This is a genomic window from Flavobacterium glaciei (assembly GCF_003350545.1).
Taxonomy (GTDB): domain Bacteria; phylum Bacteroidota; class Bacteroidia; order Flavobacteriales; family Flavobacteriaceae; genus Flavobacterium; species Flavobacterium glaciei.
Genome location: NZ_QQBA01000005.1, coordinates 115,343 through 173,013, shown reverse-complemented (window position 1 = coordinate 173,013; position 57,671 = coordinate 115,343). Strand labels below are relative to the sequence as shown.

The 57,671-nt window shown below is 30.6% G+C and carries 52 protein-coding genes (2 of these 52 running past the window's edge); 32 read left to right on the top strand and 20 right to left on the bottom strand.

All coding sequences use genetic code 11. From position 1 onward, the window contains the following. The 6 genes in view from DFR66_RS06590 to DFR66_RS06565 are tightly spaced (at most 26 nt apart) and all read left to right on the top strand, a layout consistent with a single transcriptional unit that may run on beyond the window. On the top strand, nucleotides 1–809 hold the 3' portion of the coding sequence (locus DFR66_RS06590) for a cysteine desulfurase family protein (RefSeq protein WP_114754045.1). The gene continues 316 nt to the left of window position 1, outside the view; 809 of the gene's 1,125 nt are visible here — the last part of the coding sequence; its start codon lies beyond the left edge, outside the window; it ends in the stop codon at nucleotides 807–809. Between the two features lies 1 nt (nucleotide 810). Next, nucleotides 811–3,072, top strand: coding sequence for a DEAD/DEAH box helicase family protein (locus DFR66_RS06585; protein ID WP_114754044.1), 2,262 nt, complete (start codon nucleotides 811–813; stop codon nucleotides 3,070–3,072). A gap of 9 nt (nucleotides 3,073–3,081) precedes the next feature. Next, a complete protein-coding gene (locus tag DFR66_RS06580; RefSeq protein ID WP_114754043.1) occupies nucleotides 3,082–3,309 on the top strand; it encodes a hypothetical protein in 228 nt (75 codons plus the stop codon). 1 nt (nucleotide 3,310) lies between these two features. Beyond that, the gene (locus DFR66_RS06575) at nucleotides 3,311–5,434 is read left to right on the top strand and encodes a hypothetical protein (protein WP_114754042.1); all 2,124 of its coding nucleotides are present in this window, start codon (nucleotides 3,311–3,313) and stop codon (nucleotides 5,432–5,434) included. 7 nt (nucleotides 5,435–5,441) lie between these two features. Beyond that, on the top strand, nucleotides 5,442–5,912 hold the full coding sequence (locus DFR66_RS06570; protein WP_114754041.1) for a hypothetical protein: 471 nt from the start codon (nucleotides 5,442–5,444) through the stop codon (nucleotides 5,910–5,912). 26 nt (nucleotides 5,913–5,938) lie between these two features. Then, complete coding sequence (locus tag DFR66_RS06565; RefSeq protein ID WP_114754040.1) at nucleotides 5,939–6,334, top strand: hypothetical protein; 396 nt, start codon at nucleotides 5,939–5,941, stop codon at nucleotides 6,332–6,334. 145 nt (nucleotides 6,335–6,479) lie between these two features. Here the strand turns inward: DFR66_RS06565 and DFR66_RS06560 are convergent, their stop codons facing one another. The 5 genes from DFR66_RS06560 to DFR66_RS06540 are packed head-to-tail and all read right to left on the bottom strand — an operon-like array spanning nucleotide 6,480 to nucleotide 13,005. Then, the gene (locus tag DFR66_RS06560; RefSeq protein WP_114754039.1) at nucleotides 6,480–7,013 is read right to left on the bottom strand and encodes a 3'-5' exonuclease; all 534 of its coding nucleotides are present in this window, start codon (nucleotides 7,011–7,013) and stop codon (nucleotides 6,480–6,482) included. Between the two features lie 2 nt (nucleotides 7,014–7,015). Then, nucleotides 7,016–7,756, bottom strand: a complete 741-nt coding sequence (locus tag DFR66_RS06555; RefSeq protein WP_114754038.1) for a hypothetical protein — start codon at nucleotides 7,754–7,756, stop codon at nucleotides 7,016–7,018. A gap of 17 nt (nucleotides 7,757–7,773) precedes the next feature. After that, the gene (locus DFR66_RS06550) at nucleotides 7,774–8,901 is read right to left on the bottom strand and encodes a phosphoadenosine phosphosulfate reductase family protein (protein ID WP_114754037.1); all 1,128 of its coding nucleotides are present in this window, start codon (nucleotides 8,899–8,901) and stop codon (nucleotides 7,774–7,776) included. Then, on the bottom strand, nucleotides 8,898–12,128 hold the full coding sequence (locus DFR66_RS06545) for an ATP-binding protein (protein WP_114754036.1): 3,231 nt from the start codon (nucleotides 12,126–12,128) through the stop codon (nucleotides 8,898–8,900). The genes DFR66_RS06550 and DFR66_RS06545 overlap by 4 nt, the downstream gene beginning before the upstream one ends. Further along, nucleotides 12,115–13,005 (bottom strand): DUF4007 family protein, encoded by an 891-nt coding sequence (locus DFR66_RS06540; protein WP_114754035.1) that lies wholly within the window; start codon nucleotides 13,003–13,005, stop codon nucleotides 12,115–12,117. Before DFR66_RS06540 ends, DFR66_RS06545 begins: the two co-directional genes overlap by 14 nt. A gap of 239 nt (nucleotides 13,006–13,244) precedes the next feature. Here DFR66_RS06540 and DFR66_RS06535 point away from each other — a divergent pair, with 239 nt between their 5' ends. The 5 genes from DFR66_RS06535 (at nucleotide 13,245) to DFR66_RS06515 (ending at nucleotide 22,491) form a co-directional block, all read left to right on the top strand. Beyond that, entirely contained in the window at nucleotides 13,245–13,565 is a 321-nt protein-coding gene (locus DFR66_RS06535; RefSeq protein ID WP_114754034.1) for a helix-turn-helix domain-containing protein, read from the top strand. A gap of 382 nt (nucleotides 13,566–13,947) precedes the next feature. After that, the gene (locus tag DFR66_RS06530; RefSeq protein WP_114754033.1) at nucleotides 13,948–17,994 is read left to right on the top strand and encodes a DEAD/DEAH box helicase; all 4,047 of its coding nucleotides are present in this window, start codon (nucleotides 13,948–13,950) and stop codon (nucleotides 17,992–17,994) included. Further along, nucleotides 17,991–20,255, top strand: a complete 2,265-nt coding sequence (locus tag DFR66_RS06525) for a hypothetical protein (RefSeq protein WP_114754032.1) — start codon at nucleotides 17,991–17,993, stop codon at nucleotides 20,253–20,255. The genes DFR66_RS06530 and DFR66_RS06525 overlap by 4 nt, the downstream gene beginning before the upstream one ends. Nucleotides 20,256–20,257: 2 nt before the next feature. Then, nucleotides 20,258–20,887 (top strand): hypothetical protein, encoded by a 630-nt coding sequence (locus DFR66_RS06520; protein WP_114754031.1) that lies wholly within the window; start codon nucleotides 20,258–20,260, stop codon nucleotides 20,885–20,887. Beyond that, nucleotides 20,887–22,491, top strand: coding sequence for an AAA family ATPase (locus tag DFR66_RS06515; protein ID WP_199755494.1), 1,605 nt, complete (start codon nucleotides 20,887–20,889; stop codon nucleotides 22,489–22,491). The genes DFR66_RS06520 and DFR66_RS06515 overlap by 1 nt, the downstream gene beginning before the upstream one ends. A gap of 272 nt (nucleotides 22,492–22,763) precedes the next feature. Here DFR66_RS06515 and DFR66_RS13965 read toward each other — a convergent pair whose 3' ends face one another. Then, nucleotides 22,764–23,132, bottom strand: coding sequence for an AAA domain-containing protein (locus tag DFR66_RS13965; RefSeq protein ID WP_199755492.1), 369 nt, complete (start codon nucleotides 23,130–23,132; stop codon nucleotides 22,764–22,766). Beyond that, nucleotides 23,116–26,118 carry a TM0106 family RecB-like putative nuclease gene (locus DFR66_RS06510; RefSeq protein ID WP_199755490.1) on the bottom strand — a complete coding sequence of 1,001 codons (3,003 nt, stop codon included), beginning with the start codon at nucleotides 26,116–26,118 and terminating at the stop codon, nucleotides 23,116–23,118. Before DFR66_RS06510 ends, DFR66_RS13965 begins: the two co-directional genes overlap by 17 nt. A gap of 1,811 nt (nucleotides 26,119–27,929) precedes the next feature. Between DFR66_RS06510 and DFR66_RS14165 the strand changes: the two genes are divergently transcribed. Both DFR66_RS14165 and DFR66_RS06495 read left to right on the top strand, forming a co-directional pair. Beyond that, nucleotides 27,930–28,352 (top strand): DUF6943 family protein, encoded by a 423-nt coding sequence (locus DFR66_RS14165; RefSeq protein WP_114754029.1) that lies wholly within the window; start codon nucleotides 27,930–27,932, stop codon nucleotides 28,350–28,352. A gap of 87 nt (nucleotides 28,353–28,439) precedes the next feature. Then, nucleotides 28,440–29,180 (top strand): PGN_0703 family putative restriction endonuclease, encoded by a 741-nt coding sequence (locus tag DFR66_RS06495; protein WP_147277692.1) that lies wholly within the window; start codon nucleotides 28,440–28,442, stop codon nucleotides 29,178–29,180. Between the two features lie 215 nt (nucleotides 29,181–29,395). On the opposite strand, the gene DFR66_RS06490 is transcribed toward DFR66_RS06495, so the two are convergent. From DFR66_RS06490 to DFR66_RS06475, 4 genes are all read right to left on the bottom strand, one after another. Beyond that, a complete protein-coding gene (locus tag DFR66_RS06490; protein WP_242008640.1) occupies nucleotides 29,396–29,638 on the bottom strand; it encodes a hypothetical protein in 243 nt (80 codons plus the stop codon). Next, entirely contained in the window at nucleotides 29,625–29,891 is a 267-nt protein-coding gene (locus DFR66_RS06485) for a hypothetical protein (protein ID WP_114754027.1), read from the bottom strand. Before DFR66_RS06485 ends, DFR66_RS06490 begins: the two co-directional genes overlap by 14 nt. A 12-nt stretch (nucleotides 29,892–29,903) precedes the next feature. Then, nucleotides 29,904–30,356, bottom strand: a complete 453-nt coding sequence (locus DFR66_RS06480; protein WP_114754026.1) for a DUF5675 family protein — start codon at nucleotides 30,354–30,356, stop codon at nucleotides 29,904–29,906. A gap of 68 nt (nucleotides 30,357–30,424) precedes the next feature. Continuing rightward, entirely contained in the window at nucleotides 30,425–31,228 is an 804-nt protein-coding gene (locus DFR66_RS06475) for a hypothetical protein (protein WP_114754025.1), read from the bottom strand. A gap of 97 nt (nucleotides 31,229–31,325) precedes the next feature. On the opposite strand from DFR66_RS06475, the gene DFR66_RS06470 reads away from it, so the two are divergent. The 5 genes from DFR66_RS06470 to DFR66_RS06450 all read left to right on the top strand — a co-directional run bounded on the left by DFR66_RS06470 (nucleotide 31,326) and on the right by DFR66_RS06450 (nucleotide 35,300). Beyond that, nucleotides 31,326–31,817, top strand: a complete 492-nt coding sequence (locus DFR66_RS06470) for a thermonuclease family protein (RefSeq protein ID WP_114754024.1) — start codon at nucleotides 31,326–31,328, stop codon at nucleotides 31,815–31,817. Between the two features lie 106 nt (nucleotides 31,818–31,923). Next, nucleotides 31,924–32,430 carry a hypothetical protein gene (locus DFR66_RS06465; protein ID WP_146841123.1) on the top strand — a complete coding sequence of 169 codons (507 nt, stop codon included), beginning with the start codon at nucleotides 31,924–31,926 and terminating at the stop codon, nucleotides 32,428–32,430. 169 nt (nucleotides 32,431–32,599) lie between these two features. After that, the gene (locus DFR66_RS06460; protein ID WP_146841121.1) at nucleotides 32,600–33,004 is read left to right on the top strand and encodes a hypothetical protein; all 405 of its coding nucleotides are present in this window, start codon (nucleotides 32,600–32,602) and stop codon (nucleotides 33,002–33,004) included. Nucleotides 33,005–33,366: 362 nt separating this feature from the next. After that, complete coding sequence (locus DFR66_RS06455) at nucleotides 33,367–34,254, top strand: carbon-nitrogen hydrolase (RefSeq protein WP_091170395.1); 888 nt, start codon at nucleotides 33,367–33,369, stop codon at nucleotides 34,252–34,254. A 2-nt stretch (nucleotides 34,255–34,256) separates the two neighbouring features. Continuing rightward, nucleotides 34,257–35,300, top strand: a complete 1,044-nt coding sequence (locus tag DFR66_RS06450; protein WP_114754021.1) for an agmatine deiminase family protein — start codon at nucleotides 34,257–34,259, stop codon at nucleotides 35,298–35,300. An 83-nt stretch (nucleotides 35,301–35,383) separates the two neighbouring features. Here DFR66_RS06450 and DFR66_RS06445 read toward each other — a convergent pair whose 3' ends face one another. Next, nucleotides 35,384–37,651: a M1 family metallopeptidase gene (locus DFR66_RS06445; protein WP_114754020.1), complete on the bottom strand. Its 2,268-nt coding sequence runs from the start codon at nucleotides 37,649–37,651 to the stop codon at nucleotides 35,384–35,386. Nucleotides 37,652–37,823: 172 nt separating this feature from the next. Between DFR66_RS06445 and DFR66_RS06440 the strand changes: the two genes are divergently transcribed. The 3 genes from DFR66_RS06440 (at nucleotide 37,824) to DFR66_RS06430 (ending at nucleotide 39,932) form a co-directional block, all read left to right on the top strand. Further along, nucleotides 37,824–38,675 carry an aldose 1-epimerase family protein gene (locus DFR66_RS06440; RefSeq protein WP_114754019.1) on the top strand — a complete coding sequence of 284 codons (852 nt, stop codon included), beginning with the start codon at nucleotides 37,824–37,826 and terminating at the stop codon, nucleotides 38,673–38,675. A 10-nt stretch (nucleotides 38,676–38,685) separates the two neighbouring features. After that, nucleotides 38,686–39,234, top strand: coding sequence for a GNAT family N-acetyltransferase (locus DFR66_RS06435; protein WP_114754018.1), 549 nt, complete (start codon nucleotides 38,686–38,688; stop codon nucleotides 39,232–39,234). A gap of 146 nt (nucleotides 39,235–39,380) precedes the next feature. Beyond that, a complete protein-coding gene (locus DFR66_RS06430; RefSeq protein ID WP_114754017.1) occupies nucleotides 39,381–39,932 on the top strand; it encodes a DUF3575 domain-containing protein in 552 nt (183 codons plus the stop codon). A 2-nt stretch (nucleotides 39,933–39,934) separates the two neighbouring features. On the opposite strand, the gene DFR66_RS06425 is transcribed toward DFR66_RS06430, so the two are convergent. Further along, nucleotides 39,935–40,165: a VF530 family protein gene (locus tag DFR66_RS06425; protein WP_114754016.1), complete on the bottom strand. Its 231-nt coding sequence runs from the start codon at nucleotides 40,163–40,165 to the stop codon at nucleotides 39,935–39,937. A gap of 48 nt (nucleotides 40,166–40,213) precedes the next feature. Between DFR66_RS06425 and DFR66_RS06420 the strand changes: the two genes are divergently transcribed. The 3 genes from DFR66_RS06420 to DFR66_RS06410 all read left to right on the top strand — a co-directional run bounded on the left by DFR66_RS06420 (nucleotide 40,214) and on the right by DFR66_RS06410 (nucleotide 42,319). Next, complete coding sequence (locus DFR66_RS06420; protein ID WP_114754015.1) at nucleotides 40,214–40,699, top strand: phosphoglycerate mutase family protein; 486 nt, start codon at nucleotides 40,214–40,216, stop codon at nucleotides 40,697–40,699. A gap of 38 nt (nucleotides 40,700–40,737) precedes the next feature. Continuing rightward, nucleotides 40,738–41,190: an SsrA-binding protein SmpB gene (gene smpB / locus DFR66_RS06415; protein ID WP_114754014.1), complete on the top strand. Its 453-nt coding sequence runs from the start codon at nucleotides 40,738–40,740 to the stop codon at nucleotides 41,188–41,190. A 79-nt stretch (nucleotides 41,191–41,269) separates the two neighbouring features. Then, nucleotides 41,270–42,319, top strand: coding sequence for a Fic family protein (locus DFR66_RS06410; protein WP_114754013.1), 1,050 nt, complete (start codon nucleotides 41,270–41,272; stop codon nucleotides 42,317–42,319). A 48-nt stretch (nucleotides 42,320–42,367) separates the two neighbouring features. Here the strand turns inward: DFR66_RS06410 and DFR66_RS06405 are convergent, their stop codons facing one another. Beyond that, the gene (locus tag DFR66_RS06405) at nucleotides 42,368–43,009 is read right to left on the bottom strand and encodes a protein-L-isoaspartate(D-aspartate) O-methyltransferase (protein WP_114754012.1); all 642 of its coding nucleotides are present in this window, start codon (nucleotides 43,007–43,009) and stop codon (nucleotides 42,368–42,370) included. 144 nt (nucleotides 43,010–43,153) lie between these two features. On the opposite strand from DFR66_RS06405, the gene DFR66_RS06400 reads away from it, so the two are divergent. The 8 genes from DFR66_RS06400 to DFR66_RS06365 all read left to right on the top strand — a co-directional run bounded on the left by DFR66_RS06400 (nucleotide 43,154) and on the right by DFR66_RS06365 (nucleotide 51,233). Then, entirely contained in the window at nucleotides 43,154–44,119 is a 966-nt protein-coding gene (locus DFR66_RS06400; RefSeq protein ID WP_114754011.1) for a Gfo/Idh/MocA family protein, read from the top strand. Nucleotides 44,120–44,160: 41 nt separating this feature from the next. Beyond that, entirely contained in the window at nucleotides 44,161–45,048 is an 888-nt protein-coding gene (locus DFR66_RS06395; RefSeq protein ID WP_114754010.1) for a 3-hydroxyacyl-CoA dehydrogenase family protein, read from the top strand. A gap of 77 nt (nucleotides 45,049–45,125) precedes the next feature. Continuing rightward, a complete protein-coding gene (locus DFR66_RS06390; RefSeq protein WP_114754009.1) occupies nucleotides 45,126–46,346 on the top strand; it encodes a DUF1015 domain-containing protein in 1,221 nt (406 codons plus the stop codon). A gap of 33 nt (nucleotides 46,347–46,379) precedes the next feature. Beyond that, complete coding sequence (locus tag DFR66_RS06385; protein WP_114754008.1) at nucleotides 46,380–47,042, top strand: YggS family pyridoxal phosphate-dependent enzyme; 663 nt, start codon at nucleotides 46,380–46,382, stop codon at nucleotides 47,040–47,042. Nucleotides 47,043–47,140: 98 nt separating this feature from the next. Next, nucleotides 47,141–48,502 carry an exonuclease domain-containing protein gene (locus tag DFR66_RS06380; RefSeq protein ID WP_114754007.1) on the top strand — a complete coding sequence of 454 codons (1,362 nt, stop codon included), beginning with the start codon at nucleotides 47,141–47,143 and terminating at the stop codon, nucleotides 48,500–48,502. 27 nt (nucleotides 48,503–48,529) lie between these two features. Beyond that, nucleotides 48,530–49,360: an ion transporter gene (locus DFR66_RS06375; protein ID WP_114754006.1), complete on the top strand. Its 831-nt coding sequence runs from the start codon at nucleotides 48,530–48,532 to the stop codon at nucleotides 49,358–49,360. Nucleotides 49,361–49,520: 160 nt separating this feature from the next. Then, nucleotides 49,521–50,438 carry a tRNA (adenosine(37)-N6)-dimethylallyltransferase MiaA gene (gene miaA / locus DFR66_RS06370; RefSeq protein WP_114754005.1) on the top strand — a complete coding sequence of 306 codons (918 nt, stop codon included), beginning with the start codon at nucleotides 49,521–49,523 and terminating at the stop codon, nucleotides 50,436–50,438. Nucleotides 50,439–50,489: 51 nt separating this feature from the next. Continuing rightward, nucleotides 50,490–51,233, top strand: a complete 744-nt coding sequence (locus DFR66_RS06365) for an acyl-[acyl-carrier-protein] thioesterase (protein ID WP_114754004.1) — start codon at nucleotides 50,490–50,492, stop codon at nucleotides 51,231–51,233. A gap of 49 nt (nucleotides 51,234–51,282) precedes the next feature. Here DFR66_RS06365 and DFR66_RS06360 read toward each other — a convergent pair whose 3' ends face one another. From DFR66_RS06360 to recN, 6 genes are all read right to left on the bottom strand, one after another. Then, nucleotides 51,283–51,999: a response regulator transcription factor gene (locus DFR66_RS06360; RefSeq protein WP_114754003.1), complete on the bottom strand. Its 717-nt coding sequence runs from the start codon at nucleotides 51,997–51,999 to the stop codon at nucleotides 51,283–51,285. A 3-nt stretch (nucleotides 52,000–52,002) separates the two neighbouring features. Then, nucleotides 52,003–53,586, bottom strand: a complete 1,584-nt coding sequence (locus tag DFR66_RS06355; RefSeq protein WP_114754002.1) for a sensor histidine kinase — start codon at nucleotides 53,584–53,586, stop codon at nucleotides 52,003–52,005. A gap of 59 nt (nucleotides 53,587–53,645) precedes the next feature. Next, nucleotides 53,646–54,242 (bottom strand): dephospho-CoA kinase, encoded by a 597-nt coding sequence (gene coaE / locus DFR66_RS06350; RefSeq protein ID WP_114754001.1) that lies wholly within the window; start codon nucleotides 54,240–54,242, stop codon nucleotides 53,646–53,648. Nucleotide 54,243: 1 nt separating this feature from the next. Then, nucleotides 54,244–55,245, bottom strand: a complete 1,002-nt coding sequence (locus DFR66_RS06345) for a glycosyltransferase (RefSeq protein ID WP_114754000.1) — start codon at nucleotides 55,243–55,245, stop codon at nucleotides 54,244–54,246. A gap of 127 nt (nucleotides 55,246–55,372) precedes the next feature. Then, on the bottom strand, nucleotides 55,373–56,563 hold the full coding sequence (gene fabV, locus DFR66_RS06340; protein ID WP_114753999.1) for an enoyl-ACP reductase FabV: 1,191 nt from the start codon (nucleotides 56,561–56,563) through the stop codon (nucleotides 55,373–55,375). Between the two features lie 86 nt (nucleotides 56,564–56,649). Further along, nucleotides 56,650–57,671, bottom strand: partial view of a DNA repair protein RecN gene (gene recN, locus DFR66_RS06335; protein WP_114753998.1) — the 3' portion only. 631 nt of this gene lie beyond the right edge of the window; the window shows 1,022 of its 1,653 coding nt (coding positions 632–1,653); the start codon falls outside the window, past its right edge — the gene reads right to left on this strand; the stop codon is at nucleotides 56,650–56,652.

Below are 57,671 nucleotides of genomic sequence, written 5' to 3'. Positions count from 1 at the left end.
CTTGTGAATATTTAGAGACTAAAGGGGTTGAAGTAACCTATTTGGATGTTGATAATAATGGATTAATTTCTATTGATGATTTAAAGAAAGCTATCAGAAAAGATACGATTTTAATTTGTATAATGTTCGTTAATAATGAAACTGGAGTGATACAACCAATTAATGAAATTGGATTAATAGCTAAAGAAAGTGAAATAATATTTTTTTCAGATGCAACACAAGCTGTCGGTAAAATTTGGGTTGATGTCGAAAAAGATAATATAGATATGCTTTGCTTCAGTGGCCATAAATTAAATGCACCTAAAGGTGTTGGTATATTATTCAAAAAAAGGAATATAGAATTAACTCCTCTTATTCATGGTGGTAGTCAAGAAAATGGTTTGAGAGCAGGAACTTATAATACACCTTTGATTGTTGGCTTGGGAAAAGCATGTGAAATTGCTTTACAGGAATTGGATGATGTTGAAGATTATATAATTAAACTGAATAGTTATTTAATTCAAGAATTAAAAAAATTAAAAGGTGTTGTGATAATTGGAAATGAAAAAAATAAAGTTTATAACATAGTTGATGTTATGATTCCGGATTTAAATTCTGATATATTTATAGCAATGGAAACAGGTTCTGCATTGAGTAATGGTTCTGCATGCACTTCTGAAATAATTGAAAGTTCTCATGTATTAAAAGCAATGGGATTTAGTGATGTTGAGTGTAATCAGACAATTAGAATTTCAATATACAAAGAGATAAATGAATCCAAAATAAATGATTTAATAACGATTTTAAAGGCCGAAATAAAAAATATATAGTATGTTAAAGAATGTTAATTGGGCTGAAGATAGAGATTATAAGACTGGAAGTGAAGATGAGCCATTACAGTTTTATATAGATGCTTTATGCAATAGCAATTCATTTGATTTATTATTAGGGTATTTTAGTTCTTCAGCTCTTAATGTACTATCATTAGGTTTTGCAAACTTTATACATTCTGGTGGTAAAATGAGAGCAGTAATTAACAATGTATTGTCAGACGAAGATAAAAAGGCAATTGAAAAAGGGCAAAATAAAGATGGAATTTCAACCATTTATAATTTTAATAATGTTAGGGAATTAAAGGCTTCATTAGACGAATATGGTAAGCATTTCTTCGAGTGTTTTGCTTGGTTAATTGCAAATGATAGAATTGAAATAAAAATCATTAAACCAAAAGACGGAAAAGGAATTTCACATTATAAATCAGGTGTTTTTAGCGATGGCGAAAATTCGGTTAGTTACAAATCATCTTGTAATTTTACCTATTATGGTTTTGTTGAAAATCTCGAAGAATTAGAATGTAGATTATCTTGGGAAGACGATAGTTCACAAAGGTCAGTCAATAAACAGATTAAATATTTTGAAAGGATTTTTTCTGGAAAATCTGAAAATGTGGATTATCTTAATATTGAGGATGTAAAGTCTACTATAATTGAAGAATTTGGGAACAAAAGCTTAAAAGAATTATTAAGTAAAGAAGATTATCTGCTCAGTAAGAGAGAAAGCATTTTTGACAATATAAAAGTGAAAAAATCAATCAATATGGCAATGGAGCAAATGTCAGAATATGAAAAAATTGATAATTCTCCTAAATTTCCATTTGATGGTGGACCTCGTGAATACCAAATAAAAGCTTATCAAAACTGGGTTGACAATGATAGGAAAGGACTATTTGCAATGGCAACAGGAACTGGTAAAACAATAACATCGTTAAATTGTATTGTAGAAGATTATAAAATAAATAAGTTTTATAAGTTTATTGTTTTAGTGCCTACTATTTCATTGGCTACTCAATGGGAAAAGGAAATAACTCAGAAATTTAAATTTGAAGAAGTAACAATTTGTTCTAGTTTAAATAATAATTGGGAAGAGTCTGTTAGAAATTATGGCAGAAATATAAGGCTTGGTAATGATGTTAATTTTTGTATTTTATTAACCTATGCAACTTTTAGAGGTCAAAGATTTCAAAACATTTTTAATGATTTATTTAAAAATGAATTTAAAAATATTACAATCATTGCTGATGAGGCTCATACATTAGGTTCAAAAAATTTATTAAAAGTTTTGCCACTTGGTATTGAAAAAAGAATTGGATTATCGGCAACTCCTGAAAGACAATATGATGAAATAGGGGAATTAGAATTATGTAGCTTTTTTAATTCATATCCACCATTATACACTTTTAATTACAACATGAGAAAGGCAATTGATGATAAAGTATTATGCAAATACTATTATTATCCAATAATTGTAGATTTAGAAACTGATGAATTAAATGAATATAGAGAAATTACCAATAAACTTAATAAATTTTTAGATCCTAAGACAGGTAAATATAAAGATGATCCATACGTAAATAGTCTATTAATTAACAGAAAGAACATCATCCATAAAGCAAGAAAAAAATCAAAGTGTTTAGTTAATATAATTGATGACATAGGTAAAGACAAATTTAAATATGCTTTTATTTATGTTCCGGAAGGTTACGAAACAAATTATGATGAAAATGATTTAGATCGCGATGATGAAGATGATGATTCGATAATTAATTTATATACAAACTTGTTGTATGATAAATATAAATTTAAATTAAAAAAGTTCACAGGTGAAACAAAACATAGAGACGAAATTCTGAATCAATTTAGTAAAGGTGATTTGGATGCATTATTGGCAATGAAGTGTTTAGATGAAGGAGTTGATATTCCTCAAACTCAATTCGCTATTTTTTGTTCAAGCACTGGTAACCCTAGACAATACATTCAAAGAAGAGGTAGAGTTTTGAGATTTCATGGTAAAAAAGAGTATGCATATATTTATGATATGATTGTAAAACCAATCCTTGACATTACAACAACTGATTCAAATCAAATAAAATTAGAAAAAAATATTCTAGTAAGTGAATTAAAAAGATTGGTAAATTTCGCAGTCCTTGCAGAAAATAAACTTGAATGTTTGAAAGAATTAGAAGACTTATGTTATAGTTTTGGTATCGATATATATGATTTAGCGAACATTGAGGAGGAAAAATATAATTTATAAATTGATTTTATGAAAAGTTTAAATGATAATTTAAGAGAAGAATTTGGGGAAATTTTAAAAACTCCTGAAATTCAAGAAATAATATCTTCAAAAAAATTAGAAATAGAAATTGTCACAAAAGCTTTTGAAAAATTGTTGGACAATAAATATGGAAATGAAGATTCTTCTTTTGTTGAAAAAGGAAGAGCCGAATTCGAAACATTTATCATTAACACTATAAAAACAAAATTGCATTAAGATGATAATAGATAAAGTAATTGTAAATAATTTTTATTGTTTCTTAGATGAAAACATATTAGAATTTTCGAAAGGATTAAATGTAATTTCGGCAGTAAATTCAGGTGGTAAATCACAGCTTTTTAATGCATTTTATTGGACTTTCTTTGATAAAATTTATGCTGATGTAGATAATAATTCCACAAGAAAAGAGTGGAAAGATGGCTCAAGACAAATTGTTTGCCCAGATTTACTTAAAGAGAGCAGCTTAGAAAATGATAAAATAAATTGTTCAGTTGAAATTGTATTAACAAATGAGTTTCATTTAAACGATGAGCCTAAAAATGAATTAATTGAATATACTTTCACTAAAAAAGTTATATATCAAAAAATCGCTAATACATTAACAATATTCTCTAAACCTGAACTTGTAATTTCCTATGTAAAAGATGGTGAAACTGAGTTTATACCTCAATATAATCAAAGTTGGTTTTTAGAAAAAATATTTCCCTCAAGCATAAGAAAATTCATGTGGTACCAAGGTGAAACTATGGATGAACTATATGATTTTAGTAAACCAAGTACACTTAAGAATGCGATTAATGAGATTTCATATTTTCCAATTTATGATAACATGGAAAAGATTGTAAAAGCATCCTCAGTAAGTATAGATAAAAAAGTTGATAAAGAATTAGGATTACAAAAGAAGCTTACTGTAACCCAACAAAACTTAATTAACGATATTAGTTATAAAACTAAGAATATTGAAAAAAAGAAAGAATCTATAATTGATATACAAAATGATATTGATAAACTTCAAGATGATATTGCTGAAGAAGAGAACAAACTAAAAGGTTATGATAAGTATAGGGATATTAAAGTTCAATTAAATGCGTTAGAGTCAGAATTGAGTTTGACTAAATCACGAATTGATGATTTAAGTACAAACAATAAAGAATCTTTAATTAATAAATGGATGTTAAATGGATGTGAAAGCTTAATAAATGCTTCCGATAAAAACTTAAATATTCTTAGTGAAGAAATAAAAAAGTTTCAAAATACAACAAATCCTGTCCCTATTTCACTTCCAGGTCCAGAGTATGTTGAAAAAATGATAAATGATAAAATTTGTTATATCTGTGAACGACCTGTCTTAGATCATACACCTGAATATGAGGCATTAGTTAAAAGATTAAATGATTTTCAAGATAATTCCAACCATAAGGTTTTACAAGATAATTATACCGAACTAAATAAGTCGAGAAGAAGACTCCTAAGTGAACTTCCAGATATTGAAAATGATATTAAAGACAAAAATAAAGCTATTAATTTATTGATAAAAAACAGAAATAGACTAGTAAATAGAATAGCGTCTGTTTATACTGATTCAGGTCATGATAAGGAAATGGATATTACTGTTGGAGCAACAACTGCAAGTCAAATACTTTCTAAAATTCAAAGTTTAAGGTTAGCAAAAGATAGAAAGTCAGATAGTTTGAGGTTTATAAAATCCGAGATTTCAATTTTAGAGGAAGGCTTAAAAAATGACTTGATTGAAAAGGAAAAAACTATGGTCAGTTTTGACACTAACTTTCCTGAAAGTATTGCATCAGATTATATTAAAATGTTTTTAAAAAGTATAGGACAGTTAAGGTCTATAGCTTTATCAAATTTAATTAATGAAATTCAATCTGAAAGTAATAGATTGTATTCATTGTACTTAGGAGGTAATACTCAGGGTGAAATTGAAATTGACAATGGTATTAGAATTATTGATATTGGAACAAAAAATGTATTAGATAATTTAAATCAAGGTGAAGTTGTAGCTCAGAAACTTGCTGTTGCTAATGCCTTTCTTTCATTAAGCGAGAAAAAAATGAAAAAATCATATCCTATTGTAGCCGATGCTTTGTCTTCTGATTTAGATCCTTTTAATACTATAAGTTTAACAATAAATATTGGCAACTCATTTGAGCAAATGATAATTATGTCAAAAGATTATTCAAAATTAGATTCGAATGAAAGAAGTAAATTAATTGAAGATGCCAAAATAGTTAAATATTACGAATTTAAAAATCGAAAAATAGACGAAAATGGCGTTAATTCAAGAACTAATAAAAAAACATTTATTACAACTATAAAATAATACTCTGATGAAAGAAAAGTTAATTATAGAATTAAATAAAAAATATATTCATCATGGTGATTATGTTCTAAAAGTTAGAGATCTTTTCAGTAGAAAACAAGAAAATCTTTCAAAACAAGATGATAAATTTTTTTCAAAATATTGGCAAGTTTATGCATGGTCAGCAATAATTGGTTTTGTTAATAACAAAAGAATAGAAGGTGCTTCATTACCACATACAAGTTCATTTGAGTTTTTAAGAATATCAAATGGTTCAGAAATAATTGCAAACGGATTAATGTTAATGGCAATTGGGAAAATTGAAGCAAAAACATCAGATGATATTTTAGATTCAAGAAAAATACTAACTATTATTAGTGAATATGCTGAAGGTGGAGCGAAACATATTCTGGAATTAAGACAAACACCTGGTTTTGAACATAAGTTCAATTATGCGGATGATTATTTCTTCGAAATAGTAGATAGAGCAAAAGTTTAAACTTATTTTAATTAGTAATACTAAATATGAATCCACAAGAATTTATAGATGGTCTAAAAAGAGACAAAGCTAGAGGAAGTCTTGCTCCTCATCAGATAATATTGTTAATTGCTTTATCAAGAATCTATAAAAAAAGCGGAAAGATTCTTTCTGATATTTTAACTTTAAATAGTGAGTTTCAAGAAGTGTGGAACTCCTATAAAAATGAGTTTAAAACAACAAATAACAAGCTAGGAATGCCTTTAAAAGCTTTTGTGAATAAAGGTTATTTAACAATTAAAATTAGTGAAGATATAAATGATTTTAGAAATCTTTCAGAACTTGAATCTAAAATTTCAACTTTAGTAATTGAAGATATTTTAATTACACTTTTTAAAGCAGATAAAATTGAAGAATATTTAATCAGTAGAATTTCAAAATAATTGAATTGGAAAAATCTAAAAAATGGTTAACCTCAAAAGAAACAAAATCCCTTCTAAAAATAAGTGATTGTAAATTAATGCACTTGCGTTTAGAAGGGAAAATAGAATTTAAAAAAGTGGGTAGAGCTTTTTTGTATTATACAATTTAAATTGTTGAAATAATTTTTTTATAGATCTCAAAAGTTAGTTTTGCATCATCTAAAGCATTGTGTTTATCCTTTCTATTCAAATTAAATATTTTGCACATATTATCTAAAGAATTATTATCAATTAAATTCTTGTTCATTTTATTGTATAAATAACTAATTGATTGAATATCTAAGTGTCGATAATTTATTTTATTATATTCTCGCATCATTGAATTTTGATGAGCCAATTTTCTTAGAAATACGACATCAAAGGATATGTTCCATCCTGCTAATTTAAAATCATGTCCCATTTCATTAAAAAAAGATGTTATCACTTGTTTAGAGTTTGGCATACGTACTAAATCATCTTTTTTTAATCCGTGAATTTTTAAAGCTGCTGAACTTATTTTTCTTTTTCTGTCAGGATTGATAAATGAATGAAATTCTTTAATAATATTCAATTTATCATCAACTAGTACTGCTCCAAATTCAATCGGATAATCCTTGAATACATCAATTCCACTAGTTTCAAAATCAATAAAACAAATCATTACTATATTTTTTTTAGCTCATTAGAAGATTTCATCAATTCTATTTCTTTCTGAATTTTATAATACATTGTTTTTTTATTTCTAGTTTTTTTAAAAAATAACACAGGTGGTTTTAAGTTTTTAGATCTTGTGTTTTTGGATGGTACAAAAAATAAATAATCATCTACTATATAGTAAGAATATGAGATGGGAGATTCTATAATTTCAAAAATTTCAAATGAACTATTCTTGCCTAATTCTGTAAATGATGATAAATTACTTTTTACTTGTTCAATTAATTTTACAATGCTTTTAGAATTATATTCATCACCTGCAATATCTTTAGACCAATGATTTCCATAGGAATCAATAAAAGGATTATTTGTATTGTATAAAAATATCGTTAAACTTGAATTTGTTTTAGCTAAAAATTGCTTTAATGTAGTAGAGTTTGATTTAAAAAAAGTTGATCCGTACATCAAGTAAATTTCTACTTTTTTTGCTTTTTCAATTTTTTTTCTAATTACTTCCTGTGCTTCTTCAAAAGTCTCAAAATAATCAACCATCCCAATTTTCTCGTACTTATCCATAGTATTATGTAACTCCATATTGTAAAATGCTGAAACAGCAAAACTAGAAACAATTGATGATAAAATTGCAACAACAATTAAGGACCATGGTTCATTAATTAATGAAAAAATCAAAATAGTTAAAAAACTAATTGAAATAATCATCCAAATAATATATTTTTCTTTAAAAAACATAAAATTATTTTTAAAATTTATATAAAACAACTTGCACAACCTTCACCTTCAGCTTCCAAGATTTCATCTTGCCAACTTGTAGAAGTTTTTGCGTTAGTTTTGTTTTTATGCATTCGTAAAAAGTGTTCTTTTTTTATCGCGTTTACACGTTCCGGTTTTTTTAATTCTTGCAAAGGTTCAATAGTCCAAGTGTACCCTTCTTTTTCATAGTCAATAGCTTTTTCATAAAGTGTTGGATGTTGTTCCAATAACCAAACCCATTCTATTTTTTGTTGAAAGAAACAAAAGAAACATCCTGAACGACTTCGCGAATAGGTTCCTTTTTTAATTTCTCCATTTATCTCAACTTCATACTCAAGCGGTAAATAATAAGCCGGTATTCCAACACCGGAATCATCTAATATTTTAAAAATATCATCAATTCCTAAAACTTCATCGTTTTCAATCAATGAGAACCTTTCCAATTTACCAACAGGATAATCGGTAGTTTTTAAAAACTCAAATACTACTTTATTAAAAAGTTTAACATCAGTATCAAGTAAAGCGTTAACCTTTTGTTTTTGAGTAAAACGCAAAGAAATAGGTTGCTCCACATATTGTAAAATCATTTCTAATTTTCCTTTTGGAGCTATTAATTCATATTGTTTTTTAACAAAATCAATATTTGAATTTGCCAAAAACTTTTTGACAACGTCTTCACTCCAAATGTTCTTTCTAAATGGAAAAATAGATTGAATATTTTCTTTTTTAGATATATAGCCTTCTCTATTTTCATCACCACGAATGCCAACATAAGAGATTGTTGGTGTGTTTCCAATTTCATTTTCAAATGGCTCCAGCTTCATTTTTCCGGTACACCAACGAGCTGTTGCAGATGGTAAATAGCCGCCGTACATGGCCAAGAAATGGTCAAAAGGATTTTTTTCCGGTGAGTTTAATTCATCAATTGATTTATATAAACGAATATTTTTTCCTAAAACCGAATTCAATTTATTAATCAAATCGTAGGTTTCATTCAACTCCTTCCCTGTATCACAAGTATAATATTCTACATCAATGTCAGGATGCTTACGGCTCATATATATTGCCAAAGCGGCACTATCTTTTCCTCCAGAAATTCCTAATACATGTTTTATTTCGCTCATAACACTAAATTTTCATTCATTTCTGTAGATAATAATTCCATAAGCAATTGCTTACGTTTGTGAACATCTAAAGTAACCAATTTTTCTTTTAATTGCATTCTTATACTTTCAAATTCTTTATTATACTCGTTTGAAATAATAATTTTATCATTAAAAATTGTTCCTGTACTTCCAAATAATTGAATGGAAACCATTTTAGTGTTGTCAGTTAATGAAAATTCATGAAGATCCGAAGCTTTTATTAGTCCTAATAAATATTCTTCCAGATTTGTTACAAGTAATACTTCTTCTTCGTCTATCATTTTATCAATAGATTTTCCAAGAGCAGCATCAGCAACTGACTTCAACCATGAAGCTCTATCATCTAATGGAGAAATTAATCTTTTATAAAAAATAGACTGTTCAGTTCCTAATAAACTTAAATTAATACTTTTTAATCTACCTTGAATTTCTAATTTATAGCTTTCGAAATCAGTAGTTTCACAATAAAAAGAGAGAATTATTTTTTCTTCAATTCTATCTAGTAAAGCATCATAAGCGGACCGTATTTCTCTGATAGCATCTTGAATATGATACGTGTAGGATTTTAATATTTCTTCATCATCATTTATAGATATTGAATGGAAACCTAAAGCATTTGGAAATTGATTGAATAAAGCATCTTCCGGATCTTTGGCAGTCTTAATTGCTTCTCTCAAACTTATTGCCTTCGGTGAAAGTCTTTTAGTATTTATGGTGTATTCATTCAATCCTCTAAAAAAACGTAAAAAATTACCAAAAATAGAAAGAAACGTACTTTTAGTTCCGAGTTCATTGTCACCAACCTGAACAAGTTCCTTATAACTTTCTAATAGGTTTACTTTTAAACCAGAAACATCATAACTCTTAATTGAATAATTTGTTGGTGTTTTATGAATTAAGTCTAATACATCTTCAGTCAAATAAGGGATAAATCCATTGACTTCGTGGAATAAGGCAAAATCTTCTTTATTAATTATCAAGAACAACGGAACCCAAAATTCCGTAAATCCTTTTTTTAATTTGTATGGTGCTTTACTAAGTATTTCATACAATTCCCCTAAATTTCTTCTGGATGAATTAGCCGATTTAATAAAAGCATCACATTCATCCCATAAAGGTTTAAATGTTTTATCTGTTGGTGAAGAAAAATAAAAATGGTTTAATTTATCGTCTTTTCTATGAATTCCGGTATCTTTTACTAAAGTTATATAAATAGATTTTTCAGGCGGAAATTTATCATTTGGGAAGCCTAGATTTTCAACACTTTCATTTTTTAATAAATGCCGTAAAAAAGACTTTCTAGCTGTGCTTATCTGAGGACTTAAAAATTCTTTATTGACTAATTCATTTTTATAATGTGGTGCATTTTTAAATTCTAAATCACAAATTTTAGATAGTGTTTCATTCAAAGCTCTTTTAGATTTTATAAACTCAACTTTGCCATTATAAAACCAAATATTTTGATCATTAGAAATAAATAAATTATCTAATACGAATTTTTCTAGTTGTTGTAAATGAAATTCTTCTTCTTTTTTTAAGAGATTAATTGCATTTCGGTCTTCTTTGTGTTTGTTTATTAGAAATTTAAGCTTATTAACTGTAAAAATCTCATTATGAATTTCTTTTGAATTTTTATAAATAACATATAGATTACTCCCTGAATTATTTGATGCAGCTTTTATATCTTTTTCCTTAATATTACTATCAAAAATCAAATTAATGTAACCATCTAAAGCTCCTTCTGCTTTTGATATTGAACTTAAATCAGTCAATATTTTAAATTCAAAAAATCTTGGTGTTCCTTTTTCAAAAGAATCCTTTTTAACTAAAATTACTGGAAAATCAACTAAATCACTGATAGCATCGGTAACAGAAAAGTCATGATTGATTTCTTTTGTTACATCAGCCAACTCTTGCTCGATATCTATATCTGTTCCTTCAAGGAAATTAATTTTATTACTATGCTTGTAAAATCTTAATATTCCTGCTTTATCTAATTTATCAACAGTTTTTTCAATTAATTCACCATCAAATTCACTTGTATAATGAACATATTTGGAGATGAATTTTTTGTCAAATAATCCGCCCGCTTTTGTAAAAATATTAACTAGACAAATGGTTTTAATTAATTCAGTTACTAGTTTGTAATCAACATCAACTATTAATTCCGATCGCTCTAAAGCTCTAAAACAAGTTTGCCATTGCGATCTGTGTGGATTATTAAAACTGTAAATTTCACTTCCTAAAGTATTTACTAAATAATCAAACACATTTGAAATTGAATAAAATTTACCATTGAATGAATTAATGGAAAATTTTGTATTATCATTTAAAAAAGTAAATAAAGAACGTTCATTTTGGCCGTATCGTTGTAAAGCATTAACGAGTATATTAGCTGAAAGCCAATCAAGTGGATAAAGCGATTTAGCTAATTCTGTTGTACTTGCCTCATTAAAATTTATAAGGTTACTGTTTTTTATTGCTTTGTTTAACAAGTTGAAACTATCTTCATACTTTTTTGTTAATTCAAAATGTTCCAATCTTTTAGAAGCAAAATATAACAATTGCTCAACCGGTTCATTAAAAAGAAGTTCAACAAATCTACCTTTAATTTTTTCCCATTCTTGTTTTTCTGAAATATCTAATGAAACGGAATAGGAAATAAAACTTTGATGCAATGAAATTATGAAAAACACATTTTTTGAATCGTCATTTGCCCATTCAGAAATTAATTGAAGTAAGTACAAATCATTATTCTGTTTGTTTTTTCCAATGAATTCTAAAAACTTACCAAATTCATCAATGATGATTACTAACCCTTTATTCTTTTTAGCTGCTGTATTTCTTCTTTTTTCAAGCTCATCAATTATGTCTTTTGAAGAACCCATTTTTAATTTTAAGACTTTTAACAAAGAGTCAGTTAATGATGAATTATCTCCAACTATTTTAATGAAATCATAGGAATGAGATTTTGATTCATTAGAATAACTGAAAAAAATCTTTTCTTTAAGTAAGTTTTTTTCAAATGCCCATAAAAAAGTGGACTTCCCGGTTCCATAGTTACCAATTAAGGTATAAGATTTATTACTCTTTGACGTACTTCCGACTATACGTTCATAAATTTGAATCGCATTCGGTGTAACAACATAATTCAAGTCTTTTGACTCGTCTCTTAAAATATTTGTTGATATATTACTGTATTGCATAATACGATTCTAATAAATTATTTTGATAATCTGTTGTGATACCTTTTATTTGAATTTGTCTTATTCCGGCATCGTTCTTATATATAAATTCAGGATAATTCAAACATAATCTGTCAATCAAATTGTCTAAACCATCATTTGAAAGACAGAAATAAGAACCAAAAGAATTACGTATTTCATCATGACTAATATCTTTTCTTTCTCCTAAATAATCCAATAAGCAATAAGCTAAAATTGCTGTCGGAATACCATTTCGCACTTCTTTATTTATTCTGTAAACAGTTTCACCATTGCTATTTTTAGTATTTAATTGTGAAATTAAATTTAATTCTAATAAAGGTGAATTAAAATCATCCTCAATTGTTTTTAATGATTTTGTCGGAGTAGCATAGGACTTTACAAATACTTTATAGTCTGAATTAAGTGTATTAGAACTTACTTCTCTAACATTATTTTCACGGAGTTTTTTTTCAATAAATTGAATGATTTGGCTTTCCGAAAATTCTAAACTTACTTTATCATTAAAATATTCCGAAAAAATTAAATTATAAATACTAGCATAATTTGTCTTACAGATTTTATATTGTAGTAACCATAATGTTCCTTCATCTTCCAAATAAGGATCATATTCATAACCTTCTAAAAATAATTTTTTAGATAATTCCAAAACTTCATGTTTATCATTAACTAATCCAAAGGCTTTCAACCAATGTTGTATTGACTGCACCATATTCTTACCAACACCAAGTTTTGAAATCGCTATTTCAGGTTTATTAAAAACCGTATATCCTTCATTATCAATTATTTTAACACCTTTTGATAGCCATTGTTGTCTACAATGAAAAGTATCATGCCCTGAAAATTTGAAATCACTCATAAATAAAATTTAATACGGCAATTTAATAATTTTTCTATGGATGAATTCATCCATTGACTAAAACTTATTAAAATATTATGCGAAATTTTTTAAACAATTGAATATTAGTATTTTGTATTTAATTTAAGGTTTTTTCCTAAATTCTATCAATATATTTATCTTTACAAAAACCGTCTCTATTCCAGGTATCCGTAGAGCCGGCTCTTTATTTGTTTCGTTTCGTTAATTTCATTTAAACTATGGAAAATCCTTTTGAACTCATTATGGAAAGACTTGATAGAATTGAAAAAGCTATCGAAAATCTAAAAACAGCGAATCCTGTTCAGGTCAATAATGCACCCATGAATGTAAAAGAAGTATCAAAATACTTAAACCTTAGTGTTTCTGCAATCTATAAATTAACTTCCACAAGTGAAATTCCTCACTACAAAAACGGAAAACGACTTTATTTCAAAAAAGAAGATATTGATGAATGGATATTCTCAAAAAGAATTAAAACAAACGATGATATCGAAAAAGAAGCAATGGATTACATCAGGAAAAATCCAAGACAATTTTAGCTTAGAAATCAATAATTACTCCGAAGGACGAATAATTACTTTCGGTGATAGATTGGGCGTTTTACATTTCAATTGCCACTCCTTTGCCAACGCTCCAAAAAAAATTACTGGCACGGTTTTTAGGAAAAACACTTACGCTTCGCAACTTGCGCCAGTAATTTTTTTCCCCAAGCTGTGTTACATAATTGAGAATTACAGTTAATTACAATGCATCATTTATGTATTTTTATTTGCCTTCCTAATAAAAAAATCTAATGCTTCAACTTATTTAGTTAATTGTATATAATTCAATTAGTAAAGTTGAATTATATAAATAGGAATATTCGTAAAATGTAAATTAAAAAAAAGTTTTTTTATACTTTAGCAGATTAACTGCAAGCAAATGGATGAATTTCTAAGAAAACCAGATACTAAAAACAATTTTGAAGATAACCTTGAAGAAATAATTGAAATTACTTTAAAAATTAAAGACGATTTTGATAGCACGTATAATAGACATTCTGAAAATCAGTATAGATTTGATCAAGTAAAAAAAATGCTTTCTTCTGAGAATAGAATTTGTTTTTTCCAAAAGAAAAAAAATGAATTTAACAATCAAAATGCAGCTCATAAAATAATTATCCCAATAGGTAAAGAGAGAGCTATTGAAGCCACTATTATTTTTTGGACAGATAAATTGGATGTGTTTACAGATTTGTACTCATACAGAGTTAAAAGTTTTAAAGAAGTTTCTTTTTTTAATGAACCTACAAAACATACTTTAAAAAGTAATTGCATTTTTAAATTTACTGAAATTGAACAAAAAAGTGGTTCTAACAAAGAGTCATTCAAAGAACTTTTTAAGTCAATTGAATCCCTAGAGATTCCAACATTGGATATAAATAAAGAAAAGGACAAACAGATTTGGCATAGTTATGTTGTCGCTATAAAGAAGTTGGTAAAACAGAAAGAGCAAGTTTGGAAAATTCAAAACATCAGCAAACCTTATTCAGAAAAAAGAGAAAGTGATTCGGAAAGATCAAATTTCATAGATGTCTACATCAATGAAAAAGATATGATGATTCAATTTGAAAACGAAATAGAAGCATTATTTAAGCAAAAGGAATTAGAAGATTATGGTGTGAGTGAAAACAAAGCTTTTATTGAATTTAAAAATATAAAGGAATTAAATTCTGTAGAATTAAATCAATTAAAAACTCTGGGGGAAGAGTACTTTTATGAATTAACAAAAGAGTCACCTATTAATTATATCTCAGGCGAAATTGCTTTTAAATATGCTGATAATTTTTCAAAAGAAGATATTTTTTCTGAGCTTGTAAATAAATTAGAGTTAGAATATCAATTAAAGTTAGAAATAGAAAAAGATGGATTAATTGATGTTGAAGATGATGAAATACCTCATATTAATAAAATAATTCAAGATAATTTTAACCATTTAATTTCACTTGAAAAAGACAATACTGTTTCATTAAAAGTAGATTTTAATAATGAAAAAGAAACTGTTAAAACACTACAAGCTGTTAAAGAAAAATTAGATAGTGATGGTTTAGATAGAGCCATTGTAAAGCGTTCTAAAATTAACGATGAAATTATAATTGAAGTTAGTGCTTTTATTCATTCTGATAATTTCTTAGGAATGGGTTTAAAATCTTTAAAATCGGTAACTAGATTTGAACCTTTAAAGAATGTTAAGTTAGATAAAATTGAAAGTTTAGAATTGATTGATTCAAAATATCAAATCATTAATGCAAACAAAGAAAAAATTGATAAATGCCAATTATTATTATTTAAAAACTATCCAAATATCAAGTTTCGTAGACTTCCAACATTATACTATTTTAAAATAGTTAATAAAGTTAATCCTCAAACATTGAGAGGTTTTAAAACTAAAACCGATTTATTAGGAAAATCTATTTTTGATATCACAACCTCAAAAATAACTATAAATGCTGATAATGAAGAAGATTACAACAACCAATTAAAGAGAATTTATGAGAACTCTTCAAATGTTAATATAGAAGATAAACCATTTAAAATTTTTTATAAAATTCAATTTGTTACTGATAACGAAACAGTTAGGTTATCATATTGTAATAAAATAATAAATGAAATTAGAAAAGAGATTGTAAACAGTTTAGAATTTGATATAATTAAAAAGAATTCACGCATCTTATTTTCATATAGTTTTAATTCTGAAGAGGATAGAGATAAATTCAAAAAAACTTTAGAAGTCTCATGCTCGAAATATTCACAAGTACTAACTTTTTCTTTTGAAAATGAATTTGGTAGAACTTTATTTGAATTAATTAAAAATGAATCGCTAGAGCTTGAGAATGAAAAAACAATATCAAAAAACATAAGACAAGCTACTTTTATCTATTTAAATCCTGATCAAAAGAATCGTTTAACGGAAGGGTTAGATCGTTTTGGTGACGAAGCTTTTTTTAAAGAAGGAATTCAAATAGGTAGATTAATAAAGAAAGATAAAAACTGTCTCAAGTTTATAATATCAGATGCATTTGATCAAATTATTACTGCTAAAGAGGAAGACAGAATAGATTTATCAGAAATCAAAAAAGGATATATAAAGCCAATATTTCCTGGTGAATTAACAAATATTGATAGAATGATTAAGGCAATGAAGAAAGTTACAGAACCCGGATCAAAATTTGGCTATCCTGTAAACAGAAATCTATCAAATTTTTTATTTGATCCAAATGAAGCAAGACAGTCATCTGCTGATATAGAGGAAGAAAAACAAAAAATAATTGCAAATCTAAATGAGCCATTACTAAAAAATCAGCAGAAACAATTAGAAGCTGTTGCTAAAACATTATTAGCAAAAGATCTAGCACTAATACAAGGTCCTCCAGGAACAGGGAAAACAACTGTAATTGCTGAAATAATATGGCAGATTCTTTCAAACGACCCAACTTCAAAAATATTAATTACTTCACAAACTAATCTTGCAGTTGATAATGCGTTAGAGAGGGTAAAAGGGAAAAAACTAATAAGACCTATAAGAATTGGTAATATTGATAAGTTTGAGGATGAAGGTAAATTATACTCTATAGACCGTATAAAATTGTGGCTACAGGCTAAAGAGGGTTCTAAAGAAGAAAAACAACATTCTGATAATGCAATTTGTGAATGGATTGAAAACATAAAGGGAAATTCAAGTAAAGACGAAAAATACAAAACAGCAGTTGAAAAATGGAAACAAGGTTTAGATAAAAAGAATCCATCAATTAAAAACATTTTTTATAATTCTTATTTACAGTACATAAATATTTTTGCAGCAACTTGTAGTGAATGTGGTAGCCCTAGATTTAGTAATGCATTCAAAGAATCATTTAATAAAAATTCTGAATCTAGAATGGAACCTGATTTTGATATTGTTATTATGGATGAAGCTAGTAAAGCTACTCCACCAGAGCTAGTTTTACCGCTCACTCTAGGTAAAAAAGTTGTGATCATTGGTGACCACAAACAATTACCACCGATGATAGATGATAGAGAGTTTAGTGAAGCATTAACCGCTGTTGGAGCTCATAAACTTGTTGAAGATTGGACAAAAGAAGATTACAAGATTTCACAGTTTGAAAAACTCTTCAAAAACGCACCTAAAAATTTTGTTGCAAGTTTAGACACACAATTTAGAATGCATGAACAAATCATGAATTGTATATCGGACTTTTATTCTGATCAAATTGAACTTGAAAACGGCTTAATTTGTGGCATTAAGAATGAGATGAACGATAACGATTTTAATGTTAAAGCTAGTAGACATCATGGTTTTAATTCAATACCATTTATTGAGCCAAAAAACCATGCTATATGGGTTAATGTAGAAACTCCTGAAGGTAAGCTAGGAACCTCCTATGAAAACGCTGGTGAAATAGATGCCATAAAAATTGTACTTAATGCTCTTACAAATGCGGATGGATATGATAAATATTCTAATTTTTTCACAAAAGATGAGGATAAAGAAATTGGAATTATTACTTATTATATGCCTCAAATGAATAATATTCAAAAAGCATTATACCCAAATATTAAAAAAAATGAATGGAAAAATTTTGAGGAGCACAAATTTGAAAATATATATAATATTCCTTTAAGAATAAACACGGTTGACCGTTTTCAGGGCATGGAAAGAAATATTGTAATTATATCCACTGTAAGAAGTAATAAACAGTTTATAGAGGAAAAAGGTAAAAAAATAATTATAGACAATAAAAATTATCCATTTGCATTAGGGTTTGCTAGAGAATTACAGCGTATTAATGTTGGTTTTTCCAGAGCTAAAAGATTACTGATAGTAATTGGTAACGAAAAGCATTTTTCACATAAACCAGAATACGAACAAGCAATTCAAAAAATGCATAGAATAGATATAGCACAAATTCAAAATTTAATCAAACCGTGAAAACAAGATTATCAAAAATAGCAAGAGAATTAAATAGTGGTATTTCGTTAGTGGTAGAATTTTTGAAAGCTAATGGGTACGATTGTGAAGAAGATCCTAATGAAACAGTTTCTGAGGAGATCACTGAAATTATTTATAATAATTTTCAATCTTTTTTGGCAGAAAAGAATAAGAATGTAAGTAAAAAAAAGAATGTTAATCCAAAAGAGAAAACTATTGTTAAGCCTTCTAATGTAGATATACCTCTTGAAATAAAAATCATTGAAGCTGCCGATAAAGAAAAAAAATTAATAGAACGAATTATTGGTTTTACTGATTATTCTTGGGAATATACAATTGCAAAATTTGCTGGTACATGTTCTCAACCTGTTGATTTTAATTTGTTTGATGAAGTTATTTGCGATTTACTAATAATAGAATCGATGTCAGCTTCAAAAATGGGTAGCATTTTAGGGTTTGATATTGATAAAGACCCAGCCGAAAAAGAAATTTTAATCAAAGCTATCAAAGATTTGAAAAATGATAAAATGATTGATGGTGATGAAAGTATTTTATGGCTTACAGATATTGGCGTGGAATATGCAAAAAACGGAGTTAAATTTTCTAATTTCACAAGAGATTTTGATTTGTTTATTGATAGTGTTGGGCTTGCTAATGCTAATGTAAAAGCTACATTCAGTAATTTAAAAAGTGAAAAAGTTGAGATAAAAATTCAAAATACTGACAAACACAGAATAATTAATGTAGCTCAATCATTAGACATCCGTACTAATAATGTGGCAGATGCTATTTTTGAAATAGTTGGAAGGATTATTAATGATCAAGAACAATTACTCGGTTATATTTCAACAGCAGAGTATATAAGCGTTTGCGAATACTATAATAAAAATCTTCCGGAGACCATTTCACTATCAAAATCACCAACTTCTCTAGACGAAATTCGTTTGCTAGCAGAGGAGCAAGCTCCAGAAATACATTTTCCTAAAAAGAAATATATACTACAAGAATGTACACCAAAAGGAACCGAAATTTTTAAAGCAAAATTATGGGTAATTCTATTAGAAAATTTCAGAGACAATACACTTCGTACTCTTGTTTATGATGAAAAGCAAAATATTATTTTAGAAACATTGTCTGATGCACTTGATAAAAATGAAAACATTAAGGTTCAATTATTTGAAAAACTTATAAAAGTTGATGAAGAAATTGAAATTACAAACGAAGAAAAAGATATAGAGCAATTAAATATAGAACAAAAATTAATTGATAAACAAGAAGAAATTGAAAATGCAATTGACAATCACAACATAGTAAAAATAAAAGAGATTGAAAAGGAAATTGATTATATAAAGCGACATTTTAATTCAATTGAATTTGAAATTGAATTAAAACGTTTATTTGATGAAACTACAGGTGATTTGTGGATTATTAGTCCTTGGATTAGAAATGCTACATTTAAAAGAATTCCATTTATTGAGAATTATCTAAAAAAAGGAGGAAGAGTTTTTGTAGCTTATTCAGAACCTGAAGCAGAAGGTCAAATAATGGCATTGGACGAGCCATTAAACAAGTTACTTGATTTAGAAAAACGGTATCAAAATTTCTACATACATCAATTACCAGCTTTTCATTATAAAAATGTTTGGTTAAGATTCGAAGAAGCAACTGATTTATATTATTCAGGTAGTTTTAATATTCTTTCATTTTTTATTAGCCATAATCTTCAAAAAGTTAGACAAGAAAAGATGACAAGAATGGATTGGAATATAGAAATTGAAGACGAATACCAAGATGTATTTAAACAATTTGGTTTAAAATATGTAAATAGAACCATCGAGGAATTTAATACTATTTGTCAAAATCCTCCACAAGAAATTGATAAATCTTATTTACAAATGCTAAAAAAAATAGATTATTTAAAGTTAAAACCTTTTATTAATAAAAACATTGAAAATTTTGATGAGGCTTTTAAAGTACTTGAAGAGACTAAACTCGAAAATATCAATTATTACAGAAAAATTTTCTTTGAGTTAGAGTTTGAAAAATATAAAATTAAAATTGAAAGTCTTTCTAATGAAACTATAATTCCTCTTAAAAAGACCGAGCTTCTAAATGAAGTCGAAAAATTTAAAGTAGAATTCGAAGACATCATTGATTATGAGAACGGTTTTTTTAATGTGCTGACTAAGTCTATAAAAGAATTAAAGACATTTAATATTAGCAATAATAATTATAATAAAAATAAAATTAAAAAAAGATAATTATGTCATGTTTTGAGTCATCTACATTTGTAAAAAATCCTGATATTATGAATCAGGAAGTATTGATAAATGCTTGTAATAAGCTAGGATGGAAGTTTACTACAAGTAACAATGAATTAACTATATATCAACTTAATTCTAATGAAGATTTAAGAGGTGAATATGCAATGAAGATAATTGGAAATAAGGTTACTTATAATACTTATTATGTGCAAAATGCAAACAGTAAAGTTTCTGAATTGCAAAACACGTTCTATGAGTTAAACGTAAAATACTCAGAAGAATCAATTATTAAAGAATTTAAAAAACAAGGGTGGACTTATAAAAGTAATGATAAATTTAAACCAAGTTTTGATGAAAAAATTAGCTTTTATATGGTTGGTAGAAGTAAATTAAAAGAGGAGACGGAACCCAACTCTCAAATTAAATTTACCATTTTCAAAGATGGTTCAATAAAAACAGATAGTGATTATATTCCAAAAGACATTCATGAACTAGCAGATAAAGCAATGCTTGAGTTGGAGAAAAACATAGGTAATAATAGAACAATTCAGGGGAAAGAAATCCCTCTAAAATACAAACACAAGACCTTTTGCGAAAATAAAAGAACAATTTCAATAAATAAGAAATAATGGGACAAATTACTAAATCAAATACCGATTCATATAGTCAAATACAAGATATGCTAAAAGCATATTATCCTATTTTGTATCTAACAACCTTCGAATACGATAGAACTAAACAAAAGTTAATAGGTGTTGCAAAGAAATTAAATAAAGAGTATCATTTTTATGAATGGAATTGTGTAGATGGTTTGTCTGAAAGAGATTTAGCTGATGGTGGAATAAAACCAATAGATAATATTGAGGAACCTGAACAATTATTAAAACATATTGCTTCTCAAACAGAAAAAGAAGGTTCTGAAATTTATATTTTAGAAGATTTCCATGATTTTATTAATGAAAGAAATATTAAAATTCAATTAAGACAACTAGCTGAAAAATTAAGATTTTATAGAAAGCATATTATTATTGTCTCTTCAATATTAGTTTTACCCGTTGAACTTGAAAAATATATTACAGTCATTGAATTACCACTTCCCGGTAGAGTAGATTTAGAAAAAGTTCTAAATGCTGTTGCAAAAAATGTAAAAACAGAAATCGATAATAACTTAAGAAAAAAATTGATAGATTCTGCATTAGGCATGACAGTAATGGAAGCTGATTTAGCATATTGTCTGGCTGCAGTAAAGGATAATATGGGTATTAATTCTCCTAGAACAGTTGCTTTTGAAAAAGAACAAATTATCAAAAAAAGTGGTTTGTTAGATTATTATCAAGTCAATGATAGTTTAAAAAATGTCGGTGGTATGAGTAACTTAAAAGATTGGCTTGAGAAAAGAAAACAAGCTTTCGATTTTAAAGCTCAAACATGGGGTTTATCAGAGCCAAAAGGATTATTGCTTCTCGGTGTTCCTGGTTGTGGTAAAAGTTTAACAGCTAAATGCATTGCTTCTTTATGGAATATGCCTCTACTAAGACTTGATATGGGGAGAGTATTTCAAGGAGAAGTAGGGAGTAGTGAAAATAATATAAGGAGAGCTATTGCAACTGCAGAAGCAGTTGCGCCATGTGTTTTATGGATAGATGAAATTGAAAAGGGGCTTTCTGGGGTGCAAAGCAGCGGTTCTACGGATGGTGGTACTACAGCCAGAATATTTTCGACAATACTAACATGGATGCAAGAGAAAACTCAACCTGTTTTTATTGTAGCAACCGCCAATGATATATCTCAATTGCCACCTGAATTGTTGAGAAAAGGAAGATTTGATGAAATATTTTTTGTTGATTTACCCTCAGCTGAAGACAGAAAAAGTATTTTTTCAATTCATTTAGCTAAAAATAACCAAAAAGCAGAAAATTTTGGTTTGGATGTACTAGCAAAAGAATCAATTGGATTTAATGGTGCTGAAATTGAAGAATGTGTAAAAGAAGCTATGTTTACTGCTTATACAGATAATCCAGATGATCCAAAACTTCAAATTATTCATCTTTTAAATGCAATTAAAGATACCGTTCCTTTATCAATGACGATGAAAGAACAAATTGAGTTTTTGCGTAAATGGGCAAATAGCAGAGCAAAACAAGCAAGTGCTCCAAATAATGAGGATCTTAAAGAAGACGGAGATGTTTCTTTAACAAAAAAAGAAAAACAGTTAAATAGAAATTTTGATTAAAAATTATAAAACATAAAAATATTTGAGAAAATTGTCGGCTAATATTTCTTCTTACGTTGAAAATATAAATAATAATATAAATCGGATTTATTATTAAATTTATATTTAAACTACTCGATTATTAGAGATATTTTAATTCAATTTTTTAAAAAATAAAAAATTCATATAGTGAATAATTAGAAATAATTACATCATACAACTGCACAAAAATCGCATCTAGTCCAAGTACTCATAACATTAATTTTTTGTTTACTTCATTTTGCTAATTACACTTATTTTGTTTCAGCAAGTTCAATAAATCTACAAAAAGAGTTAGCCAATTTAATCTGTTCCGGTGATTTACAATCAGGTTCAAAAATTCTTGGATTTCCTACCATAATAAACATCGCTCTTGCTCTTGAAACGGCAACATTTAATCGATTAGGACTATATAAAAATTCCATACCTCGCGGAGCATCTTCAGGTGATGAACTGGCTAAACTATAAATTACGACAGGTGCTTCTTGACCTTGAAATTTATCTACAGTACCAATTGCAATATTTGGAATACGTTTTTGCATTTCAAATACATTGCTATTATAGGGCGTAATTATTTTAATATTTTCAGGTTTTAAAACATGTTTATTATTTTTTTTCATCATACCAATACACATCTCCTTTAGTTAATTCTTTTACAATTTTTTCAATTTCATTAATTTCTTCTATTGATAAATTAGTATTTCCTTCATGATCAACAGATTTAAAATATAAACCTGAACCAATAAATTGTGTATTCCCATCAATTCTTTGATTTTCTAATCCTGAAACGGAATGTAATCTTGATTCATAAAACATTTCAGAATCAAAAAAACAAATATTGGGATGCATTCTCCAAGTATTTGCTAAAAATATTCCCTTTTCAACCGGAATTGTTTTCCTTCCTTCTAACAAATGTTCCAATGCTGAAACTTCAGTTCCTTCAGGATGAACACCTTTAATAGGTTGTTTCAATTGTTGATGATCACCTAGTAAAATTAAATTTTTACTGGCATGAGAAACCACCAAAGTATCAATTAATGCGAATTGACCTGCTTCATCGATAAATAAATAATCCAAAGAATCTTTTAGCTTATCACTACACCACATAAAACTTGTACCGGCAACTAAATGAAAATTTTGAAGATTAGCTGTAATGGAATCAACATTTTTTGCCATAGTCCAAGGATAATCGCCATCATCATTTGACGAACCCTTATAAATAATCTTTAAATCAAAAGAGGTCTCATCAGCTATTTCTTTTACCTTTTGAAGTAAATTGATAATTACTTTATGACTTAATGCTGTGATTCCAATTCGTTTTCCTTTTTTAATCAAATCAAAAATCATGTGACTTCCGGTATAGCTTTTTCCGGCTCCGGGAGGCCCTTGAATAGGCAAATAACTGGAATCTAATTTAGTAGCCCAATCAATACTTTTTTCCAATAAATTAGTTGTATCAATTAAAGGTTGTAAAAGTTTAGGTATCTCATTTAATAATAAATCTCGGGTAACGCTGTAGTTAGGTAGTTCATTTTTAAATCCATTAGCAACAATCCATTCTGCTAAACGAATTAAATTTTCTTCCTTTTCTGTTGTTGGAATATATTCATATTTAATAATTGTAGTAGGATGTATTTCTTTAATACTAGGGCCTTTTTTTATTTTTATTAAACCTTGTAATTCATCGATTTCTACAATTTCCATTGTTTTCTTTTCAGCATCAAATCTTACATCATTACCAGGTTTTAATTCGCATTCTTGATTAGGATAAGTATATGTATCAACAAAACTCCTCTTATCAGAAAGTCTTTCACCTGTAAATTGTAAATAAGTTAAAACTGTTTTCTCATCCATTAATTCATCAGGTTCTAATTCAAGTAATCTATAATACTCCCAAAAAAACGATTTTTGTTCTCGTCTATACCAATCCAACATATTAGCCAAGATAAATTTGGCTTGTTGTTCTTTAGTGCGTTCAGTTACATCATGTGGAATTTCATGCATTAATGCGTCATAAATGGGAGTAATGCGTTCCAAATGAGCCGTAATTTTTTCTGGCGTTTCTACTTCATTTGGTATAGGTCTAGGTATTGAATTTCCTTTTGATAGCATAGAAGCTCTTTCTTGTTCTAACCACTGGTGTAAACGCAAGGTGGAAAAACAATCATCCTGATTATAAAGCTGAATAGCTTGTTTCATTTCATCGGTAATCAATTCAAATTTTTTACTTTCCAACAAAAATTCAAAATCAAGTTTATATTTAGACAAGGTTCGTAAATCCATTTCTCTTACGAATCCATGATATTTTTCTAAATCTTTTAAGGAATATCTCTCAACGCCTGCTCTTATAGATTGTTTTAAGATTCTATGTAAATCCACAAAACCATTGGTTCGTAATAAAATATCAATTTCATTTTCCCTTGTAGCATATTTTCCTACCATTCGCTTTAAAGCTATTGTTTCATAGGGTGCAAAATGATAAACATGCAAGTCTGGAAACTGAGTTCTTTTTTCAAAAATAAAATCGATAAACTGTTCTAAAGCAGCTTTTTCTTCATTAAGGTTGTTAACCCATATACAATGATATTTTCCTTGAAAAACCCAACCAAATAAATACTCTAAACCTGATGGCTCCACTAAGGGATCACCTTCAAAATCTAAATAAATATCTCCTGAGCATGGTTCAGGTAAATTATAAAACCCGGTATTCTCTTTGAGTTCTAAAAGTTCATGTATGGGCTTTTGTGCGGTTCTGGTTTCATTTTGAACTCTTGCTTGTTCCCTTAATTTGGTAAATGTTTCTTTAGAACCTCTGTTTGGTTTAAAAGGGATTGGTAATTGCAGTTTAGACATAGCATCTAATGTTTCAATACCATGTTGTTTTACTTCTTTTATTTGTGAAGTACCCATACCGGCAATAAAACTCAAATGGTCATCTTTCCTTCTGATAGAATTACAATGTTCCCACCAATTACAAATATCGCAATGTGAACAAGGTTCTGGATAAGTTTCTGATGGTGATGAAATAGCTGTTTCTAATCTTTTTTTGATTAACCTTAGATAGGATATATAATCATTTACGCGGTATACAATTTCACTTTCAGGTGTCCTTACACGCATGTTTTCAGGTAAAACACCTTGAATAGTGGCTATTATTTCAGAATAAAGAGCAATTTGCAAAATTGTACCTGCTCTTGTTTCGGTTGATAGTTTGGTGTCAATTACTTCATAGGACCAATCTCCTAAATCACTAGGTTGATTAACTTTTACAAGAAAATCAGCCCAACCTTGCCATTGATCATTACTTAATCTTGCTTGATAAATATAGTCAACGCCTTTTTTCATTGCATCAATTGTCTTTTGTCTAGGCTCAGGTTCTTCCTGTGAAATTCTTGTAATAATATTTCCTTTAGCTTCTAAATCACTTAAATAAGAGCTTTCAAATTCAATACCTCGTTCTCTTAAAACATCCAAAACCCTGTTATTACTAATTGGTCTTTCTTTTAACCCTTGAACTACATCATAATTAAGATTAGTTAAGTGTTTACAATGAATATGATTAGATAAATCGGATGCTGAAAAAAGGATTTGATTAGTAGACTTTCTCATTTTGAAATAAAAAAATTAAGATGATTTTTTTTTGAACGATATGTTTTATTAAAGATTAAAACCTCAATCATATCAAATGTAAGAAATTAAAGCAAAATAATGCAGTAAGAAGTATTTAATAACATAATCAAATATTTTTAATCAATGAAAAATTAAATTTTATAACTAAAAATGAATCATCTTACCTAATAAATCAATGCTGTGCTGAAATCAATAAACTAAAGAACTAAAAAACTAAAAGAACGCTACTCTGCCCGGTTTAACGTTTTAGTTCTCCGTTCCCCACCGCTGGCCACCGCATAAAAGTTTTTGTATGCCCACAAAAGCATTCCTCCGATAAATGAGAGTGCTCGGCAACAAAAACTTTTCCCAAAGCTTCTTTACATAATGTGGCATTATAGGGCATTAAAAAGTGTGTATATTTTTTTTGGTTTTTTCAATGCCCTATAATAACATTATGTAAAAAAGCCGCTCACCCCACGCTCGAAAGCCCCGCTCCAGCCACACATTTTTTTCGCTTTCCTCGCACCACCCAGCTTCAAAAAACACGTGGCTTCGCGGGTCTTACTTCGTGTTTTCATAAGAAAGTTTATCCTAAGCTTAAAAATCCAATCCCAAAGGAAGTTCAGTTATTTGTTTTTATCAGCTAACCGCTTAAATCGGTAGTATTTGCATTATATTTTGAAGTTGCTATCCATCTCCGTAGCAATAGTCTCCCAATTTTCATTTTCATAACACGTTTAGGCAACATCAAAATATAAATAGAGTTGCAAGAGTATAGTTTTTATTTGCTCATATAAATTGTGGTAATTGCTTTTAGGTTTTCCGATGCCCCACTGCTCCAAACAATGTTTTTTCTAAGCTCGATGAAATATATCAGGGCATCAGAAAACCATAAAAGCAATCAGAAAATGGAGTACTCAGCAAATAAAAACTATACCCTTGCCTCCAAAAGAAAAACCCTGCTCCAAACAACGAAAAAAAAAGCGGTAGTATTTTCATTGTTTTTTGAAGGTGCCTCCCTCCTCCGTAGCAAATACCCCCTAATTACTGCTCTCTAACCACTATCGGGCACCCTCAAAAATCAAACAGTGCAGCAAGAGTTTCAAATTTCGGTTCTGGATAAAAAGCGTTGCTATTGATTTTAGTTTTTTTATCCAGCCCCAAAATTTGAAACCCTTGCAAGACGTCCCCAACTCCGAAACAACAAAATCCGTCTTCGAAAAAAATTCATCCTTACACTCAAAAAAGCGGTAGTATTTGCATTGTTTTTTGAAGGTGCCACCCATCTACGTAGCAACTGACCTCTAATAACTGCACACTGAACACTTTCAGGCACCCTCAAAAATCAAAACTGCAGCAAGAGTTTCAAATTTCGGTTCTGGATAAAAAGCGTTGCTATTGATTTCGGTTTTTTTATCCAGCACCAAAATTTGAAACCCTTGCAAGACGACCCCAACTCCGAAAGAAAAAAATCCGACTTCCATTGGAAAATTCTGCTCCGGAATCAAAAAATAAAAAATAAAAAAAAGGTAGCAAAGTTAAGTTCCGGGTTTACAAAAAAGCAAGTTCAAGCCCTCCGGGTTTTTTAAAAAATCTCCACCACCCATACATTTTCATCAGAACATCTCTATTCAACCACAAATCCCTACTTCCAAAGGACGAATCTGGGTGGTAGTATTTTTTAAAAAAAACTTGCTTTTTTGAAACCCTCCACTTGCCGTCAGTGCTTTCTTTTTTTTCTTTTTTTTCTTTTGAAAAAATTTTATGGGGGTTGTGTGCCTTGTTCAGAAATCTTTAAACGCCTTGATATGATTAATTTTAATTTGAAACACCACGTAAGCGGAAACTGCTACTCAAAACCACATTTTTTCATCCTTAACAAAGGATTGAACACCGGAAAACCTTTGTCTGAACCCTGTCCAAACTGTTTTGTGATACAATTCGGCAGCTCTGAAGACCTAGAAAACATGGAATCCATCTGTAAAAGCCTATGGAGAGTGAAGTTCTGGCATCAATTTTTAATTGGTTCCGTCATTCCCTACATCCGAATCCATGACTTTTCGAAAAACCTCTCCATCAAATCAAATGAAATGATGCTCGACTTTGAGCAACACAAAAAAAATGTGCTAGCCCTCAAACTCCTGGAGCAAAAAGAAAAACAATTTCACGAAAACATCAACCTCATAAACGATATGCGTCGAGTAATTCTCCACCGCTACTGCAATAAATAAAATCTATTTTTTATTGTATATATTTGATAAATGTATACTAGTGATATATAATGTAATAATATATTAAGGAACCTTATGGACAATTCAATGCAACTTAAAAAAAGATTAATAGCAAATGCTTTAAACTTTTGTAAGAACAAATCTTTATCTGGAATAGAAAGACCGAGTGCATTTTTGTTTGACAAAATTGAAATGAGTTTTTTCGACAAGACATATAATAATATAATTAACAACCAAGAATATTTAAATCGTATAGGTAAAATTCACCCAAAGGTTCCAACCATTTTAGAAATGCAATCTTCAAACAGTTCAGATGCAATATTAATGAACATTTTTGCACATCCGGACGTTAAAGACTGGAAACCACTTAGCGATTTACTTTCAATTAATTCTAATGACGATATCGAATTCGGATGGAACCCTGTTCACGAAAACGAAAAGTGGAAAAAAACTGAAATTGATGTCAAGATTGGTAATTCAATTTTTGAAGCTAAATTAACAGAGACTGACTTTAAAAGTAAACATTTGAATATAGTATTGCGATATGTTGATGTAGAAAAAATAATAGACTTAAAAGCTTTAACAAAAGATGAAATTGTTTCTAATTATCAATTGATAAGAAATATTGTGACTGCAAAGAAATACGGTTATAAATTTCATCTGTTAATAGACGAAAGTAGAACAGATCTTCGAAATGAATTTGATAAAGTGAAAAATTCGATTTTAGATAAATCCTTGGCAAATAGTATTGAACTTATAACTTGGCAACAAATATCAACTTGTGTGAGTGATGATTTAAAAGAATTTCTAACGGAAAAATATTTTTAAAAACTCGTGACGAATTAATAAATACTAAAGTCCAATTCTGGTCCACTTGAATAAGTTTTTTTTGCACCTTAAACGCTACATATTGACTACATAAAAGCAATATAAATGCTCCTCTTAAATAAATCGAAGAAAAGCAAAGCATTTGACATGTATTGACTGCTAAAAACAAAAAAAGCTCCGAAATTAGGAGCTTTAAAATTGATTTTTAAGGGTTTTTATTCCTTTGGTTCAGGAGTTTCTTCAGATTTCACAGCCGTTTGTGAAACTACTGAAATAATACTTCCGCCCAGGATTAAATATCCGGCTGCCGAAACCAATCCAACCGGTAAAGCTACCGGAGAAGCCAGTACTACTCCGCCAACAGATGCCATTGCGATGCCAACAGTGCGAAGAATTTTAAACCATTTTGGGGTTGGAGCCAATGCTCTTTCTACTACATTCAAATTATTGTTTTTCATAATCTTGATTTTTAAATAGTGTTAATTCAATTTTTGATACTCGTTTTTCTAAAAATTCTACTTTTTGGTTCAGTAAGTCATTACCACTTTTGAACTCCGTTTTGATGATTAAAGCCATCGTTTTTACTTCTACTAAATCTTTTTCCATGCTCTTGAAATCAGTGTGTAGCTGCTTGATAAAATAAGCCACAATAGAAAGTAACAAGGTTATGAGTGTTCCAAAAAGCGTTGCGATGATGTTTATATTATCCATGATTCGGACTTTTTAGAATTGAAAATTATTTTCAATGGTTAACTTATTATTTTCAATCTTAGCCAATGCAACTAACTTCGGATAGATCATTTTGTAAGCTGCAATACTTTGAGTTACTTGGTAATTTCCATCAAGAAATTGGAAACCAAAACCACAAAGAGGACACCCGGCAGTATCTTTAATGGTATTACCAACATGGATGTACACAAAATTGAAATTTGGTAAACCAACAATCTCAATCATTCCTTCGTGCTGCTTTGCAAATACTCTTTTGTAGTTTACATTTTTTGCTCCGTGAGTGTTCAGTTTCAAACCAAAAACACCCGTTGGAATGGCTGTCTGTGAGTGTATTTTTACTTCTCGAATTTTATCCTCTAACAGATAACATTGAAATATTCCGTTGATATACAATTGGCTCAATGTGCTTTCTTTGGCCTGGGCTACTCTTATTATTTTGCTTTCCATTGTTTTGATCGATTTGAGATTAATTGAAAAATCCCTCACTTTTGATGAGGGATTTTTGGAAGGTTTTTCTAAAAAGCATCCTCAACTTTCAAGCAGTTACCACTTGCAAACAAGTAGTAATTTCCACCAACTTGCTGGTAGAACTCAATTCCGATACACTGTAAAACAGTTGTATTGGCAGTTGGAATGGCTCCGTTTGGCAAAGTTGCAGTGATGGTTGTCAATGGAACTGGAGCGAACAAGTCAAGGTAACCACTATATTGAATATCGTTTACCTCATTCAATTCTGCATCCATTGGATCATAAGTGTTTGTGGTAGCGTTGTATTCAAAATCACTCACTACAGAAAGTGAAGTAATTAATCGGAAATGTGTTGCTCCAGATGGTGCATTTACCAAATTCAATGGATTGAATCCAGGAACAACAAAATCTCCTGTTTCTCTGTCAACTCCATGAGATACGGAGAATGGAGCATTGAAAATCCCATTGAATGAAGTGTTTTTGTCAAACTCAAATCCTTTCAAATAACTTCGTTGTGTAGTGATTTCAATTTTACGGTAACCTCTGGCTTCCGTTTGATCTTCGAGGTTGATTTTCTTCATAATTGAAGTCAATCTTCCGGTAACTTGGCTATCCGCCATTTGTTTCATTACTTGAGACAATCCTGTTCGAACTGATTTCCCAGCTTTGGCACAAGCACCAAATTCGTTCATGTTCTCACGAGTTCTCTCAAATTCTGGTGCAGATAATACTTGATCACCAGTTGGTCCGCCTACCATGCCTGCAAAGTAGCCTTCCTGTCCTTTAATTTTAAAGTGTCGAACATCACCAAGAGTTCCGATGTACTTTAAATTGCCTTTCTGTCTTGCCATTTTTTTAAGTTTTAATGGGTTAATAATTAGATTAAATTGATAAGACAAATTTCAATCATTATCTTTGATTATCAACAACTTAAAATATTGTAAATCAATGCAATACGACGCAAAAGCACCGTTTATAGTGGAAACCCATTGGCAAATTGAAGAAGTGCTTGATGGGGATAGCATAATCATTTGCAATCGTTTCACTCAATTGAAAAAAGAAATCCGACTTTATGGTTTAGATGCACCGGAAGTAAAGATTAACAGAAAGATGATGGAAGACGAAGAGAAAAGCAGTTTACCGGCTGAATTACTGCTTCAATTAGGTTTGCAGTCCTTACAGTTCGTTTTATCGGTTGCACCGCCTAAAACGTCTGTAACTATCATTACAGAACTAGAGAATTACTATGACTATTGGAACCGGCAATTAGGTTATGTAATTCTTCCAGGAGGCGAGTGTTTGAATGACTTGCTTTTGATCAATGGATATGCAAAAACAGCTAATAATTATTTTTGTAGTAAATTAGCATACTATCAAATATTAAATCGTGATGCTCAGCTCAATGAAATAGGTATTTATAGTCAAGTAAAAAGGTTCTAGTTTGTTGTACTTATGTTGTACTAAGAGAACTAAAAAAGTTATGAATATCAATAAATAAAGACTCTTACGGGTGCAAGGAGTATATATACTAGTTAGCAAACATTATATGAAAAACTACATCGTTACACTTTCCATAATTATATTTGGACTTATTAGTTGTCAAAATAAAAGCGTGGATAAAAAAAATGAATCTTCAAAATTGGAAATAAAAACTCCTGAAATTATACAAAAAACTAGTAATCCAATATTCTCTCAAAATGATTTTGAATTGGTGTATGAATATTCCAATGGAGAGGACAATCAATTACTTGGAATAAATATTATTGACCAAAAAAACTTGAAATTTCATCTTGTCACGGAAACTCTCCCTTGCGATACGGAATATTGGGGAATCGCAGAAAATAAGTATGGGAATCTTGCTTCAGAAGTTGATGAAGATGAAAACGGAACATCTTATGGTGCCAATGAATACGTTATAAATAAAGTTGAATATACTATCGCGATTAGAGTAGCTATAGATTCAAGTAAAGTTATAATAAAGTATAATCAAAAAGACGGATTAGAAACTGACTGTCTTCCAATAACAGAAGAAATAATGAAACGAATAAAATAACATTTGCTAACAGCCATTTTGAGCTAGCTGGAGTTTAGTGGAATTACCGTTTCGCATCAAGTTTTCGTTGAGCCGAAAACTGAGTGGTTACGAATTTCCAGCCATCTCAAAGTGGCGAAACGCTAGCTTACATTAAAAAAATGAGGTAAAAACAACAAACTAAATGAATATGAAAAATTTTAAATACTTTTTTGCTATTTCTATATTGATTCTAACTGCTTGCTCAAAAGAAGAAGTACCTACTTATAACGAACAAATAAAGGGGGTTTGGAATTTAACAAATATTATTCAACGAAAAGAAAGCCAAATCAAAGTTTTACAAAATGGAAATTCTACGTTTGAGTTTAAATTAAATAGTGTCAGTATTATTGGAGATACCTATTTAAATAAAACTGGTAAATATTCTTACATAATTAGTAATGAAAATTATTTTAAACCTGAATTAATAGAACCCAAAAACAATGTATTAAAAATCGGTGACCATAAATATCTTGTTGAAATTGAATATGAAGGTAAAAATATGATTTTAACAAATTATTCAGATGGTAGAATTATATACTACCTATCGAAATAAAAAACACAGCCACCACCAACAAGAATTTCGTTCCCTATCCAGCACAAATAATGAAACCCTTATTGAACGGAACCTGTCACTGGCAGGAACTATGGAGTTATCGTAAAATTATGAGAGAGAATTATAAGAGGATTTAGTGTCCTCTTTTTTTTTGAGAAGTATTTTGGTTTGGTTTCGTGTTTTTGGTCACTTTTGCACACAAGTTTTCTTACCCGCTCACTAAAGTCTACACACTACAAAATCGTCAGTAGAAAAATTTTAATGAGAAACATTTTAGATCCATTTTAAATCCTAAAAAACTCTGTAGCCGCTGTTTTCTACTCTTTATAAATTTACTATTTTTGCAATCTAAAATTTTAGTCATGCCAAACAAGAAATATAAAATAGCGGTCATTCAATTGAATCTTAATGATATTGCCGAGAACAACTTGAAAAAATGTATCAGTTGGGTTCGTGATGCCGCAAACCTTGGTGCCGAAGTTATTTCGTTGCCAGAACTATACAGCAGTCATTACTTTTGTCAAAGCGAAGATGTAGATAATTTTGCATTGGCAGAACCATTGTACAGCACTTCGTTTATTGCTTTTAGCGCTTTGGCAAAAGAATTAGGCGTGGTGATTATTGTTCCTTTCTTCGAAAAAAGAATGGCTGGAATTTACCACAATAGCGCCTACATCATTGACACAGACGGTTCAGAAGCAGGTTTGTATCGTAAAATGCACATTCCGGACGATCCTCATTTTTATGAAAAATTCTATTTTACGCCAGGTGATTTGGGTTTCAAAACTATTCCAACCAAAAAGGGAAAAATAGGAACCTTGATTTGCTGGGATCAATGGTATCCTGAAGCAGCACGTTTGACTGCTTTACAAGGTGCTGAAGTGTTGTTTTACCCAACAGCAATTGGCTGGCATCCACAAGAAAAAGAGCAATACGGCGAAAACCAACATGGTGCTTGGATGAGTGTGATGAAAGGTCACGCAGTTGCAAATGGTGTGTATGTTGCAGCAGCAAACAGAATTGGTTTAGAGCAATACTTACCTGATACGGCTGGAATTCAGTTTTGGGGATCTTCATTTATAGCAGGACCACAAGGCGAAATTTTGGCGCAAGCCTCACACGACAAAGAAGAAATCCTGATTGCAGAAGTAGACTTAGATTTACAGGAAAATGTGCGTCAGAACTGGCCATTTTTCAGAGACAGAAGAATAGACGCTTTTGGAGATATTACTAAAAGAGCGATTGACTAATCATGAGTACGACCAATAATAGAAGATTTCCTGCCGAATGGGAAAAACAACAAGGGATTTTACTGTGTTTTCCTCATAATGGAAAAGACTGGCCAGGCAAATATGAAGCGGTTCAATGGGCTTTTGTCGAATTCATTAAAAAAGTGGCTATTTTCGAAACTGTTTTTTTAGTAGTTGCTGATGAAAACCAAAAAGAAAAAGTCAATGCTATGTTGGAAACAGCTCATGTTGAACTGACGAACATTTCTTATATCATTCATAAAACCAATAGAAGTTGGATGCGTGATTCGGGGCCGATTATCGTTAAAAACGGTTCAGAAAGAGAAGCATTGAACTTTAATTTTAATGGTTGGGCTAAATATAAAAATATTCAATTAGATAAATTTGTACCTGCAAAAGTGGGCGAATTCTTGAATATTCCTGTGACTCAAGTCCTATACAAAGGAAAACCGGTAATTGTAGAAGGTGGAGCAATTGACAGTAACGGTCGTGGGACTTTACTAACATCGGAAGAATGTTTGATGCATCCCGATATTCAGGTTCGAAATCCAAATTTTACTAAAGCAGATTATGAAGCGGTTTTCAAGGAGTACCTTGGAATTACAAATGTGATTTGGCTAGGCGACGGAATTGAAGGAGACGATACACACGGCCATATTGATGATTTATGCCGCTTTGTAAATGAAGATACGATTGTAACCATTGTAGAAACAGACCCAACGGATAATAACTACAAACCATTGCAAGACAACTTAAAACGTTTGCAAAACGCCAAACTTGAAAATGGAAAATCACCTGTAATTGTGGTTTTACCAATGCCAAAACGTTTGGAATTTGATGGATTGAGACTGCCAGCGAGTTATGCCAATTTCCTGATTTTAAACAATTGTGTTTTGGTACCAACTTTTAACGACAGTAATGACCGAAAAGCGTTAAACATCCTTGCAGAATGTTTTCCGGATAGAGAAATCATCGGAATTAGCGCTACTGATTTCATTTGGGGTTTTGGAACATTACATTGCTTAAGCCAGCAAATTCCAGAATAGATTTAGAAAAAAATTGATTCAATAAAAAAAGACTTGCAGATTTAAATCTACAAGTCTTTTTCTTTTAAATATATGTCTAAATACTATTTATCTCTTGTAAACGGTATTTGTTGTCCTTCAGGAATTGTCATGTCAAATCCGTTTAGATTGTCGTTAAATTGGAATTTAAGACCCGCTTGTTTCGACTCAAAACTGTTTTTTCCTGTTGGTTCCACTGTAAAACTTGGATAATTGGTTATCAAAACATTTAGCGCACCATTTTTTTCTGAAAAAGTAATTTTTAGCGGCGCCATTTTTGTTGAAAAAGTTCCCAAATAACCATCCAGAATTACATCTTTTTCAATCAAACCTTTATCTTCAGTCCAAGTGTTATTTGCTGTATTACTGTCCGGTAAAGCATGATCTGGATCTATTGTGATACTTTCAATCTCCTCAGTTGAATTGTGTTTGAAAGACCACGCTTTGTTTCTTTGCCAAACTTCAACTGGTAATTTAACACGCGTTAGTTTTCCGCTTTTCGTTTTTACGTCTAAACTTACTGGCATTGCCATTTTTTCGAAGTTTTCAATTGTAATTACCACTCCTTGTTTCGGGTCGTTCTTTACATATTTTATCGAATTAATTCCTTGGTCTAAACGCCAATTGTATTGGAACCAACCTCTCCAAAACCAACTCAAATCTTCTCCTGCAACGTTTTCAATTGTTCTAAAGAAATCATCCGGTTGTGGATGTTTGTAAGCCCAACGCTCGATATAGGTTTTCAAAGCCAAATCAAAACGTTCCGGTCCAAGAACTTGCTCACGCAAAATCACTAATCCAGAACTTGGTTTTGAATATGCTAAAAGACCTATGTTTTTTTCTTTCATATTATCTGGCGAACTCATGATAGTTTCAAGAGTTGGACTCGTATACACTTCCGCTCTTTGATGCATATCAACCGGCATATCTTTGTATTCGCCATTATTAAATTCAAATGAACTCAATGAATTAATAAAAGTATTAAAACCTTCATCCATCCAAGCAAACATTCTTTCGTTTGACCCAACAATCATTGGAAACCAGATATGTCCAAATTCGTGGTCTGTAACGCCCCATAAATCAGCACCTTTTGACTCCCAGCTACAAAAAACAATTCCTGGATATTCCATTCCGCCTTCATTTCCTGCAACATTTGTAGCAGCTGGATATGGATATTCTAACCATTTTTTTGAATAATGTTCAATAGAAGCTTTGGTATATTCTGTCGAACGTCCCCAAGCTGCATCACCAGCACTTTCAACCGGATATACGGAAACAGCCAATGATTTCTTTCCGCTTGGCAAATTGATTTTTGCTGCATCTAAAATAAATGCCGCTGAAGAAGACCAAGAGAAATCACGAGCATTTTTAATTTTATAATTCCAAGTTTTTGTAGTTGTCGCAACAATTTTTGATGAACTTTCAACTTCTGCAGCAGTACGAATAAAAACGGTTTTATCACTTTGTTTTGCTTGCGCTAATCTACTTTGCTCTACAGAAGTATACACCGCTGTAGGATTCAATAACTCACCAGAAGCAACCACAATATGATTCGATGGGGCTGTAATACTCACATCAAATTCACCATATTCCAAGTAAAATTCAGAAGCTCCCAAATACGGATTTGTATTCCAACCGCGTACATCATCATACACACACATGCGCGGATACCACTGTGCAATGGTGAAAATCTTACCGTTTTTAGTTTCTAAAACTCCCATTCTGTCTGATCCTTCAAATGGAGCAATAAAAAAAAAGTCGATTTTGATTTTGACAGAACCTCCTTTAGCTTTTAATCCTTGCGGCAAAAAAACCTGCATTCTCGTATCCGTGATTACGTACTTAGCAGTAGTTTCAGTAGCTACACCTTTTACAGTAGTTATTAATTTTACTGATTTTATTTTATGACCGCCATCAAAAACTTGGCCTTGAGCCCCATTTCGGCTTCCTGTCAAAGGTACAACTGCATTTCCACGAGAATCTGCTTTGAATAAATTCTGGTCTAAATTCATCCAAACAAAACCCAATTTATCCGGACTGTTGTTCGTATAAGTGATGATTCCTGTACCTGAAATCTCGTTGTTTTTTTCATCCAGTTTTGCCGTCAATTTATAATCAGCACTGTTTTGCCAATACTCCGCTCCTGGTTGCCCGCTTGCAGAACGAGTACTTGTTCCATTTTTTGAGTAAAAATGTGGTGCAAAAGCATCATGGTAATCGTATTTTGAAACTGCATTAGCAGATTCATTTGTTGGGTTTTGTTGCGCCCAAACGGACGTAACTCCCCATAATAAAGTCAGATGTAAGATGACTCCGAATCGTATATTTTTCATTTTCTTATGATTTATATCACAAATTAATGAAAAAAAAAGAGAATTTTGAACTATTGAAATAGAATTGATTCCATTACAAATAAATAATATGCAGCTAAAATTGAAATAGATTTGAAATTAAAAAATATATTTACATTAGAAAACCAATTTTTAAATTAAAAGACGAATCATTTTGACAACTGTAATAAAAAATTCAAGTCTAACGGCTGAAATCAACCATTTTGGCGCTGAATTAATTTCGTTAAAAACAAATCAGAACAAAGAATATATCTGGGAGGGAAATCCAGAATTTTGGGGCAAGCACTCTCCTATTTTGTTTCCAATTGTAGGTACTTTAAAAAATAATTCATTTCATTACAATGGAAATGAATATTATTTATCTCGTCACGGTTTTGCCAGAGATATGGAATTTGAGTTAATTGATTCGACAGCAAACAGTGCTACTTTCGCTATACAATCTTCTGAAAAAACGTTAAAAGTATATCCTTTTGAATTTGAATTGCAACTGATTTATACTTTAAATGAAAACAATTTATCGATTGAATACAAGGTATTTAACAAAGGAAAATCAACGATGCCGTTTTCTATAGGAGCGCATCCTGCTTTTGCTTTGCCCAATCTATTTGAAAATTACGCTATTACTTTCGAAAAAGAGGAACCTTTAGAATTCTATCTTTTGGAGAATGATTTAATTTCTAATAAAACAAAGAAATTAGAGGTTACAAATAAACAAATTCCGCTGACTTATGAATGGTTTGAGAACGACGCATTGATTTTTAAAACACTACAATCCAATTCATTGACTATTTTAGAAAATGAAAATCCAATTTTAAGAGTCCATTTTGAGGATTTTCCAAGTTTAGGAATTTGGACTAAAATGAATGCTCCTTTTCTTTGCATCGAACCTTGGTTTGGTTATTCTGATACCAATGAAAGTTCCGGAAATCTATTCGAAAAAGAAGGGATTCAAATTTTAGAATCCAATGCAACTTTCCATTCCAAATTTAGTATTGAAATCCTTTAAATCCTAAACGATGGTAACTTTAAACTTTAGTCCATTTCCGAATTTAGAAACTGAACGTTTACTTTTGAGAAGAGTTGACTCTAATGATATAAACGAGATTTTTACATTGAGATCCAATCCGGAAACCATGAAATATATTCCAAGACCTTTATTAAAAACAGATGAAGATGCCTTGGAACACATTGCAATGATTGACTCAAAGATAGAAAGTAATGAAGGTATTAATTGGGCAATTACGTTGAAAGATAACCCAAAACTTATTGGAATAATTGGCCATTACAGCATAAAACCCGAACATTATCGCGCCGAACTAGGTTATATGTTATTACCTGAATATCATGGAAAAGGAATTGTTTCCGAAGCGGTGAGAGAAGTTGTAAAATATGGATTTCAGGTGATGAACTTACATTCGTTAGAAGCGGTAATTGACCCTGAAAATCATGCTTCTGCTAAAGTTTTAGAAAAAAATGGGTTTGTCAAAGAAGCACATTTTAAAGAATACGTGTTTTTTGAAGGACGATTTTTAGATAGCATAATATATTCAATTTTAAACAACTAGTCTTTATTTCTATTTTCCTTTATCTTGTTAAATACGTTTAAACTGACAATATTGACTATAAATTTAAAAGGGAATCAAACAATAACAGCTATATTTGTGACTGTTTTAATCCGTTTTTACCAAAAATAAAGTATACACCTCCTTTTATGAAAAAATTATTTATTGTTTTTTTCCTATTACTCTCCTTTTTATTACATAGCCAAACTTATATAAAAGCGAATGTTTTTACTACATTATTTACCATTCCAAATGTTGGTATTGAAACCAGTATTGGAGAAAAATCTACCTTACAATTTGATGTTTTGAGTTCTTTTTGGAAATCAATAAATGGCAAACCTAAAGAATTTTATACTTTTACCTCTGAATACAGATATCATTTTAAGGAAAAATACAATGGTTTTTATGCTGGTGCACATATAGGTGCTAGTGCATATAATTTTCAAAAATGGAATTATATAAATACTGATTTATACGAAAAAGGAGTCGGTTATTTTATAGGTTCAACCATTGGCTATCAAATAAAAATCAATGAAAAATTTATGCTAGATTGTTTTATAGGTGGCGGTTGGCATCAAGCTTTCTATAAAGGCTACTTAATCAGCACTGGAGAACGTTATGACTCAGCCACAGACTACAACAAAAGTGGTGAATGGTTACCTTACAGAGGCGGAGTTATGGTTTCTTACAAGTTAAATTAGACTTACTTAACTAATTTAGACGCTGATTTTATATACAAATCTTCTACTTGTTTTCTTGCCCAATCAGTTTTTCGCAAAAAAGTTAAACTAGATTTTACGCTAGGATTATCCGTAAAACATTTTATTTTAATCAATTCGCCCAAAGTATCAAATCCATAATAATCAACTAATTGTTCAACGATTCTTTGAAGCGTAATTCCGTGAAGCGGATCTTTCGATTTTGAGTTTTCCATTTTGCAAATATATTAAAATCGTAAATACTAATTTTTAAATTTATTCAAATGAAAAAGTATCTCTTAATAATCGCTTTATTTATTTTACAAATTAGTTTTGGACAACAAAGCACAACGACCTATTACTTCATCCGTCACGCAGAAAAAGTGGATAATTCACAAAATCCAGATTTATCAGAAACTGGTTTAGAAAGAGCTAATCTTTGGAATACTATATTTTCTGAAGTTCGTTTTGATGAAATCTATTCAACGGACTATAAAAGAACCATTCAAACGGCCACTCCTACTGCCCTAGCTAAAAACATTCAAATAAAACTATATAATCCAAAAACTATAGCAATTGAATCATTCAAAAAAGAAACGCTTGGTAAAAAAGTTTTAATTGTAGGACATAGTAATACCACACCTAATTTAGTGAATCAATTTATTAATCAAAAAATTTATGCGGATATTGAAGATACTACTTTTGGTAATCTTTACATCGTAACTATTAATGGAACAACTATTACACACCAACTCCTGAAATTACCATAAGTTATTGCTAAACCTTTAATTTTTGTTACATTTGCACTATGCTAAAAACAATAAACATATTAAACAAAAGAGCTCGATTTGACTATGAAATAATTGAGACTTTCAATGCTGGAATTGTTTTAGCCGGAACTGAAATCAAATCCATTCGATTAGGGAAAGCTAATATTACAGAAAGTTTTTGCGAATTTAGTAATAATGAACTTTTTGCTATAAATACTTACATCGAAGAGTATACTTTTGGCAATCAATTTAACCACAAGGCTAGAAGTGAACGTAAATTACTTTTAAATAAAAGAGAGCTAAAAAGCTTAGCAAGAAGCGTTCAAGCGAAAGGATTGACAATAGTTCCTTTGAAATTGTTTACCAATGAAAAAGGAATAGCTAAACTTCAGATTGGCCTTTGTAAAGGGAAGAAAACCTATGATAAGCGCGAATCTCTTAAAGAACAGGATACCAAACGCGATCTAGACAGAATCAAAAAATCATTTTAAATTAAAAGAAATTGGGAAAAAATATTTTTATTTTAAAAATATGACTAAATTTGTCAAGACAATTTAAAACATTTTCAAAATGAAAACACTACTCAAAAATGCAAGAGAAAAAAAAGGACTCAAAACTAGAGAAGTGGCACAACTTTTAGGAATTGACCAAGCCTTAATCAGTAAGTTTGAAAGTGGAACCAGAAAACCCACTAGAGAGCAAATTATAAAATTAGCATCTCTACTAGAAATAGATTTAGAGACAATAATGGTCGCTTGGCTTAAAGAAAAAATTCTTTATGAAATTGGTCAGGATGAATTTGCTTTAAAAGCATTATTGGTTGCGGAGCAAGAATTAAGATATCAAAGCAAACCTTCCAAGAAAAAACTATCTACTACACTTCAAAAAATTTTAGATGAAATAGATATTTTAAAGACAAAACTGGATAGTTTTCGTCAGTTTGATAGTTACCGCATTGCTCAGGCTCTAGAACTGGAATATACTTTTGAAAGTAACCGTATCGAAGGCAATACTATGACGTTGCGTGAAACTGATTTGGTTATCAACGAAGGTTTAACGATTTCCGGAAAAAGTATGCGGGAACATCTTGAAGTGATTAATCATCAAGAAGCGATTGCCTACATCAAAGATTTAATGCAAAGAAATAATTCTATAAATGAACGCGAACTACTGTCGATACACAATCTTATTTTGAGAGGAATTCAACCTGAAGATGCCGGCCGGTATAGAAAAGTACAAGTGATGATTCAAGGAAGTAGCCACATGCCACCACAACCTTTTTTAGTAGCTAAGGAAATGGAAGATTTTTTTATTTGGTACGAAACTAATAAATCAACGCTTCACCCGATAGTTTTAGCTGCTGAAATGCACGAACGTTTAGTGACAGTCCACCCATTTATTGATGGAAACGGCAGAACTTCACGTTTGGTAATGAATCTAGTTTTGTTGCAACATGGCTATATCATCGCTAATATAAAAGGTGACTATGAAAATAGAATGCGCTATTATCAATCGCTGGAAACAGCTCAAACTAAAAATAATAAAGAAGATTTTTTGTTATTCATTGCTCAAATAGAAAAAGAAAGTTTAGAACGATATCTAAACATTATCGGTCAATAAATGTCATCTTCTACTCCCTTCCCCTTGGGAAGGGTTGGGGATGGGATTTTAATTTTTATCTTCTAATAAAGGAACAAATCGAAATTCTCCAAATTCGTGTTTTTCGAATTGTGTTTCATTTTTTCTGATTAACAAAGTCATAATCTGCACCTCTTCTCCTAATGGAATAACGAGCCTTCCTCCTATTTTTAGTTGTGCCATCAAAGGCTGTGGAATAAATGGAGCGCCTGCTGTTACGATAATACTATCAAAAGGAGCATAACTTGGTAATCCCTTATATCCATCACCAAAAGAAAGATGTTTGGGACGTATGTTCAGTTTTGGAAATAAATTAGAAGTTTGTTTAAACAATTCTTTTTGTCTTTCAACGCTATAAACTTTAGCTCCCAACATACATAAAACTGCTGTTTGGTAACCTGAACCCGTTCCTATTTCTAATATTTTATGCTCTTTTTTTACTTCTAATAATTGAGATTGAAAAGCTACGGTGTAAGGTTGAGAAATCGTTTGACCAGCTCCAATAGGAAATGCTTTATCTTGATAAGCATAATCTTCAAAACTGGAATTCAAAAATAAATGTCTTGGAATTTTTTTTATCGCTTCCAAAACACTTTTATCAGAAATTCCTTTTTGCTCTAAAACGCTTACTAATTGATTGCGAAGTCCTTGATGCTTGGCTGTGTCTTTCAAAATTTATTATTTTATTTTGGTAAAAATAGAAAAGAATTTCTGATTTCAAATATTGGATTTTAAATTTTACAAGAACTGAATAATTGTCTCATATCGATAAAAGATTAATCATTTTATTGCTATTTTTGTAAAAATTACATCGTTATGCTGAAAATTGGAGTATTAGGTGCTGGTCATCTAGGAAAAATACATTTGCGTTTATTACAACAATCTGATAAATATGAATTAGTTGGTTTTTATGACCCAAATCAAGAAAATGCCGAAAAGGTTTCTAAAGAATTTGGCTATAAAAATTTTAGCACAATTGCAACTCTTATTCATGCAGTTGATGTAATTGACATTGTAACACCAACGCTTTCTCATTATAAATGTGCCAAAGTAGCTATTAAATCTGGGAAGCATGTTTTTATAGAAAAACCCATTTCAAATACGGTGGAAGAAGCCGAAGAAATTATTGCCTTAGCAAAAGAATATAATGTAAAAGGTCAAGTTGGACATGTGGAAAGGTTTAATCCTGCATTCATCGCTACTAAAAACATGATTGAAAACCCTATGTTTATTGAAGCGCATCGTCTTGCAGAATTCAATCCTCGTGGAACTGATGTTCCTGTAGTTTTAGATTTGATGATTCACGATATTGACGCTATTTTGAGCGTGGTAAAATCCAAGGTGAAAAATATTAGTGCTAGTGGTGTTTCAGTGATCAGCGATACACCAGATATAGCTAATGCAAGGATTGAATTCGAAAATGGCTGTGTTGCTAATTTAACAGCAAGCCGAATTTCGATGAAAAACATGCGAAAATCTCGTTTTTTCCAAAAAGACGCTTACATCTCCGTTGATTTTTTAGAAAAAAAATGTGAAGTGGTCAAAATGAAAGATGCTCCGGAAGTTCCTGGAGACTTTGATATGATTTTACAAAATGCCGAAGGTGTTAAAAAACAAATCTACTTTTCGAATCCAGATGTAGAACAAAACAATGCAATTCTTGACGAGTTGGAATCATTTGCTGATGCAATAATCAATGGTACAGAAACTGAGGTAACGTTAGAACAAGCAACGGAAGCACTTCGTGTTGCATATCAAATTATTGATTGCTTTAAAAAGTAATCTTTAAATCATAAAATTTAAATATTCTAAACAAAAAAAGAATGAAAACAATAGCCGTAATCGGAGCAGGAACAATGGGGAATGGAATCGCCCATACCTTTGCACAAAGTGGTTTTACCGTTAAATTAATAGATGTTTCAGAAAAATCATTAGATAAAGGAATGGCAACAATCGCCGCAAATTTAGACCGAATGATTGCAAAAGGAAGCATTACCCAAGAAGATAAAGCCAAAACAATTACCAATATTATAACTTACACGGATATCAAAGACGGAGTTGTAGGTGTTGATTTAGTAGTTGAAGCAGCAACTGAAAATGTTGAATTAAAACTAAACATCTTCAAGCAATTAAACGAAGCTTGTTCTCATAATACGATTTTAGCGACTAACACTTCTTCTATTTCTATTACTCAAATTGGAGCTGTTGTGTCGCATCCAGAGCGCGTTATTGGGATGCACTTTATGAATCCGGTGCCTATTATGAAATTAGTCGAAATCATTCGTGGGTACAATACAAGCGACGAAGTGACGAAAATCATCATGAATCTCTCTGAAAAATTAGGAAAAACACCTGTTGAAGTAAATGACTATCCAGGTTTTGTTGCCAATAGAATTTTGATGCCAATGATTAATGAAGCTATTGAAACTCTATACAACAAAGTTGCCGGTGTTTATGAAATTGACACTGTAATGAAACTTGGAATGGGACACCCAATGGGACCTTTACAACTTGCTGATTTTATTGGTCTTGATGTATGTTTAGCCATTTTAAATGTAATGTACGACGGTTTCAAAAATCCAAAATATGCACCTTGCCCTTTACTGGTTAATATGGTACGTGCAGGCAAAATGGGAGTGAAATCCGGTGAAGGTTTCTATGACTATTCTGAAAGTAAAAAAGCCGAAAAAATTTCTAACCAATTTATATAACAGTCACAGTTTTCGGTCGTAGTTTTCAGGTTTTACGAAAATTTGAAAGCTGCGACTGTGACTGAAAACTAAAACAGATGGCTAAAATAGTTCCTTTCAAAGCAGTCCGTCCTACTCGCGACAAAGTTTGTCTTGTTACCTGTCGTTCTTATGAAGAATATGTAAATGCAGAATTAGCGGCGCAATTGGATTTCAATCCGTTGTCTTTTTTGCACATTCTAAAACCTGCTTATACCAATCAAGAAACTGTGTCTTTCGAAAAAAGATACCGCCAAGTTCATCAAAAATATGAGGATTTCAAAAATGAAATCATTTTGGTAAAAGACAAAAAACCAGCTATTTATATTCACAAGATCGTTACCAAAACACAATCTTTTACGGGAATTATTGCCGGCACAAGCGTAGAAGATTATCGCAATGATGTCATCAAAAAACATGAGGATATTATTGCTTTCAGAGTCCGATTATTGAAAGAGTATATGAAATATTCTGAGTTCAATACCGAACCAGTTTTGATGACATATCCGGATAATAAAACAATAGAAAACTGGATTTTTAACTGTACCCAAAAATTAGCTGATTTTGAATTTTCAACAACAAAAAAAGAAATTCATTATTTGTGGAAAATTGAAGATGCATTAGAAATCAATTGGTTACAAAACATATTTGAAAAGACTAATAATCTATATATTGCTGATGGTCATCATCGTACTGAAGCATTAAAATTATTATCTGAGGAAAATGAAGAACCAGAAAACACAACAAAAAACCATATTTTGAGCTATTTGATTTCTGAAAATAATGTCAAAATATATGAATTCAATCGTTTAGTAAAGGATTTAAACGGTTTCTCTAAAGAAGATTTGATAAAGGAATTAAACCAGAACTTTATTGTTGAAAATAAATTTCAACAACCCTTTCAGCCTTCTCAAAAGCATCAGTTTGGAATGTATCTAGATAATGAATTTTACAGCTTAATTTTACGAAAAGAAAATGAAGTTTTCAATACAGCTTTAGATAGTTTAGACACTCAAATTTTATACAAAAAAGTGTTACTACCAATACTTGCCATTGAAGATTTACGAAATGACGAACGAATAGAATACCTTTCAGGAAAACAATCCGTATTAGAAGTAAAAAACAAAATTGATCAGGGAGAATTTGAAATCGGTTTTATTTTATTCCCTTCAAATATTGGAGAAATAAAAGCCTTGGCTGATGCCAATCTAATTATGCCTCCAAAAAGCACCTATATTGAACCAAAGTTTAGAAGCGGATTAGTCGTTTATGAACTTTAGATATCTGTAACGATTTAAAATCAAAACATTAAAATGTCAATAAAAAATAATTTACTCAATATAAAATCCACTTTACCAGAACATATAACCCTTGTGGCGGTTTCAAAAACTAAACCTGTTTCGGATTTAATGGAAGCCTATGAAGCTGGTCAACGCATTTTTGGAGAAAACAAAATTCAAGAAATGGCGGAGAAATGGGAACAAATGCCCAAAGACATTCAATGGCACATGATAGGTCACGTTCAGACCAATAAAGTCAAATTTATGGCTCCATTTGTGAGCTTGATCCATGGTGTTGACAGTTTGAAATTACTACACGAAATCAATAAACTAGCATTAAAAAATGATAGAATTATCGATTGCTTGCTACAAATTTATATTGCCGAAGAGGAAACTAAATTTGGTCTTGACGAGGAAGAGCTCGCTTCACTCCTATCGTCAAACGAATTTCATGAAATGAAAAATATTAGAATTGTTGGATTAATGGGAATGGCGACTTTCACAGAAAATAAAGATCAAATCAAGAAAGAATTCACTCATTTGAAAACAATTTTCGAAAAATCAAAAAAACTGAAAACTGAAAACTGCCAACTGGAAACTATCTCAATGGGAATGTCTGGTGATTATCAACTCGCAATTGAGTGTGGAAGTACTATGGTTCGAATAGGAAGTAGTATCTTTGGGGGAAGAAATTAATTTTTGATTTTTAATCTAAGATTAATGATTTTTGATTGAAGAAGAGATAATATCTTCTTAAAAACTTAATACTAAAAACTGAACACTGAATACTTATTTTGTACGCAATACTCGACATAGAAACCACTGGAGGACAATTTAACGAAGAAGGAATCACTGAAATTGCCATCTATAAATTTGATGGACATGAAATCGTGGATCAGTTTGTTAGTTTGGTCAATCCAGAAATCCCAATTCAGCCTTTTGTGGTCAAACTCACTGGTATCAATAACGCCATGTTACAATCGGCACCCAAGTTTTTTGAAGTAGCAAAACGCATCATCGAAATGACAAATGATTGTGTAATCGTGGCTCATAACGCCTCTTTTGATTACAGAATCCTAAGAACTGAATTCCGACGATTAGGCTATGACTTTGAAGCAAAAACACTTTGCACCGTTGCTCTATCACAAAAATTACTGCCAGAGCAACCCTCTCATAGTTTAGGAAAATTAGTTCGTGCTCTTGGAATCCCAATGGCAGACAGACACAGAGCAAGTGGAGATGCTTTAGCAACTGTTAAACTATTCAAAATTCTTCTAGAAAAAGATCTAGAGAAAGAAATCGTAAAAGATTTTATAAAACTGGAAATCGAAAAAGGAATTGCTCCTAAATTACTTGATATTGTGGCTGGCTTACCTGCTAAAACTGGTATCTATTACATTCATAATGAAAAAGGGAATCTAATTTACATTGGCAAAAGCCGAAACATAAAAAAACGCATCAACCAGCATTTTACAGGAACCTCCACGAAATGTAAAAAGATTCAAGCCGAAGTTTTCACCGTAACTTATGATGAAACCGGAAGTGAATTAATAGCTTTATTAAAAGAAAGTGAAGAAATAAAAATCAACAAACCCATTTACAACAGAGCACAACGAAAAAGTATTTTTCAACTGGCTTTGTATGCGGAGAAAGACGACAATGGGTACGTTAACTTGAAACTACAAAAAGCGGACGGTCGAAAAAAAGAAATCACCTCCTTTACTTCCATTCAAGAAGGTAAAAATGCGTTATTCAGAATCACCTCTCATTACAATTTATGCCAGAAATTAACCGGTTTGTATCATTCTAAATCCAATTGTTTTCAATACAGTATAAAAGAATGTGACGGAGCTTGTATAGGCGAAATTTCTCCAGAAGTGTACAACGCAAGAGTTCAAGAATTTATAGATAAAAATACCTTTGAAAACCAAAATATGGTTTTGATTGACAAAGGTAGAACCATCAGCGAACGTTCTGCAGTTTTGATAGAAAACGGGTTGTACAAAGGCTATGCTTTTTATGATTTAAACTATCAAATAAACAATATTGAAATTCTTAAAAATATTATTATTCCTATGCAAAATAATAGGGATGTACGCAATATCATTCAAGGTCACGTTAGAAAAAGTAAAACATTGAAAATCATAAAATTCTAATCGATTGCAAATAATTTAAACTTCATTATGCAAAGAATTAAGTCGAAATTTGACGCTTTCAGACAAAAAACTAATATCGTAATTTACGGAACCAATACAGTTTCCGGACGATTATTTGATCTTGTTCTTTTAGGCGTAATTCTATTAAGTGTCATTATCGTCATGCTCGAAACTGTAAAAGGTTTCGATATTAAATACCATCACGAACTCATTATTTTAGAGTGGGTAATCACTGTGTTTTTTACTTTAGAATACATTCTGCGCATCATTTCAATCCAAAAACCCTGGAAATACATATTTAGTTTCTATGGAATTATTGATTTGATAGCGACTTTACCCATGTATTTCTCGTTGTTTTTTGCTGGAACAAGTATTTTAACAGTCGTCAGAGCACTCCGATTATTGCGTTTATTTAAAATTTTAAAGCATCCACAATTCTCCAGTCAGTCCACACATTTAAAAGAAGCTTTGATTGCCAGCCGAGGTAAAATATTGATTTTTATCTATTTCATGCTCATCAGCAGCATCATAATAGGTTCTGTAATGTATGTAATCGAGGGGGAAGAAGGCGGATTCACCAGCATTCCTATCAGTATTTACTGGACCATCGTTACGCTTACCACCGTTGGATATGGAGATATTTCGCCCATAACGCCACTCGGACAAGCCATTGCTTCAGTAGTAATGATTATGGGTTACGGAATAATAGCGGTGCCTACAGGGATTGTTTCAGCTGAATTTGCTAACAGCAACCGCAAAAAACCAAGGTCTGAGAGAATCAATCCTTGTAATGAATGCGGTACCGAGGGTCACGAATTTAATGCTAAATATTGCTTCCATTGCGGAGCAGAACTATAATTTATTAATTTGAAGCAATTCCAGCTGTACACTGCAACTCCTCGTTACTTCAGTTGTTTTTCTAAGGCATAAAAGGAGCTTCCTCCAGTCGCTCTTTTATACCAAGAAAAACTAACTTTCATAACTGCGGGGTTTCCATTTCCATCTGGGTTAAAAAAATATGAAATACCTAATCACTATTGTCGGACCTACAGCTATCGGAAAAACTTCCTTAAGCATTGTTTTAGCTAATTATTTCAAATGTGATATTCTTTCCTGCGACAGCCGACAGTTTTTCAAAGAAATGGCTATTGGAACAGCAGTTCCAAACAAAACAGAATTAGCTGCAGCAAAACACCATTTCATTCAAAATAAATCCATATTCGAGAATTACACCGTAGGTGATTTCGAGAAAGAAGCGATTGCAAAACTGGACGACCTATTTTTAACTAATGATTATGCAATTCTCGTAGGTGGTTCCGGATTGTACGTCGATGCAATTCTAAAAGGTTTTGATGAATTTCCAGAAATTGATGCAGCAGTTCGTTTAGAAATAAATTCAAATTATGAAAAACTAGGAATCGGATATTTACAGCAAAAACTCGAAATTTTAGATCCTGAATATTATAAAACTTTAACTGCCGAAAATCCTCAAACTTTACAAAACCCGCAACGAATGATGCGTTTTGTAGAAGTATGTCTAGGTTCTGGAAAACCATATTCATCTTTTTTAAATCAAAAGCAAAACAGTCGCAATTTTACGCCAATTTTAATAGGTCTAGAAGCCGACAGAAAAAACATCTACAACCGAATCAATCAACGCGTAGACATTATGATGAACGAAGGTTTATTAGCAGAAGCAAAAACTTTATTTCCAAACAAGGAGTTGAATGCATTACAAACCGTGGGTTATCGAGAATTATTCAGTTATTTTGATAGAGAAATTTCATTAGAATTTGCCATCGAAGAAATTAAGAAAAACACCCGACGATTTTCTAAACGTCAATTGACTTGGTTCAAAAGAAATGAAAATACCAAATGGTTTGATTTTGAAACTCCCTATGAAACTATTGTGGATTACATTAATTCAAAAAAGTAAACCAATACATTAAATGTCTAAAATACAAATTCATAATTCATAATTATTTATATGCCTATCTCTCCAAATTTCACTTCCATATTAAGCAAAGATTGGGAAATCAATTTTACACAATGCGCACCAAACGGTTTTTTAAAATACACAGATTTATGTAATATACTGCAATTAACGGCTGCTGCTCATTCAGAAGTAGGCGGAATCAGTTTTACGGACATGCAGGAATTTGACCAAGCATGGGTTTTAAGCAGAATGCGTGTCGAGATAACCAAATTACCAAAATGGGGTGATACTGTAACCGTAAAAACATGGATTAATTCCTTAGAAAATTCCCGTTCAGTTAGAGCATTAGAAATGCATGTAAATGGAGAAAAAATTGTAGGCTCTGAGACTTTCTGGGCAGTATTCAATACTAAAAAACGTCGACCAGAAGGATTAGCGTTGCCTTATGAACATTTTGAATTATATCCTGAAAAAAGAGCTACTCTTGAAGGTTTCTCTAAAATCAATATTAACAAAGAGAAAGAAATAGTTTTCGAAAAAAATGTCTTTTTATCTGATTTAGATATTGTAAATCATGTCAATAATGTCAAATATCTAGAATGGTGTTTGGATTTAGCCGATGAAGAATTAATACTTAATCAACATATCGAAAGCTTCGAAATGAATTTCTTAAAAGAATTATCCCTAAAAGATAAAGTAGTAATTCACGAAAATATATCCGAAAAAGAAACCGTTTTTAGTATTACAAAAGAAGATAAAACAAGTTTTGCATTACAATTGAACTGGAAAAAATAGTCTTTTAAATCCAAAAAAAAAGCCTCAATTTCTTGAGGCTTATCTGTATTTATTCTGCTACTTTATTTTTAACCACTAATCTGAATCCTTCTCCGTGGATGTTTAAAATTTCAACATCCTCATCGAGTTTTAGATATTTTCTTAGCTTGGCGATGTACACATCCATACTTCTTGAAGTAAAATAGTTGTCATCTCTCCAGATTTTAGTCAAGGCTAATTCTCTTGGCATCAAATCATTTTCATGAAGTATTAACATTTTTAATAATTCATTCTCTTTTGGAGACAATTTTATTGGTTCTTCATCCTTAAAAGTTAGAAAACGCAACTTTGAATTCAAATGAAATTTTCCAATATTGAATTCAAACTGTACTTGCTCTGTTTTAGTATCCGATGATTTTCTTTGGATTATTGCTTTGATTTTCATCAACAATACTTCTGAATCAAAAGGTTTATTCAAGTAATCGTCAGCGCCAGCTTTATATCCTTTTAACACATCTTCTTTCATAGATTTTGCTGTCAAAAATATAATAGGCACTTCATTATTTTTTTCTCTAATTTCTTTCGCTAATGTATAACCATCTTTATAAGGCATCATTACATCCAGAATACATAGATCATAGGTATCCTTTTTGAACTTTTCAAATCCTTCCATTCCATTTTTGGCCAAAGTTACATCAAAATCATTTAGCATTAAATAATCTTTTAAAACCGCACCAAAATTAAGGTCGTCTTCAACAAGAAGTATTTTTTTATTTACATTTTCCATATTCTAATTTATTAATGGTAATTTTATTATGAAGGTACTCCCTTTTCCCTTTTCACTTTCTACATATACTTGACCATTATGATCGTCAACAATTCTTTTTACGTAAGCTAATCCTAAACCGTGACCTTTAACGTTATGAATGTCACCAGTATGCTCTCTGTAAAATTTTTCAAAAATTCTTTTTTGAGCTATTTTACTCATTCCCAAACCACTATCTTTAACTTTGATAATGACCATATCTTTAATATTTTCAGTAAAAATTTCAATTTCAGGAATCTCAGGCGAGTATTTTATCGCGTTTTCTAAAATATTCACAATGACATTAGTAAAATGTACATCGTTAATTAATACTGTTGTTCTAATGGCTTTAAAATGACAGCTAATTGATCCTTGCCTGTCTTCTAAAATTAAATTTACATGGTCTATTGCATCTTCAATAATTTCATGAATATTGTTTGATTCCTTAGTAATATCTAATTCTTTCTTTTCTAATTTAGAAATGCGAAGTACATTTTCAACTTGTGCATGCATACGTTTATTTTCATCCTTAATCATTTGAAGGTACCTCAAAACCTTCTCTTTGTCATCTATTATCTTTGGATTTTTTATTGCATCCAAAGCTAAATTGATTGTTGCAATAGGTGTCTTAAATTCATGCGTCATATTATTAATAAAATCGTTTTTGATTTCAGAAATTTGGCGTTGACGAATCAATTGATTTAACGCACTTGTGTAAGCTATTAAAATAATTAATGTAAAAACTATAGAAAGAACTGTAATACTAACGAGTTCTGACAACAAAAATTTCTTTTTAAGCGGAAATGTTACTAACAATTGGTACGAACTATTTCCTTCGTTATCTGTAAATATTGGAATTGAATAGGTGGCTTCTTTATCATATTTAAAATCATTTGATTTAATTTTAGTAGCTAAATTATTGCTGTAAATACCAAACTCAAATTTTGTTTCAATACCATATTCTGCTAATTCTTTTTTTATCAGTTTCTGTAAAACATCAATAGAAACACGTTCTTCAAGAGGCATCGCAGACAAAACATCCTTTGCTGAGATTTCAAAAAGAGCATTATCTAAAATATCCAGATTACCTGATTTTTCAATTCTAACATCAGGAATCAAACTTTGACTCACTCCAGATTTATCTACCGAATTATTATTGTAAACTTCAGTTACCCGTTTAGAACTAAAGCTTTTAAATTTTTCACTATCAAATTTTTTATCAAAGAACGTTGGTGATATATTAAAATCCTCAGAAATTATACTATTAGAATAAATAATCGTTTTATTTGTTCTTGGATTTTTCTGCACATAATAAAATTCTAATATATCATCCTTTTCAGGCACTTTTCCAGTACTGTCTTTGTAATGATTTATTTTATCATAGAAACTATATGTTTCTTGCTTTTGAATCTTATCAGCAACATTACCTATAACTTGCTTAACATGGAATTTAAACTGTTCATCATTATTCTTAAATGAAGTATTGAACCAATACACTTGAACAAGAATTATCCCAATTAAGGATAGACTCATCAATAAAACAAGTAATCTAAAAAAAAGCTTATTCATTTAAACAAATTTAGTATTTTAACAATATATTAAATAATAGATTAACCAAACATTAACACCTATACCTCTTTTTGTTTAATCTTTAAAAATTTAAGAATTTTAACAACTTCTAATTTTGCGTTTTCAAGTGAAATATTTTCGATGACAAAATCGCTTTTAGAAATTCGTTTTTCATCTGTCCATTGTGTATTTATTCTTTTTAAAACAAGTTTACGCGAAGTTTTATCACGATCTATAACACGCTGAATCCTTATATCTAAAGGAGCAGTCACCGTTATAATCAAATCACAGTCTTTGTATCGTCCACTTTCAAATAGAATAGCTGCTTCATAAAGTACGTAAGGCGCTTCTTTATTTTGCAAAAGCCAATGGTCAAAATGCTTTTTTACGGCAGGGTGAACAATATTGTTGAGTTTTTCTAATTTTTCTGGATCGTTAAAAACAATTTCGGCCAGTTTTTCACGATTTAATATCCCGTTTTCAAAAATATCCTCTCCAAAAGTATTTTTAATGGCGTTGATAATTTCTGGAGATTGCATAATCTTTCTTGCTTCATCATCAGCAATATAAACTGGAATCGCAAAGGATTGAAAATACTTTGCAATGGTAGTTTTTCCACTTCCGATACCACCAGTCAAACCAATAATTTTTGTCATATTATACTTTAAAGAATAATTCAGGAAATGCTTTTTGGGGGTTTTGTTTCAAAATAATTACTTTATAATATGATTTGATAAAACCTACACCGTAACCATAAAACTGTTTCCATACCGCTATTACTGATAAATAGCCTATTTTAACACTCTTATTCTGGTAAGAAGACACCAAAAACAATACCAAAAAGTAAATAAAATACAACTGAAGCAAGTAATCAAAATTAAAAATGAATAACAATACAACTGAAGTAAAAAACCCAATGATAAAAACGGAAGGGAAGAAAAAAGTCAGTTTATTATATTTTGGATACCAACTATTCAATATAGGTCTTGCTTTTCCAAATTTATTCACCTGAATTGAAAACTTTTCCCAATCAATTCTTCTCTTATGATATACATACGCAGTAGGAAACAGTTTGGTTTCAAAGCCTAGATTCCATAAACGAATTGATAAATCTGGGTCTTCTCCAGGATGTATATTTCCGAAACCTTTGGAAGCTTCAAATGCTTTTCTGGATAATCCCATATTAAAACTTCTGGGTTGAAATTTATCGATTTTTTCCGAGCCACCTCTTATTCCACCCGTAGTCAAAAAAGAAGTCATTGCGAAATTGATAGCTTTTTGAATATCTGTAAAACTATCTAAAGCCTTATCAGGTCCTCCAAAACAATCCACATAGTTTTGTTTTAAAGCGGAATCAACTTCTGATAAATACTGCGTTGGGATAATACAATCTGAATCGAAAATGATAAAATAATCACCTCTGGCTTTCTGCATTCCGTAATTTCTGGAATCACCAGGCCCTGAATTTTCCTTGTAATAATAAGATATATTTAATCTGTCACCATATTTTTGAGCAACATCTTTACATACTAAAGTAGACCCATCTTCTACTAAAACAATTTCAAATATTTCTGAATATGTTGTTTGCGATAAACTTTCTAATAGTTCATCAACTTCGTCAGGACGATTATAAACGGGTATGATTAGGGAAAAAAACATAAATGTAAAGTGGGGTATTAATGTGAATTTTAGATTTCAAAAATTTTAACAAATGTAACCTTTATCCATAAAAAAACCATCAACTATTAATTGATGGTTTTATAAATATTTAATTCAGTAATTAGGATTATGCAATACTTTCGATGTTTACTACTTCGTTTGCATCCGCTTTATAATCTACACCTGATACGTCAAAACCAAATAGATTGTAAAAATCTTTTCTATATCCTTCTAAATCCCCAATTTCAGCTAAATTTTCAGTCATAGCTTCAATCCATAATTGAGCAACTTTTTCCTGAACGTCAGCACGCATTTCTAAATCGTCAATACGGATTCTTCCTTTTTCATCTACAGGAACTTCATTTCCGGTATACAATCTTTCTTGATACAAACGTTGAATTTGTTCTATACAACCTTCGTGAATTCCCTCTTCTTTCATTATTTTATACAACAAAGAGATATACAATGGAATAACAGGAATTGCAGAACTTGCTTGTGTAACTAGTGCTTTGTTCACAGAAACAAATGCTTTTCCATCAATGTCAGCTAAACTGTCAGTAATCGCAAATGCAGTCGCTTCAAGATGATCTTTTGCGCGACCTATTGTCCCTTTTCTATATACAGCTTCTGTTAATGATGGTCCAATGTAAGAATAAGCAACTGTTGTAGCTCCTGGAGCAAGAAGATTTTGGGCTTTTAAAGCATCAATCCACATAGCCCAATCTTCACCACCCATAACGGCTACAGTATTTTCAATATCATCACCACTGCATGGCTCGATGGATATTTCTGAAACTTTACCAGAATGAAAATCAACCGTTTTATTCGTAAAGGTACCTCCGATAGGTTTCAACGTAGAACGATGCAAAACACCAGTAACCGGATGCATACGAACAGGAGAAGCCAAGCTATAGATTATTAAGTCCACTTGACCTAAATCGGTTTTTATAAGTTCTAATGTTTGTTGTTTTACTTCATTAGAAAAAGCATCTCCATTGATACTTTTTGCATATAAACCCGCTTTATGAGCTTCCATTTCAAAAGCAGCTGAGTTATACCAACCCGGTGAAGCGGTTTTTCCTTCAGAAGGCGCTTTTTCAAAAAACACACCAATAGTTGCTGCATCAGAACCAAAAGCACTTGTAATTCTAGAGGCCAAACCAAAACCGGTTGAGGCTCCAATTACTAATACTTTTTTTGCACCGTCGATTGTCCCTTTTGATTTTATATATTCTATTTGATTTTTAACATTTTGCTCGCATCCTTTTGGGTGTGATGTCGTACAAATAAATCCTCTCATTCTTGGTTCGATAATCATATTTTTGGTTATTCGTTTATTTATTATTCAAATATTATTTTAAGCAATATCTATGTCTTAAAAGATGACAAATATAATTTAAAAAATCAGTTCAACAAGGCTTTAGCATGATTTAAGGCCGAATCAGAAACAACAGTTCCTGATAACATTTGCGCGATTTCAACAATCCTTTCATCATCATTTAAAAGCTTCAATTCAGACAGCGTGTCTTCACCAACAGTCGATTTAAACACTTTAAAATGTGCAATTCCTTTAGCAGCAATTTGTGGTAAATGGGTAATAGCAAAAATTTGCATATCCTGACTCATTTCTTTCATGATTTCACCCATTCTAATTGCAATTTCTCCAGAAACACCGGTGTCAATTTCATCAAAAATCAAAGTAGGTAGTTTTGAATATTGTGCTAAAATCGCCTTAACAGCAAGCATAATTCTAGACATTTCTCCACCAGAAGCCACTTTTTTCAATAAGCCAAAATCAGTTCCTTTATTAGCCGAGAATAAAAACTGAAGTTCATCTTTTCCATTTGAAAAATAGGTTTCAGTAGTCTTAATATCAATATTAAAACGAACATTTGGCATTCCCAAAGTTTCTAAAATGGCAATCAATTTTTGAGATAATACTGGAACAGCTTCCACTCTATTGTTATGGATTGCTTCCGAAAAAGCATTTAATTCAACTGTCTTCTGTTCAATAGAATCCGTCAGAACCACAATCTCATCTTCCATATTACCTAATTCTAAGACCGAATTCTCAAGATTAGTTTGAATTTCCAGTAGTTCATCAACAGATGAAACCTGGTGCTTCTTTTGCAAATTAAATAAAACCTGTAACTTTTGACTGACTAAATCTAACTGTTCTGGATCATTTATCAGTTTCTCTGAACAGCGGTTCAATTCATCTGAAATATCGTCAAACTCAATTGTCAAACTTGTAATCCTATCTAACAAAGTATGATATTCAGTCGAAAAAGAGGCGATTTTTTGTAATGAAATCTTAATTTCATTTAAATTATGTAAAACACCAATTTGTTCTTCATTGGCTATAGCCAAAGATTTATCGATAGCTTCTTTTATAATCTCAACATTATTTAGTTTTTCAAAATCAG

What these genes read in the sequence shown, in the direction of transcription:
- DFR66_RS06570 (WP_114754041.1), top strand. Translation starts at nt 5,442, where the DNA reads ATGAAAGAAAAGTTAATTATAGAATTAAATAAAAAATATATTCATCAT.
- DFR66_RS06510 (WP_199755490.1), bottom strand. Translation starts at nt 26,118, where the DNA reads ATGAGAAAGTCTACTAATCAAATCCTTTTTTCAGCATCCGATTTATCT.
- DFR66_RS06575 (WP_114754042.1), top strand. Translation starts at nt 3,311, where the DNA reads ATGATAATAGATAAAGTAATTGTAAATAATTTTTATTGTTTCTTAGAT.
- DFR66_RS06480 (WP_114754026.1), bottom strand. Translation starts at nt 30,356, where the DNA reads ATGGAAAGCAAAATAATAAGAGTAGCCCAGGCCAAAGAAAGCACATTG.
- DFR66_RS06345 (WP_114754000.1), bottom strand. Translation starts at nt 55,245, where the DNA reads ATGTTTTTTTCCCTAATCATACCCGTTTATAATCGTCCTGACGAAGTT.
- DFR66_RS06495 (WP_147277692.1), top strand. Translation starts at nt 28,440, where the DNA reads ATGCAACTTAAAAAAAGATTAATAGCAAATGCTTTAAACTTTTGTAAG.
- DFR66_RS06390 (WP_114754009.1), top strand. Translation starts at nt 45,126, where the DNA reads ATGGCTAAAATAGTTCCTTTCAAAGCAGTCCGTCCTACTCGCGACAAA.
- DFR66_RS06490 (WP_242008640.1), bottom strand. Translation starts at nt 29,638, where the DNA reads ATGAAAAACAATAATTTGAATGTAGTAGAAAGAGCATTGGCTCCAACC.
- DFR66_RS06395 (WP_114754010.1), top strand. Translation starts at nt 44,161, where the DNA reads ATGAAAACAATAGCCGTAATCGGAGCAGGAACAATGGGGAATGGAATC.
- DFR66_RS06410 (WP_114754013.1), top strand. Translation starts at nt 41,270, where the DNA reads ATGAAAACACTACTCAAAAATGCAAGAGAAAAAAAAGGACTCAAAACT.
- DFR66_RS06360 (WP_114754003.1), bottom strand. Translation starts at nt 51,999, where the DNA reads ATGGAAAATGTAAATAAAAAAATACTTCTTGTTGAAGACGACCTTAAT.
- DFR66_RS13965 (WP_199755492.1), bottom strand. Translation starts at nt 23,132, where the DNA reads ATGATGAAAAAAAATAATAAACATGTTTTAAAACCTGAAAATATTAAA.
- DFR66_RS06565 (WP_114754040.1), top strand. Translation starts at nt 5,939, where the DNA reads ATGAATCCACAAGAATTTATAGATGGTCTAAAAAGAGACAAAGCTAGA.
- DFR66_RS06425 (WP_114754016.1), bottom strand. Translation starts at nt 40,165, where the DNA reads ATGGAAAACTCAAAATCGAAAGATCCGCTTCACGGAATTACGCTTCAA.
- DFR66_RS06550 (WP_114754037.1), bottom strand. Translation starts at nt 8,901, where the DNA reads ATGAGCGAAATAAAACATGTATTAGGAATTTCTGGAGGAAAAGATAGT.
- DFR66_RS06585 (WP_114754044.1), top strand. Translation starts at nt 811, where the DNA reads ATGTTAAAGAATGTTAATTGGGCTGAAGATAGAGATTATAAGACTGGA.
- DFR66_RS06465 (WP_146841123.1), top strand. Translation starts at nt 31,924, where the DNA reads ATGAAAAACTACATCGTTACACTTTCCATAATTATATTTGGACTTATT.
- DFR66_RS06555 (WP_114754038.1), bottom strand. Translation starts at nt 7,756, where the DNA reads ATGTTTTTTAAAGAAAAATATATTATTTGGATGATTATTTCAATTAGT.
- DFR66_RS06530 (WP_114754033.1), top strand. Translation starts at nt 13,948, where the DNA reads ATGGATGAATTTCTAAGAAAACCAGATACTAAAAACAATTTTGAAGAT.
- DFR66_RS06470 (WP_114754024.1), top strand. Translation starts at nt 31,326, where the DNA reads ATGCAATACGACGCAAAAGCACCGTTTATAGTGGAAACCCATTGGCAA.
- DFR66_RS06435 (WP_114754018.1), top strand. Translation starts at nt 38,686, where the DNA reads ATGGTAACTTTAAACTTTAGTCCATTTCCGAATTTAGAAACTGAACGT.
- DFR66_RS06485 (WP_114754027.1), bottom strand. Translation starts at nt 29,891, where the DNA reads ATGGATAATATAAACATCATCGCAACGCTTTTTGGAACACTCATAACC.
- coaE (WP_114754001.1), bottom strand. Translation starts at nt 54,242, where the DNA reads ATGACAAAAATTATTGGTTTGACTGGTGGTATCGGAAGTGGAAAAACT.
- DFR66_RS06545 (WP_114754036.1), bottom strand. Translation starts at nt 12,128, where the DNA reads ATGCAATACAGTAATATATCAACAAATATTTTAAGAGACGAGTCAAAA.
- smpB (WP_114754014.1), top strand. Translation starts at nt 40,738, where the DNA reads ATGCTAAAAACAATAAACATATTAAACAAAAGAGCTCGATTTGACTAT.
- DFR66_RS06445 (WP_114754020.1), bottom strand. Translation starts at nt 37,651, where the DNA reads ATGAAAAATATACGATTCGGAGTCATCTTACATCTGACTTTATTATGG.
- DFR66_RS06535 (WP_114754034.1), top strand. Translation starts at nt 13,245, where the DNA reads ATGGAAAATCCTTTTGAACTCATTATGGAAAGACTTGATAGAATTGAA.
- DFR66_RS06455 (WP_091170395.1), top strand. Translation starts at nt 33,367, where the DNA reads ATGCCAAACAAGAAATATAAAATAGCGGTCATTCAATTGAATCTTAAT.
- DFR66_RS06515 (WP_199755494.1), top strand. Translation starts at nt 20,887, where the DNA reads ATGGGACAAATTACTAAATCAAATACCGATTCATATAGTCAAATACAA.
- DFR66_RS06475 (WP_114754025.1), bottom strand. Translation starts at nt 31,228, where the DNA reads ATGGCAAGACAGAAAGGCAATTTAAAGTACATCGGAACTCTTGGTGAT.
- DFR66_RS06385 (WP_114754008.1), top strand. Translation starts at nt 46,380, where the DNA reads ATGTCAATAAAAAATAATTTACTCAATATAAAATCCACTTTACCAGAA.
- DFR66_RS06520 (WP_114754031.1), top strand. Translation starts at nt 20,258, where the DNA reads ATGTCATGTTTTGAGTCATCTACATTTGTAAAAAATCCTGATATTATG.
- DFR66_RS06540 (WP_114754035.1), bottom strand. Translation starts at nt 13,005, where the DNA reads ATGAGTGATTTCAAATTTTCAGGGCATGATACTTTTCATTGTAGACAA.
- DFR66_RS06460 (WP_146841121.1), top strand. Translation starts at nt 32,600, where the DNA reads ATGAAAAATTTTAAATACTTTTTTGCTATTTCTATATTGATTCTAACT.
- DFR66_RS06355 (WP_114754002.1), bottom strand. Translation starts at nt 53,586, where the DNA reads ATGAATAAGCTTTTTTTTAGATTACTTGTTTTATTGATGAGTCTATCC.
- DFR66_RS06375 (WP_114754006.1), top strand. Translation starts at nt 48,530, where the DNA reads ATGCAAAGAATTAAGTCGAAATTTGACGCTTTCAGACAAAAAACTAAT.
- DFR66_RS06560 (WP_114754039.1), bottom strand. Translation starts at nt 7,013, where the DNA reads ATGATTTGTTTTATTGATTTTGAAACTAGTGGAATTGATGTATTCAAG.
- DFR66_RS06430 (WP_114754017.1), top strand. Translation starts at nt 39,381, where the DNA reads ATGAAAAAATTATTTATTGTTTTTTTCCTATTACTCTCCTTTTTATTA.
- DFR66_RS14165 (WP_114754029.1), top strand. Translation starts at nt 27,930, where the DNA reads ATGATTAATTTTAATTTGAAACACCACGTAAGCGGAAACTGCTACTCA.
- fabV (WP_114753999.1), bottom strand. Translation starts at nt 56,563, where the DNA reads ATGATTATCGAACCAAGAATGAGAGGATTTATTTGTACGACATCACAC.
- DFR66_RS06580 (WP_114754043.1), top strand. Translation starts at nt 3,082, where the DNA reads ATGAAAAGTTTAAATGATAATTTAAGAGAAGAATTTGGGGAAATTTTA.
- DFR66_RS06400 (WP_114754011.1), top strand. Translation starts at nt 43,154, where the DNA reads ATGCTGAAAATTGGAGTATTAGGTGCTGGTCATCTAGGAAAAATACAT.
- DFR66_RS06365 (WP_114754004.1), top strand. Translation starts at nt 50,490, where the DNA reads ATGCCTATCTCTCCAAATTTCACTTCCATATTAAGCAAAGATTGGGAA.
- miaA (WP_114754005.1), top strand. Translation starts at nt 49,521, where the DNA reads ATGAAATACCTAATCACTATTGTCGGACCTACAGCTATCGGAAAAACT.
- DFR66_RS06420 (WP_114754015.1), top strand. Translation starts at nt 40,214, where the DNA reads ATGAAAAAGTATCTCTTAATAATCGCTTTATTTATTTTACAAATTAGT.
- DFR66_RS06450 (WP_114754021.1), top strand. Translation starts at nt 34,257, where the DNA reads ATGAGTACGACCAATAATAGAAGATTTCCTGCCGAATGGGAAAAACAA.